Consider the following 56,276-nt stretch of genomic DNA (forward strand, 5'->3'; position numbering starts at 1 on the left):
AGTAGGATAGTCAACGTCCATCCGGACGTCAACAGAAACTATCTGCCTTTTTGCGAGTCGAGTCGAAGGCCGGGACCGTGTGGTCCCGGCCTTCGCATATCCGGACCGGTCTTCCCCTTTTGAAGGTCGACGACCCGGTGTCGAGTCGAAATGCGGTGCGAACTACTTGAGGACGACTGTGGCGCCAGCGGCCTCGAGCTTGGCCTTGGCCTCCTCGGCCTTGTCCTTTGCTGCGCCTTCAACGACGACCTTCGGCGCGGCCTCAACGGCGTCCTTGGCCTCTTTCAGACCCAGACCGGTGAGCTCACGAACAACCTTGATGACGGCGATCTTGTTGTCGCCGAAGCTCTCGAGGCTGACGTCGAAGCTGTCCTTCTCCTCGACGGGAGCGGCTTCCTCGCCACTGGCGGCGACCGCAACAGCGGCCGGAGCGGCGGCGGACACGCCGAAGATCTCCTCGAGCTCATGCACGAGCTCGGAGAGCTCAAGCGCGGGCATCGCCTTAATTGCCTCAATGATTTCGTCTTTGCTGACAGCCATTTCTGTCTTCTCCTTATTGGTCTCGATGACGAACCCTCGAAGGTTCGCCAGGTCATCTGCCGGCTGCTACCTAAGCAGCCTTTTTCTGCTCTGCGATCGCGTTCAGGACGCGAGCGAAAGCTGCGGCCGGGCCGTTGAGCACCCGGACGATCTTGACAAGCGGATTCTGCATGGTGCCGAGAAGGCTCGCAATGAGCTGCTCGCGCGACGGAAGTGCGGCAATCGCCTGAACGCCATCAGCGTCGACGATGCGGTTCTGAACCAAGCCACCCTTGACCACAAGAGTCTTGTGGGTCTTTGCGAACGTGTTGAGAACCTTGGCCGCAGCCACAGGATCATCACCGGCGAACACGATAGCCGTCGGTCCTGCGAGATACTCGTCCAAGCTCGGAAGAGCAAGCTCTCGCATCGCAATCTGGGTCAGCGAGTTCTTGTAGACCTTGAAGTCGCTTCCCGCCCCGCGCAGCAAGCCACGGAGTTCCTGCATCTCCTTGACGGTCAGACCGCGGTAGTCGGTCATGATGACCGATTCGCTTTCGGCAAACCGGCCCTTGATCTCGACTACTAGTTCTTCTTTCTGAACTGTGGGCATGTACTCCCCTCCTTCCCGTTTCGTGCACACGACCCGGGTTCGGCCTCTCACGAGAACCGATTGCGCGAGCCGCATTTCCGAATACCTTCGAAAGAAACAATACGGCCCCCACCGATGAAGCAGCGGGGGCCGCGAGCATTTGCTCATGATGCCGCTTCCGCGGCACCTTAACGACCACCTCGGCAGGCGGACACGCACTTAAGCGCTTCCATTACGCCCGATACTAGGGGCACCGGCTGTCTTCGGCAGTGAATCTATGTGCACTATTGATTTGTGAACGTAGGTCAAGGTACCGAGGTACCGGCGTTCCGTCAAGCGTGTGATCTGCCCAAGGGCACACCACGGTCAAACTGCGCTGCCTACTCGGCAGTTTCCTCGAGCAGGTTGCGGGTCTTGCTGGTATCGACTTTGATACCAGGGCCCATCGTCGTGGCCATGGTGATGGACTTCAGGTACTTGCCTTTTGAGCTCGAAGGCTTGGCGCGAATGATCTCGTCGAGAACGGCGCGGTAGTTCTCGATCAGGGCGACCGACTCGAAGGAAACCTTGCCGATCCCGACATGGGCGATACCGAACTTGTCGGCACGGTACTCGACACGACCGGCCTTGAGTTCCTTGATGACGCGGCCAACATCCTGCGTCACGGTACCGAGCTTCGGGTTGGGCATGAGGCCCCTGGTACCGAGGATGCGGCCGAGCTTTCCGACCTTGCTCATCTGATCGGGAGTCGCGACCGTAGCGTCGAAGTCCAAGAAGCCGCCCTGAATCCGCTCGACGAGATCATCGCTGCCGACGATGTCGGCACCAGCCGCCTCAGCCTCGCGGGCCTTCTCGCCCTCCGCGAAGACCGCGACACGAACCGTCTTGCCGGTTCCGTTGGGCAGCGACACCGAGCCGCGAACCTGCTGGTCTGCCTGGCGGGTGTCTACGCCGAGACGAAAGTGAACTTCGAGGGTCTCGTCGAAGCCCGCAGTCGAGATTTCCTGTGCAAGGCGTGCTGCCTCCAGAGGCGCGTAAACGCGCGACTTGTCGATCTTTGAGGCTGCCTCGCGAAACTTCTTTCCGTGCTTGGGCATAATATGCTTCCTCTCGTGGTCAACGGACCTGCCCGGCCCTCCCACTTACACGCGGCGCGTATCGCCGCGGCCAATCCGGTGCTGCTACTCGGTGATCTCGATACCCATCGAACGGGCGGTGCCGGCGATGATCTTCATGGCGGCATCGATGTCGTTGGCGTTGAGATCCGGCATCTTCGTCTCCGCAACCTCGCGAAGCTGTGCATTCGTGATCTTGGCGACCTTGGTGCGGTTCGGCGTGGCCGAGCCCGACGGAACGCCGGCGATCTGCTTCAGGAGGACGGACGCGGGTGAGGTCTTGAGTACGAAATCAAATGACCGATCGTCATAGACGGTGATTTCGACCGGGATGACCGTTCCGACCTTGTCGGCGGTGGCGGCGTTGTACGCCTGCACGAACTGCATGATGTTGACTTGGTGCTGACCCAGCGCCGGGCCCACAGGAGGGGCAGGCGTTGCCTGACCTGCATTGAGCTGCAGCTTGATGAAGCCGACTATCTTCTTCTTCTTGGCCATGGTGCTAACCATCTCTCTTGTCTACGGCCATGTCAGCCGTGTTAGTCTCGCATCTATATCCGCTCAGAGCGCTTCCGTGAGAAGCCCCCAGCGGCTCCACAACCGCGGGGCACGAGCCTGAGTGGGTTCCCTAGAGCTTAGCCACCTGATCGAACCCAAGTTCGACAGGCGTTTCGCGACCGAATATCGAAACCAGTACTTTCACTTTGCCAGCATCCGCATTGACCTCAGAGATTATACCGTCGAAGTCGGCAAGCGGACCGGAGGTCACCTTGACCCCCATACCTTCAACCAGATCGGTCGAGGTACGCTGCTTCACGCCGGATTCCGTGCGCTTCATGATCCGATGGAACTCGTCGCGCGAAAGAGGCACCGGCTTACCTTGTGAGCCGACGAAACCAGTGACTCCGGGAGTATTGCGCACGACGTACCAAGACTCGTCGTCAAGCTCCATCTGAACCAAGATGTACCCGGGAAAGACCTTCTTCTCAGAGGTGACCCGCTTGCCGCCCTCTTTGAGGTCGGTAACGGTCTCAGTCGGGATTTCGACCTTGAATATCTTCTCGTCCATTCCCATCGACTGAATGCGGTGGAGAAGGTTGGTCTTAACTTTGTTCTCGTAACCGGAGTATGTATGAATCACGTACCACTTCTTTGCCAATTAAGCTACCCGCCGATCTTGGACAATAGGCCGAGAGCCTTGACGACAACGAAGTCGGTTGCGGCTATGAACACAATGAAGAAAAGTAGCGTCGTAATGACAACGACACTCGAATTCAGCACTTCGGACCGAGAGGGCCACACGACGCGTTTCATCTCGGAACGCACGTCGCGGACGTAGCTGACCAGCCGGGCAAACACGTTCGGCTTGCCGGACTTGCCGAGCTTCGCCTGTTTGGCCGATTTCTCAGCGCTCTTCGGCTTGTCAGGTGTTGTTCCCTTGGCCATACGTTTTCCGTCCTTCACAGCGGTCCTGTTTGGCCGCTTTGTACACATCGCAGCAGGCGCGGCGACGAGAGTGAGCACTGGCAGGCCAGGAGGGGCTCGAACCCCCAACATCCGGTTTTGGAGACCGGCGCTCTACCAATTGGAGCTACTGGCCTGCATCTTAGCAAGCTCACATAGTAGAGACTATCGGGTCTCTTTGTGAACAGTGTGGGTCTTGCACCACTTGCAGTACTTCTTGTACTCGATGCGTTCCGGGTTGTTCTGCTTGCTCTTATTGGTGGTGTAGTTCCGGCGCTTGCACTCAGTGCATGCCAGCGTAACCAGCGTTCGCATGGGTCCTCCTGTGGGGCCGCCCCGAACCGGAAAGGTTCGAGCGCGGAAGGGTACTCTAGCACCCCTTTTTTGGCACTGTCAAACTCGGCACGCCCGGTTTCCGGGCGGTGAAACGGGGTCCGACACCGAACGCGCCGGACCCCGCTCTCATAGCGTGTGAGAATCTACTACTTCAGGATCTCGATAACTCGACCTGAGCCAACGGTGCGACCACCCTCGCGGATGGCGAAGCGCAGGCCTTCCTCCATGGCGATCGGGTTGATGAGCTCGCCGCGAACGACAACGTTGTCGCCCGGCATAACCATCTCGGTGCCCTCGGGGAGGTGCGCAACACCGGTAACATCGGTGGTACGGAAGTAGAACTGCGGGCGATAGCCATCGAAGAACGGGGTGTGACGGCCGCCTTCCTCCTTGGTCAGGATGTAGACCTGGCCCATGAAGTCGGAGTGCGGGGTGATCGAGCCCGGCTTGCACAGAACCTGGCCGCGCTCGATGTCCGTGCGCGCAACGCCGCGGAGCAGAACGCCGATGTTGTCGCCGGCCTGCGCCTCATCGAGGAGCTTGCGGAACATCTCAACGCCCGTGACTACTGTCTTGCGGGTGGTGTGAATGCCGACGATCTCAACATCGTCGCCGACATGAACCTTGCCACGCTCGACACGACCGGTAGCTACAGTACCGCGGCCGGTGATCGTGAAGACGTCCTCAACAGCCATGAGGAACGGCTTGTCGGTGTCGCGAATGGGATCGGGAATGAAAGTATCGATGGCATTCATAAGCTCATCGATGCCGGAGACCCATTCCTGATCGCCCTCGAGGGCCTTGAGCGCCGAACCACGGATGATCGGGGTGTCGTCGCCGGGGAACTCGTTGTCGGAGAGCAGCTCGCGAACTTCCATCTCGACAAGCTCGATGAGCTCTTCGTCGTCAACCATGTCGCACTTGTTGAGGAAGACAACGATGTAGGGAACGCCGACCTGACGGGCAAGCAGAATGTGCTCACGGGTCTGGGCCATCGGGCCATCGGTCGCAGCGATGACCAGGATTGCGCCGTCCATCTGTGCGGCACCGGTGATCATGTTCTTGACGTAGTCAGCGTGACCCGGGCAGTCAACATGCGCATAGTGGCGAGTTGCGGTCTGGTACTCGACGTGAGCGATAGCGATAGTGATACCGCGCTCGCGCTCTTCGGGAGCCTTGTCGATCTGGTCGAACGGGGTGAAGTCAGCGAAACCCTTCTCCGCCTGACGCTTGGTGATGGCTGCGGTAAGCGTAGTCTTACCGTGGTCGACGTGACCGATGGTACCCACGTTGACGTGCAGCTTGGTGCGCTCGAACTTCTTCTTCGCCATGAGTCTCCTCCTTAAAAGGGCCTCTGCGACGGAAACCGACAACTGTCCGTGCCGTCAGCCGCATCCGTCTACTAATTGTACTTTACGATACTGTCTACCTATAAACGCCGCCCCGCGGACGACGTGTGGTACCTGGTAGCGGTGACTGGATTTGAACCAGTGACTCCGCGGGTATGAACCGCGTGCTCTAGCCGCTGAGCTACACCGCCGGGGCCAATCGCGAGCCAAACCCGGCTGGAATCGGGCCGCACGATGGAGCCCACAACCGGACTTGAACCGGTGACCTCTTCCTTACCAAGGAAGTGCTCTGCCAACTGAGCTATGTGGGCGCTTTCATGCCGGACGAAACCCAATCGGAGCTCTCCTGGTGGGGGCGCCAGGATTCGAACCTGGGTAGGCGTAGCCAACGGGTTTACAGCCCGTCCCCTTTAGCCACTCGGGCACACCCCCGGGAGACAAAAAAATAGACCTTCTGTACGCTTTTCAAGTTGCAGCGCCCTAGAAAGGCAGTCGGCATAGTAAGCCATCGCCGCATAGAGTGTCAATGCCGACAACGGTGCCGGGTGTGGCTACTCCCCCCGCTACAAAAACCCGTTCGATACAGATCTCCGAAACAGGAATCATGAACGGAGTCCGCTCGCACAGTGTACTCCCTCACGATGATGAGCAGGAGATGGAGCTGGCGACAGGAGTTGAACCCGCAACCTACTGATTACAAATCAGTTGCTCTGCCATTGAGCTACGCCAGCAAGCAGGCATCAGTGTATCCGAGGAAAGGCCGCATGTCAGCGGCGCAGCGGGGTGTTTGTCGGATCGGCTAGCTCCGCGCCCATTTCGCAAGCCGACGGCGAGTCGCCTCATCGATGCGGTCCTCCAGCCTGCCACGAACGCTGCCGGCCGGCGAGTGCTCCCGCCACCATCCGCTGCTGTCCCTCAGGGAGTCCGCAAACTCCGCCGAAGACATCCTGCCAACCGAGCCTCCGAGCACCGTCCATTGCATCTGCGCGTCCGAAGTGACCACGACCGTCTCGTCGCCACGCTCCCTCGCCGCACGCGCAAGGGACTCTATCACCGAGTCAGCGTCGATTCCGTACCTAGAGAACGTGACTGTGAGCCCGGCCAGCCGATGAGATACGCCGTCGGATCGCGGGTTTGCGTGGGCGTCGAAAACGACCGTGGCACGCCATGCACCTTGAGCCGCATACGCCGACACATCCGAGACAAGTGCCGCTCGTGCCGTATCAAGGTCTTGCTCGGCAAGCACGGAATACGGCGGCGTCTGCCGGATGACGTTGTAACCGTCAACGATCAGCACCCGATGCTTGCTCACTTTTGCTGAGCCCCTCGGCGCAGCCATTCGTAGGCGATGGCGGTTGTCGCCTGCGCGACGTTGAGTGAACCGACCTTGCCGGCCTGCGGCAGGCGCACCAAGAAGTCACAGGCCTCCAGTGCCAGTCGAGACAACCCTGCACCTTCCGAGCCCATCACTAAGACGACGCGGCCGTCCAGAGGAGCCTCCCATACGTTCTGCTCGGCCCGTTCGGAGGCGCCGGCCACCCAGTAGCCCGCCTCCTTGCAGCGTTCTATCGAGCGCACGAGGTTTGGCTCCTGAGCGAGATGCACGTGCGCGAGTGCACCGGCCGAAGTCTTGTACGCCGCCGGCGTCACCGCGGCCGAGCGGCGCTTGGCGACAATCACCCCGTCAGCGCCGACGACTTCGGCGCTCCGACAGACGGCGCCGAGATTGCCGGGATCCGTCACGTGATCGAGCGCGATGATGAGTGAGCGGACCTTGCCCTCCGCCGCCGACAAGACGTCGTCGAGCGAAGCGAAGCGGTACGGATCCGCCTCAGCGAGCACGCCTTGGTGCGCTCCCCGCTCGCTGCGCGAATCGATGTCGCGGCGCGGTACGCGCTTGACCGGGACTCGGGCCACGCCCGCCTGGCGCACTATCTCGTCGATTCCGCGGTCGGGCTTGGTGCCCTCGGCGATGAATATGTTGCGCAATGGCACCCCGGCGCGCAGCGCCTCGATGACCGAATTGCGACCTTCAATGATGAGCATTGCCTAGCCTTCCGGCCGGAAGACGACGCGCGCGCCCTGTGCGGTATCTTCGATGAGGAGCCCGACCTTCGCGAGCCCGTCTCGCACCGCGTCGGCCAGCGCCCAGTTCTTGTCGGCTCTCGCGGACGCACGGGCCGCCAGAAGAGCTTCGACGCCCGCTTCCGCGTCCGTACCCTCGTAGCCAGCCACCTCGCGCGCCAGGCCGAGGACCTCGGGCGGGTACGCGGTGCGCTGCTCGCACGCCAGATCCACGCCCAGCACGCCGAGCAGCGACACGACGGCATCTTCGGCTTCGCACAGGACCTGCCGGTCTGTCTCGGCGATCGCGGACTGATGATCAGCGAGGAAGCCGTTGGCGATGCGGGCGATCTCGAAGATGGCGGCCAGCGCGCCGGCGGTGTTGAAGTCGTCGTCCATCTCGGCGTCGAACTTCTCGCGGGTCTCGTGGATCGCCGAGCGCAGATCCTCGACGGCCGCGCCGGCGACACCAGCGCCGGACGCCGGAGACTCGCGTGCCCAGCGCAGGTTGCGCACCAAGTTGTCGAGTCGCTCATAGGCGATAGCGGTCTCGTCGAGTCGCACGTCGGAGAAGTCGAGTGAACTGCGATAGTGGGTCTGGAGCATGAGCAGGCGGATCACCGGCACAGGATAGCGGGCCAGCACGTCGCGAGCGAGCGTGAAGTTGCCGAGAGACTTGCTCATCTTCTCGGCGTTGATCTGCAGCATGCCGCCGTGTAGCCAGTAGCGCACGAACGGGACGCCGAACGCCGCCTCGGACTGCGCGATCTCGTTCTCATGGTGCGGGAAGATGAGGTCGCTTCCGCCGCCGTGGATGTCGAACGGCAGGCCAAGTTCCATCTCCGACATGACCGAGCATTCGATGTGCCAACCGGGGCGCCCCTCCCCCCACGGGCTCGGCCAGTGCGGCTCGCCGGGCTTGGCGGCTTTCCAGAGAGCGAAATCGAGCGAGTCGCGCTTGCGATCGCCGGACTCGACGCGAGCCTGCGTTTCCATCGCATCGATATCGCGGCCGGAGAGCAGGCCGTATGCCGGGAAGCTGCGTACCGAGAAGTAGACGTCGCCGTCGGCCTCGTACGCGTGGCCACCCTCGATGAGCCGCGTGATGGTCGCAACCATCTGGGGGATGGTCTCCGTGGCCTTGGGGCGGACCGTCGGGTCCTTCACGCCGAGGGCGCGCATGTCCGCATAGAACGCCTCGGCGTACTGCTCGGCGATCTCGGCGGGAGCGCGGCCTTCCTCGGCGGCGCGGTTGATGATCTTGTCGTCGACGTCGGTGATGTTCTGGACGAAACGCACGTCGAACCCTTTGTGCTCCAGGTAGCGCCTGATGACATCGAATGAAAGGAACGTGCGCGCATTGCCGATATGGATGTAGTTGTAGACCGTCGGCCCGCACACGTAGACGGCGACCTTGCCGGCCTCGCGGGGCACGAACTCTTCCTTTGTGCGGGTGAGCGAGTTATAGACCTTCATTGATGTGACCTGTTTCGAGAAGTCGTCGCGTGTTGATTGCGTGCCCAGTATATCGCCCCCGGCTTGGCGGGTCGGCGTCGAGGCGCGGAATGGTGATATCGGCTATATCTCACAGATCCTGTCGGCGTCGTCGACGTCAACAGCGGCCTCTTCCGACTCCAGCTCGGCCGCGCCCAGGTGCAGAACCGCCTCCCGGTCTTCTGATGCGCGGCGCTCGAGCCGGTCCATGCGACGCTGAAGACAGCGGAACATCTCGACGACCGGGTCGGGAAGATCCTCGTGGTGCAGATCGATGGCATCGATCCGCGATCCGCTGCGCATGACCACGCGCCCCGGCACACCCACCACCGTGCAGTTCGGAGGGACGTCGTCAATCAGGACCGCGCCGCCACCGACCTTGCTGCCGTGCCCCACCGTGATGTCGCCCAGCACGGAAGCGCCGACGCCCACAACCACCCAGTCCTCAAGCGTCGGATGCCTCTTGCCGACCTCCTTGCCGGTACCGCCGAGCGTGACCCCTTGGTACAGCGTCACATCGTTGCCGATGATCGTCGTCTCGCCGATGACCACACCCATGCCGTGGTCAATGAAGAATCGTCGGCCGATCAGAGCACCGGGATGGATCTCGATTCCCGTGCAAAAGCGCACGGCTTGGGAGCACCAGCGGGCGAATCCGGGAGAGCCATGGGTCCAGAGCCAGTGGTTGATCCGGTACCCCCACAGTGCGTGCAAGCCAGGGTAGTTGAACAGCACGCTCGCCGACGATGTCGCTGCGGGGTCGCGCTCCTTCACACTCCGGATGTCTTCACGCATTCGCTCGAACATGGTCTTGGTCAAGGCTCCCTATCAGTCCTCGTGCCCGTGGCACCTTCCTGCCGCACAGTCTAGCAGCAGATTCCCACATGCACTTCTACGCTCGGTCCAACAGCACGACCGCCTGCGCTCCGACCCCCTCGGCCCGGCCCTCGAACCCGAGACCCTCGGTGGTGGTGGCCTTCAGGCCAACAGAGTCGAGCGGAACGCCGAGCGCACGCGCAAGGTTCGCGCGCATATGGTCTCGGAACGGCGATATCTTGGGCCGCTCAAGGATCAGCACGCAATCGGCGTCCACGACCACCCAGCCCATCTCACGCGCAAGATCGCCGACGCGGGAGAGCAGGACGATTGAGTCGGCACCGGAATAGGCGGGATCCGTGTCCGGAAACAGCGCTCCGATATCCCCCGCACGCAACGCGCCGAGCACTGCGTCAGCGAGTGCATGCGCAAGGACGTCGGCATCCGAATGGCCGAGAAGACCTCGATCGTGGTCGATCCGCACGCCACCGAGAATCAGCTGCCGACCTTCGGCGAATGCATGGGCGTCATACCCGATCCCTATCCGCATCTCTTGAACCTCCTCTCTCCAACCTGCGCGCCAAGATCGCTTCGACCAGCGCGAGATCCTCGGGGACGGTCACCTTGATGTTGTCTCTCGGCCCCTCGAAGAGGAGCACAAGCCCACCCAAACGCTCGACAAGCGAGGCGTCATCAGTTCCAAGGAAGCCATCGGCCGATGCCCGCGCAAACGCCACCTTCAGCGCCTCCAGCCGAAACACCTGCGGCGTCTGCACCGCCCAGAAACGCGCGCGGTCGGGAGTGGACAGCACGCGCTGCCCCTCGACAAGCTTGAGCGTGTCCACTGACGGGTAGCCGACGACGACGCCTGCCGCCTCCGGGGCGGTCTCGAGCGTCTCGAGAAGCCTCCCGATGAGGTCACTCGTCACGAGCGGTCTTGCGCCGTCGTGGACAAGGACTATCTCAGCGGTACCGGGAACTGCGGCAAGCCCGTTGGCGACGGACTCCTGACGGGTTTCGCCTCCGCCGGTCACCACGAGCGGAGTCTGGAGTCCGAGCGCGTCAAGAGCTGCCCGGTAGTCGGCCACGCGGCCTGGGTGCGCGACAAGTACGATCAGGTCGACACCCGGGGCAGCGTCGAACGCCTCGGCAGTCCAGCCGAGCATCGGTCGCCCGAGCAGGACGGCAAGCTGCTTGCCGCTCGCCGAACCGAAGCGCTCGCCATTCCCACCGGCCACGATCACTGCCGCGGTTCTCACATGACCCACGTCGGTGGCCTTTCTGCCGGCGGCGCTCATGAACATGGATACCTCTAGACCTCGGAGTGGGCCTTGAGCCGCATCAGGCCGCTCGCTATTGCTTTGGCCCTGCGGGTGCCGACGCCATCCACCTCGTCAAGCTGCTCAGAGGACGCCTTCATGATGCCCGGGAGCGAGTCGAAACGAGCCACCAGCCGGTTTGTGACGCCTGCCGGCAATGCCGGCAACTGCGCAAGCACTCGGTACCCCCGCGAGTAGACGTGCTGCTCCGCGCGGTCTATGGCATCCAACCCAAGCTCGTGCGCGACAGCATCCGACTCGAGCAGCCTCTCGAGCGGAAGCTCCGCAAAACGGCCGAGGAGCGAGGCCGCTTCACGCAGCGAAGGATCGGCGGCATAGTCCCGGGTGAGAAGCAGGTACTGGTCCTCCACGTTGGCGGTCAGCTCATCTGCCTGCATCCTGATGAGCCTTCCGTCGGTGCCAAGCTGCGCAATATACCGTGTGACTTCCTTGGAAACGCGCCGAACCATCTCGAATCGCCCGACGGCCTCTGCCACATTGCCTATGGTGACGAGATCGTAGAACTCTAGATGGGTAAGCCGGTCAAGAACCTCGTCGAGCCTCGTGCGGTAGTTCTGAAGCGTCTGCAACGCCTGATTGGCTTTCGCCAAGACGACCTCGATATCCTCGAGGGCGACTCGGCGGCCGCGCAAGTAGAGGCTAACGACTTCGCGACGCTGAGACACCGAAAGAACCAGCGCGTGTGTCTGACGACTCACCCGCTCGGCGGTCCGGTGGCGCATTCCCGTCTCGGTGGTCAGAAGCGATGAATCGGGCACGAGGTGCACGTTGGCTCGGATGATCCTCTCCCCACCCTCATCAAGAATGATGGCGCCGTCCATCTTGGCGAGTTCGAAGAGGCGCTGCGGAGAAAACGGCGTATCTATGACGAATCCGCCATCGCACAGCTCGTCGACCGCATCCGTGTCCCCCATTACGATCAGGGCTCCGGTGCGTGCCGACAGAATCATGTCGAGCCCCTCGCGTAGCCGCGTTCCCGGCGCGACCTTTTCGAGTTCCTGGTGCATCAGGTCCTTCCCTCGCTGCTCAGCCACCTGCGCCTCCGACTTCGGATTCGTGTAGGAACCACACACGCGCAATCAGCGCTGTTACAGCATACCAAGCGCGTCGTTCACCGTCGCCACATTCACGAGTCCTTGTACCGAGGTTTTTCCCGCCGACGCCGAAGCTGCGCCCAATACTCTGCTCATCCCCAGCCGAGAAGCCTCGCGCACCCGATCGGCGGCTCGCGAGACCGGCTTGACCTGTCCTGTGAGTCCAAGTTCGCCAAAGGCGCCGATATCTATCGGCACGGGAACGTCCTTTCGCGCCGAAGCGAGCGCGAGGGCGAGAGGCAGATCGACGGCAGGCTCGGTCACCCGAAGGCCACCGGCAACTGACACGTACACATCCTGTCCGGCGAAGGACAGCCCTGCCCGACGCTCAAGCACGGCGAGCACCTGCAGCAGGCGCGCAAGGTCGATACCGGTGGCAAGCCTTCTCGGCGCTGGCAGATAACTCGGCGTGACAAGCGCCTGTACCTCGACAAGCAGCGTCCTCGATCCTTCCACGGCCGCCATGACTGCCGATCCGGGAACGGCCTTGGTTCGCTCGGCCAAGAGCGTGGCCGACGGAGAGTCAACCCCCGCAAGCCCCGCCTCGCCCATCTCGAAGACGCCTATCTCACCTGAAGGACCGAACCGGTTCTTGACCGCACGAACGATCCGGAAGGAATGGTCCCGGTCACCCTCGAAGTAGAGCACGACGTCGACCATGTGCTCCAACATGCGAGGCCCCGCTATCGCGCCGTCCTTCGTCACGTGGCCGACAAGGAACGTAGTCACGCCGAGGTCCTTTGCGACTCGCATCAGCCGCGACGTGCACGCACGAATCTGCCCGACACTACCAGGCGCGCCACCGGCATCCGGGTCAAATGCGGTCTGAATGGAATCGATAACCAGCACACCGGGCTTGCGCTCCCGCACGACCTGCTCGACTACCGAGATATCAACCTCCGGCAGAAGCGCGATGCGACTCGAAACCGCCCCGAGCCGTTTGGCGCGAAGCCCGATCTGCTGAGGTGACTCCTCGCCACACACATAGAGGACGTCGGAGCCTCCCATGCCGAGAGCATCCGCGACCTGCAATAGAAGAGTTGACTTCCCTATTCCCGGTTCGCCACCGAGTAGCAGGAGCGAGCCCGCTACGAGCCCTCCGCCGAGCGCGCGGTCGAACTCGGGCACACCAGAGGAGGTGCGAACCGCTTGGGTATTCCCGACAGCGGAAAGCGACACCGGGGCCGCAGCGAGGACGCCCGACCGCTCGTTTCCGACCGGTCGGACGTCCTCCTCGGAAAACGTCCCGTACTCGCCACATTCAGGACAGCGGCCGATCCATCGCGACGCAGTGGTACCGCAGTTCCCGCAGCACCAGACGCTTCGCGATTTCGCCACCGTCTTGGCTACTCGCCCGACAAGCTGCCGAGAGTGTGGCTGCCGCCCGCCGCAGAGCCGCGATTCGGCGCAGTCACCCCCGGTCGCATGTCACTTTCCGCTTTGCGCTCTCGCGGAACCTTGACCGGTACCACGATGCGTCCTTCTCCACGGCGAAACGCAGGTCGGTCGTTCTCGACGAATACCTCGATCACGTCGCCAGTAGTCCAGTTGCCCGCGAGGATCTGCTCCGAGAGCGGGTCTTCGAGCAGGCGCTGGATCGCCCTGCGCAACGGCCGAGCTCCGAGTGTTGAATCGAAGCCTTCGGCGGCCAGCAGCTTGCGCGCCTCCGCGGTGAGCGTGATCCCGAAGCCCTGCAGAAGCAGCTGATCCCTCAGTCTGTCCACCATGAGATCGACAATCTGTTCGATCTGCTCGGGAGTCAGGTCATGGAAGACGATGACGTCGTCGACGCGGTTCAGGAACTCAGGTCTGAATGCCTTCTTCAGTTCGCCGGTTACTCGATCCTTGACGGTGTCGTACGAAAGGGCGCCGCCGGCACTGCTCGGAGCAAACCCCAGCGTCTTATTCTTTACGATGTCGCGCGCGCCGATGTTGCTTGTCATGATGACTATGGCGTTCTTGAAGTTCACGCGCCGTCCTTGAGCATCGGTAAGACGGCCCTCTTCGAGAATCTGAAGAAGGACATTGAACACATCCGGATGTGCTTTCTCGATCTCGTCGAACAGGATGACCGAGTATGGCTTGCGGCGGACCTGCTCGGTGAGCTGACCGCCCTCGTCGAACCCAACGTATCCCGGAGGCGAGCCTATCAGGCGCGAAACCGTGTGCTTCTCCATGTACTCCGACATGTCGAGCGAGATCATGGAGTCTTCGCTCCCGAACAGGAACTGCGCGAGCGCTTTCGAGAGCTCCGTCTTCCCTACGCCTGAAGGGCCCAAGAAGATGAACGACCCCGAAGGACGCTTCGGATCCTTCAGGCCCGCACGCGAGCGCCTGATGGCTTTGCTGACTGCCGTCACTGCTTCGTCTTGACCGACGATCCGCTCATGCAGCACGGTTTCCATGCGCAAGAGCTTTTCTGTCTCCTCTTCAGTGAGGGCAGTGACGGGAACGCCTGTCCACATCGAGACGACCTCGGCGATCTCCTTCTCGGTCACTTCGACGACCCTGTGGTTGTCGGGTTTGAGCCATTCCTCTTCCACAGCACGCTTCTCGCCGAGAACCTGCTTTTCGCTGTCGCGCAGCGAGGCGGCCTTCTCGAACTCCTGCGCTTCGATTGCGGCTTCCTTCTCGGCACGGACGCGGCGAAGCCGCTCTTCGACCTCTTTGACGCCGGGAGGAGCCGTCATCATCATGATGCGCATCTTCGCGCCGGCCTCGTCGACAAGGTCGATGGCTTTGTCCGGCAGGAACCGATCCGAGATGTAGCGATCTGAAAGGGTTACCGCGGCCTGAAGCGCTTCGTCGGTGATGCTGACGCGGTGGTGCGCCTCGTAGCGATCACGCAGGCCTTTGAGAATCTCGACCGTCTCCTCAGGCGAGGGTTCGCCGACGGTGATCGGCTGAAAACGGCGCTCAAGGGCCGGATCCTTCTCCACGTACTTGCGATACTCGTTGAGTGTGGTCGCCCCAATAGTCTGGAGCTCGCCGCGTGCCAATGCGGGCTTGATGATGCTGGCCGCATCGATGGCACCTTCAGCCGCGCCCGCACCTACGAGTGTGTGCATCTCGTCAACGAACAGAATGATATCGCCGCGCTCACGAATCTCCTTTATGACCTTCTTGAGCCTGTCCTCAAACTCGCCGCGGTACTTGCTGCCCGCGACAAGTGCCGCAAGGTCAAGTGTGTAGAGCTGCTTGTCCTTGATCGTCTCGGGAACCTCGTCGTTGGCAATCCGCTGGGCCAAACCCTCGGCGACAGCGGTCTTACCCACTCCGGGCTCTCCAATGAGGACGGGATTGTTCTTCGTACGCCGGGACAGGATCTGCATCACGCGCTCGATCTCGCGCTCTCGGCCGATGACGGGGTCGAGCTTGCCCTCACGAGCTTGACGGGTCAAGTTGCGCCCGAACTCATCGAGCATGCTGTTCCCGCTACCACTGCCTCCGCGTCTCTCCTCACCCGCCTCTGTAGGACGGCCGTAGTGACCGGAGAGAAGCTGGATCACTGCCGAGCGGACCTTGTCGAGGTCGGCACCGAGGTTGAGCAGCACCTGCGCGGCAACACCTTCGCCTTCGCGAATAAGGCCCAGCAGGATGTGTTCGGTTCCGATGTAGTTGTGCCCGAGCTGCAACGCTTCGCGCAATGAAAGCTCGAGAACTTTCTTGGCCCGCGGCGTGAACGGAATGTGTCCGGTCGGCACGAACGTCCCCCGGCCGATAAGGTCCTCAACTTGGGCATGCACGTCTTCCAGGGAGATACTGAGCGACTCGATGGCGCGTGCGGCGATACCATCCTGCTCGCGAATCAGCCCAAGAAGAAGATGCTCGGTACCGATGTAGTTCTGGTTGAGCAGACGCGCCTCTTCTTGCGCGTACACGATGACTTTCTTGGCTTTCTCAGTGAATCGCTCGAACATATGCCCGGGCCTCCTATCTGGAACGGCCGTAGGGACGACCGGTAGACTCCCATACTTGACTATATTGTGGAGTATACCCGTCCACACCGACACAGACTGCAGTTTCGCATGAAGAAGCAAGCCTAATGCCACAAATGTGAGTCTGCCACACTTAGATTTCTACGCGAATCTCGGAGCGGGGCCACTAAGCCAGCTATTTGCCGGAGCTTTCGACCGGGCGGCTTTGGGTTTCCGGACGCATATGCGGGAACAGCAATACGTCGCGGATCGAGGGCGAATCGGTCAGCAGCATGACCAGCCTATCGATGCCGATGCCCATGCCGCCCGCCGGGGGCATGCCATATTCCATCGCCCGGAGATAGTCTTCGTCATACCCCATCGCCTCGTCATCGCCGGCTGTCTTGGCCTCGATTTGCGCGGCGAATCTCTCTCGCTGATCCACGGGATCCACCAGTTCAGAGAAGGCGTTTGCGAACTCTCGGCCGGTGATAATCAACTCAAATCTCTCGGTGAGCTCAGGCTGACCGGGCTTCTTTCGGGCAAGAGGCGACGTTTCGAGCGGGTACTCCGTGACAAACGTCGGTTGTTCGAGATTACGCTCCACGAGCTTCTCGAAGAGTTCGGTGATGAGCTTGCCCTTGCCCCAAGATGGCTGCACCGGCACTTCGTGTTTGGCGCACAGTTCGCTGAGATCGCCAACAGAACGCCCGAAGGACACATCCTCGCCGGCTGCGTCGCTTGTCAGGTCAATCATGGTCGCCCGGCGCCAAGGCGCGCCCAAGTCCACATCGACGCCTTGATAGGTGATCACCGTCGTGCCTAGGACTTCGCTTGCTGCCGTGCGCACAAGTCCCTCGGTCAGATCCATCATGCCTTCGAGGTTCGTGAAGGCCTGATACGCCTCCATCATGGTGAACTCCGGGTTGTGGCGAACAGAAACGCCTTCGTTTCGAAACGAACGGTTGATCTCGTAGACACGCTCGAACCCGCCGACGAGCAGCCGCTTCAGGTAAAGCTCCGGAGCGATGCGCAGATAGAGAGGCATGTCCAATGCGTTGTGATGAGTGATGAATGGGCGAGCCGTCGCGCCGCCGGGGATCGGGTGCAGCATGGGCGTCTCGACCTCAAGATAGCCGAGCGACTCCATGTAGCGTCTGATCGCCGCAATCACGCGGAACCGCGTCTCGAAGACCGAGCGCACCTCAGGATTCGCGATCAAGTCCACATAGCGCTGACGATAGCGCGTCTCCGTGTCGGAGAGGCCGTGGTACTTCTCGGGAAGCGGCCTCAGGGCCTTCGAGAGGAGCGCGACCTGCGTCGGCGCCACCGAGAGCTCGCCTCGGCGAGTCCTCAGAACCACTCCGGTCGCGCCAACCCAGTCACCCAGATCGAGGTCTTTCACCACCTCGAAGCCCGACTCGCCCAACACATTGATTCTCGTGAAGAGTTGCAGGTCCCCCGTCGAATCGCGGATTACGAGGAACACGATCTTGCCCTGATCCCGCTTTGCCACTAGGCGACCAGCGACAGACACGATCTCCTCGGTATCCGCGCCGGGTTCAAGCGCCGAGTAGCGCTCCTCGAGTTCTGCTGAACGAGCCGACACGGGCCAGCTGTCCCGATACGGCTCCTCGCCCGCCGCCAACAGCGCATCGTACTTGGCGCGCCTGACGGCAAACGGATCGTCCACAACTGCAGCGGACGGATCGGGGTTGATGTGCTCGCTCTCGCTCATCGGACTATCGGGATATCGCGAGAACGCGATACTCGATGACCTTGCCCGAGGGTGTCGTGACGGCCACGCTGTCGCCCTTCTTGCGGCCGAGAATAGCCTGCCCAACGGGTGACTCGTTGCTGAGTTTGTTATTCGCCGGGTCGGCCTCTGCCGAGCCGACAAGCTGAAATGTGTTGACCGCGCCACCTGGCGACTCCAGCTCGATCTTGCTGCCAAGCGTCACGCGGTCAGGATTCTTTTTAGGCGCATCGATGATCGTGGCACGGGCAAGTATCTGCGTGACCTCGATAATGCGGCTTTCAACCCACGCTTGCTCGTTCTTGGCGTCGTCATACTCGGAGTTCTCGGATATGTCTCCGAACTCCTTTGCTTCCTTGATGCGCTCTCCGACTTCTCGCCGACGCACAGTCTCAAGGTGTCGAAGCTCTTCTTCAAGCTTCGCCTGACCTTCCGGCGTAAGAGCGATCTCTTTATTCATAAGGGCAACCCCCGTGTCAGACACTCGCGGTAAACAATGACTGCGACAACGCGAGAGCTGCCCCCCTATTCAAGGTGAGCAGCCCGCTAAATGTCCCCGAAAGTATATACGAACGATGGGCGTCTACAAGTACCCAGCCCAACTCGGAAAAACCCAATCGCTTGAACCGCTAAGAATGCTTGGCACCCGTCTCGGCTTTGACCGACTTCGAGGGCCCTTGGGCGTGCTCGGCCTCGACGATACTGTCGCTCTTGATGTTCTCGCGAAACGCTTTCATCGTCTTGCCAAACGACCGACCAAGATCGGGCAAACGCTTGGGCGCGAACAGGATCAGAAGAACAATCCCGATCAGAATCAAACCATAGGGCTCAAGGATCTTCACGGTTCTCGCTGTTCCTAGCTCTTGGAAGCGGTTTCCGACTTCTTCTCGGACTTGGCCTCGGCTTCATCGCCCGCTTCGGCATCCTCGTCTTTGCCCTCAACGCCATCGCGGATCGACTTCATCGTCTTGCCGAGAGACTTGCCCAGCTGCGGAAGCTGCTTGGGGCCAAAGATCAAAAGTACGATAACCAAGATGATAATAAGAACCTGTGGCTCGAAGAGCTTCATGAGTGCCTCCAACGTATCCTTGAATCAGCCGATATGCCCTCGGCCGGTTTACTCTGCAACTAGCTTACCATCAGTGCAGCGACCCTGCTATTCCTTCTGCTTCAGATAGATAGTAGAGGGTGTGTAGCAACTCCCGGACCGGATCCGTGTTGTGCAGCGTGACGGTCTCGGGCACGGTTACGAAAGCTGTCGAATAGTTCACTATCGCGCGGACACCAGCGGCGCAAAGACGATCGGCTGTGTTCTGCGCAAAATCGGCGGGAACGGCCAGAACGCCGAAACGAATGCCTTTCTCGGACACTACGCGCTCAAGCTCGGTGACGGGAATGACCGTAAGACCACCCACTCGGGTGCCGACCTTCTCGGGGTCGTTGTCAAACAAAGCGCCGACCACAAACCCGTGAGTGCGGAGTCCGTCGTACTGCACGATGGCCGAGCCGAGGTGTCCTGCCCCAACCACCGCCACCTGCTGCTCGTGATCAGAGCCCAGAATCCGCTGGATTCGATCGGTGAGCATGGTGATTTCGTAGCCCACCCCACGCTTCCCAAACTGCCCGAAATGCGCAAGATCCCTGCGTATTTGTGCGGCATTGACCTCAGTAAGGGTCGATAGCCGAGCCGATGAGACCGTCTGCGCCCCGCCATTTCTCAAGTGAAGCAGCACGTTGAGATACGAAGGCAGGCGTTCTATGACTCCGTGCGGTATGGGCTGATTCCGCGCAAGAATAGCCACGTAAGGACCCCGAATCGTTGCCGGACGATACCGTCATCGTAGCCACTGCAACAGGCGCCTGCAAGCGCCTGTATGTGCGCACCCGAGCGGATCCGCGCGCGCCGTGCAAGTGCAAGCTACCCCTACACATCGGTACTCTGGACGAGCCTGAGTACATCTGATCGAGTGACTATGCCGGCCAGGTGGCCGTCGCGCACCACAAGAAGCGCACCCGGGCTTTCGCCGGCAAGACGCCCAAGAACTGAGACGATCGGAGTGTTGACCGAGACACTAAGCTTCGCGAGGTTGCGGTTCGTAATGTCGATCACTGACACGCGAGGCCAGTCCACTCGAGCCACGGACTTCACATCCGCCAGCGACACAACGCCGACGATCTCCCCGCCGTGCATCACCGGATAGCGGCTGTGCCTTCTCCCAAGCAGGTGCTCCTGAACGAGCGCCTCTACACTGATCTCACCCAATACATAGTCGGGATTCGGGCTCATCACCTTGCCCACAACCGCATCGGCAATGCGAGTCTTCAGCTGCTGCTCACTGTAGGAAGCTCCGGCTAGCCACGCTATGAACCAACCGACTAACCCAAACCAGATGAAGTCTGTGCGACCGCCCAACACCATCAGTGCGGCGACCGTGGCCATTGCCCATCCGATAGCTTGTCCCGAACGCGCCGCCCACCGTGTCGCCTTGGACGAATCACCTGTAACCGCCCAGACGGCCGAGCGAAAGACCCGCCCACCGTCGAGGGGGAAGCCCGGGAGCAGATTGAAAGCACCCAGGAAGAGATTGATGGTCGCGAGATACTGCAAAGGCGCCCAAGCCCACCACGCAGCTCCACGCGCAATCGCGATCACGTAGCCTAGATAGCACAGCCCAGCAATGATCAGGCTGCTCAGAGGCCCGGCGGAGGCCATGAAGAACTCCTTGCCCGGAGTCGCGGGTTCCTCGGAGATCTGCGCTACCCCGCCGAATACGAACAGTGTGATCTTGTCCACGCTGCCGCCTTGGGCGCGCGTCACGAGCGAATGGCTCAGTTCATGCGCTAGGACGGACCCGAAGAAGAGAACCGTCGTCGTTACGCCCACCAAGGCGTATAGCCACGATGGGGCACCGTGGGCAGCCGGAATCGCGGGATAGTATCCGCTACTCAACGTGAACGCGACGAGAGTGAAGATGATCGTCCAGCTCAAGTTAATCTCGAATGGAATACCGAAGATCTTGCCAAGACGAATAGAGGGAACGTCGAACATTCGCGCCTCCTGAAGACCATCCGTTTCGTCCGCACATCCAGAATGCTCATACCCCGAAGGGCTACATTGCAGCCCCTTCGGCGGTTGTTCTCGGGATGGGCCGACCTATCCACTTCACGCCGTAAGCCGGGAGTACTGGGCGTCCTCGTCCACCGCGTGAGGCCTGTCGTCCTCGACAGCCTTGGGTGCATACAGCGGACGGCGGAACAGGTTCGCAGCGTCCGTCCAAACCTCATCTGCGCGCGCCGCACCGCGAAGCAGCGAGGAGAAGCCGGCGGCCTTGGCATCGAGGTTGTCTGCATGGTGAAGCAGCAGAGCCTCGAGAGTGGAAGGCTTCTTCGGCGAGCCCCACTCCAACTCCCCGTGATGGGAGAGAACCGCGTGTTCAAGCTGCATGGCACGTTCTGCGGGCAGCTGTCTTCCCACGCGTTCAACCGCCGAGTGCAAACGCCTCATGCCGAGCACGACGTGCCCGACTAGCCTGCCTTCGTCTGTGTACTCAATCGCAGTCTCGAACGACAGCTCGTCACACTTGCCGACATCGTGCAGCAAGGCTGCTGTGACAAGCAGGTCGCGGTCGACAGCGGGATACTGCTCCGAAAGGGAGACACAGAGCCTTGCGACTGCGACCGAATGCTCAAGCAATCCCCCGAGATACGCATGGTGATGCGACTGCGAACCGGGGCAACGGCAGAATAGCCCAAAGTATCGAGCCTCGCCGAACACCGCTCGCAACACGCGCGACATTCCTTGGTCCGAAACACTTCGAACCAATGCCCGAAACTGCGCCTGAAGTTCGGGGATCGATGAGACCCCAGCGGCGATCATATCTGCAGGATCGTGATTCTCGGCAGGAGTGAGCGCAACGACTGAGATGCGCTTCATTCCCCGATACACCGTGACCGTACCTTGGATATGTACCACGGACCCGACAGGAACCGCCAAGGCCCCTCCTGAGGGGCGAAACAGCACCGCCGGCAACTGGCCCGTACGATCGGCAAGCTCAAGGCTCAGGTACGGATCACCGGCTCGAGACGAGCGCACCTCCTTTGCGCGCAATGCAAAGGGGGCGTCGACTTTCATGCCCTCAGCCAGCTCGTTGACATAGTCCTTCTTCATGGTGCGCTGCCTCTCCGCAATCCGCGCATCACTGCGCCTCATGTCAGAAGGTAGCTTTGAGCTCTGACATTCTGAAGACGCCGAGAAGACTTGATCAGCCGGTCGCCTTCATCCTCACGCTTGTCCCCGTTTCCACCCCATAACGGTCGATTGCGCTTCCCCGGTTCACCGCAAGAGTCAGCCAGCCCGAAGCGTCACTCAGGAATACGGGGTCTCCGTCAGGAACGTCGGAGTATGTCTGACAGAACGGAACGACGAGATTGTTGTGACCAAGATCCACGCTAATCTTGGCGACACCCAAGCCCAATTCTGAAATGTCTTCAACCGGAATGTTGAAATGCAGCGAGCCAAATCGGTCCGACTCAAGAACTACGCATAGAACGTACCTGTCTTCCACGCGGTAGCTCCCAAACGGAGCCGGCACAAGGGAATCCTCGTCCACGGATTCACCTAATGACTCCGGTTTAACCCCGCAGGCAAGCGCAGCGGCAGCCGGTGCGAGCACATCATGTGCGCGGAACGTAGCATGCGGGCCACGACCGTTGATTTTGGCCGGGTCGAGGGCAAAGACGGCACGGATCCCGCCTGCCCTTAGTGCAGCAGGTAGCAGAACCCCATTGTCGGGGCCGACAATGCGCGCGCCTGTCTTCGTCAGTATGCATAGGTTTCGACCACCCGCTCCCCCGCCGGGATCTACCATTACGAGATGAATTGCGTCCGGAAGCTGATAGACGCCGGCTGCCGCCATCGCCGCACCAGCGCGAATATCGAAAGGCGACACGTGGTGACTGAGATCAACGATATGCGCCTGCGGACAAGCCCGCATGATCACCGCATGACACACGCCGACCGATGGATCCATCAGGCCAAAGTCAGAGACAAAGGAGATTATCTGCACGAGTCGCTACCTTCTTCCAGCGTTTTCTACGACCTGACGGACAAAGAGCGAACGCGCATTCTCCGTCTGATATGGTGTTACCCATCCACTAGGAGGTTTCCATGCCGATCACGATGAAGACTTGGCAACTAATCGCAGTATGCTTCCTCGCCGCCGCTGTTTTGCCGGGCTGCTCGGCGAAGGCTCCGACCTACTTGGACCGTGGTGCCTCCTACTCAGACGAGTCGGTGAAATCCTTGTATGCCCAGGTCGACATCACCGCAATCTCCAAACAGGTCGATCCGAACGTGGTGGAGATGCGACACAACGCTTTGACGGCGCTCCGCCGGCAGGGCGGGGAAGCCGCTGACGCTGCGAGCATCATCACGAATGCATTTCCTGCTGACATGCGCGGCATCCCAGTGTACGTTGAACGGGCTGCGGTAAATGGCACGAGAGCGTTGATCGTCGTCGAAGCCACTGGTCCTGTAGGTGCCCCGTTGACCTTGAAACGCCTCTGGGTGCTGGGGCTGGATGGCACTGTCATCTTCGCAGGCTCGCAGTAGCACCTGCCGTCGCTTCTAGCCGCAAAGCCTCATCCGAAAATGCTCCAGCACCTCTCCCGAGACACGGTCGCGCCAACCTCGCTCGATCTCCTGCCAGATGCCCTCGCCATCCCGACCCGAAGCCTGTAGGTCCGCGACTTCGGCCGCCACGATGTAGCAGGCCGATGCGCACCGCGCCGATGCGTCGCGCATCACCCGTCGTCTTACTACGGCGTCGAAGTAGGCACGCGCCCTACGTCGCGCAGATGGCGATGCCAGACCCGCACCTGAGCGGCGCAACATCATTACCGTTGCTCGGTTGGCTTCTTCTGCAATCGGCAAGGGAACCTCGCGTCTGCATGCAGCCTCCACCAGTGCGTCGAGGTACGCGCCATCCGCACACAGACTGCCTTGAATCGAAATCATCTGGCACCTCCATTCGAACTTATGTTCGTAATGAAGGTTACCTGCAGACTCTGACATCACCCTGACGGGTCGCCAAACCGCTCGGAACCTGGCTAGAAACGAGCGACGAGCGATTCAAGGAAGTGGCGCATCGCGCCTGCCGCCCATATTTCGGCGAAAGACAGCGCCAAGGCAACCACGAGCACAGGCCAAAGATCCCTCAGGCTGGTCGCCCTTCTCTCAAAGGGCGGTAGCACGCACAGGATCACGAGATTCACACAGCACAAAGCGCCGATGATCGCCACGGCAGTCAAAATGGGATAGACCTCGCCGAGAACGGGCGCGCCCCATCGGATGAGCGCAAAGCTCACGGGAACGGCACCCAGCCAGACCGCAAGTCGCCAACCGGGCGCGAGCACCCGCTCGGCAGAACTGCTGCACCATACCTCGTCGTTGAGGATGGGCGCCAGAATCGCCCCTAGGGCAAACCCGGCCGCAAGCCCGGTGATCAGACGCAAGTCGTTGGTCGTGGAACGCAGGCCAGAGTATTCCGTTACGCCGTCAACCGCCATGACACCAATCATGACCGCGACGGCGACCCACCCTGCGACGTTAGGGAACTCCCTCGGGTGACTCCCCCGGTGCAGGAGCGCGATCACGGCAAGCGAGACCACTATGCCGATGTAGATCCCGGTGTCGCGCGCACAGACAGGCAGCTGGATTCCGCCGCCAAGAAACGAACGCTCCGGCAGCTGATGGCATAGCCCATATCCGAGCCAGCAAAGAAATGACTGCAGCATACCTACCTACCCCGAAGAGCTGAAACGGCAGGCCGCGAAAGGCGACCTGCCGTCATGTCCGGATGGTCGGGATGGCGGGATTCGAACCCACGACCTCTCGGTCCCGAACCGAGCGCTCTACCAAGCTGAGCCACATCCCGGGCGGGCGCCATGCTAACATGCCACCGCCAGAATCGCAAAACGTCAGCTCGCCGAGCCGATTTCGAGCACGAGCGAGACCTCAACCGGAGCGCCCAGCGGCAGTTCTGCGACGCCCACCGCCTCCCTCGAATGTCGGCCCGCCTCGCCAAACGCGATGATCATTATCTCGCTCGCCCCATTGATCACTGCGGGCTGTCCACAGAATCCGGGAGCCGATACGACATAGCCCGTGACCTTCACCACGCGCGTCACTTCGTCGAGACTGCAGACAGTGGATGCAGCCGCAAGCGCATTGAGCGCGCACCGTCGAGCTGCTGCAGCAGCCACTTCGGCCGGAAGTTCCCCTCCGACAGCGCCCGCGACCTCTAGGACACCCTCGACCACGGGCAGTTGGCCGCTTGTGAACACCAACGATCCCGTCCGCACCGCTGGCAGATACGATCCCAGTGCCGGCGCCACCGCAGGCAGAACCAATCCTTCGCTCGCCAGACGATCGTCAACGACGCCCATAGACTCGCCTCTCTTTGGACCCGAAAGCACATTCAGCCTTTGTGCAGAAAGCAAACTGCTTCCCGATTGCGATTCATATACCCCTTGGGGTATTATGGTCACAAAGAATCTTACTCTGAAGACAGAGTAGCGGTAACGACACTACAAGAGAACATGGACGGTCCCAATGGCAGAAAGAGCGTTCATCGAACGGCCGAAATGCGATCAGAACCCGTCGTGCCCTGCTCGGCGGGTCTGCCCTCAGGGGGCGATCGTGCAGGAATCCGGAGCGTTCGTAGTCAGACAGGAGCGGTGCACCGGATGTGGCATTTGTATGAGAGTCTGTGCGCGAGGGGCCATCAATCTGGACCAATGATGGCAGAAAATGGGCATCACCGGGGCAGATAGCGATCCAGAAACAGCCCGAGGAGCCCCCGCTCCCAGAACCGGTCCCAAGCGTCTCCTGAAGCGTCAGTCGGAAGCGTTCTGTCGTAGCGCCGGCGCTTCTCGGCGTCACGCAGCGTCTGATACGCCTCGTTGATCTGTTGCATTCGGCGAGTGGCTCGCTCGCGCTCGGCCGATTCGACCTTGTCGGGGTGGTACTTCATCGACAATGCCTTGTATGCGCGCTCAACAACTTCAGGCTCGGCATGCCGAGCTATCTGAAGTGTCTTGTAGAAGTCAACGTTTCCCATCCTACCCACTTCCAAGAAGAGCGATCCGCAGCCCGCGGACAGCGCATATCATACCGCGGGAGGTTCCGCGGTCATGCGCGCGGCGATCTCGGCCGCAGCAACACCTGCCAAGACGAGCACCGCGCCCAAGACTTGCGGCGCCGTCAACCGTTCATGCAGCACGAACCACGCCAGCACCATGGTGAAGAGCGGCTCGAGTGTGGATACGACAGCTGCCTGTGACGGTCCCAAGCCCCGGATTCCTTCCAGGTAGAGGACTATCGCGACAAACGTCGGGACGAGCACTATGACACCCAGCAACCACCATACCGCTGGATGCCAACTGCCCGGCGAGAGCGACTGCCCGAGCACCAGCGCGAGAACCGCCGCCATCGCCCCGGCCGTGGCGAACGTGTACGTCATCATCACCATCTGCGATCGCCCGGGAAGCCACCGGTGCGACAACAGGTTGAACGAGGCATAGGTGACTGCTGCACCGAGGCCGAGCGCCACGCCCTGCCACGAGGCGTGCGCCGCGCCGCCGAACAGCCCCACGACCAGCGCGCACCCGACGAACGTCACCAACACCGCCGCACCGCGCTGCCACGTGGCCTTCTCGCCGAGGGCAAGCCAACTCACGACCGTGACAATCGCCGGATACGCGTAGAGCAATACGGCGACCACCGATGCGTCGGCGAACTTCAGTGCAAAGAAGAAGCAGATCGAGGCGGCTCCATATCCCGCAATCGCAAGGACGGCAAACCGCCCCAGATCGGAGCGCGGAACCAGCAGGGCCTTCTTGTTTCGCAGAGACGCAACCGTGCCGAGCAGAAGCGATGCGAACAGGAAACGCCAGGCCAACAGCGGAAGCGGAGTCGCGCCTTGCCCGTAGGCAAGCGGCGTCAGCACCGCGAGCGTGCCAAAGCACGCTGCTGAGACAATGACGATGATGAGGGATTGCCTGCGTGTCACGAGATGCCGCTTTCGGTCGATTGAATGGATCCACACTCCCAGACCTCTTGCCGCGAAGTCAAGCCGAATGCGTCTTTCGAACTCGTGATGATAGACTGCCACTGTCCAATCGAACGGAGTCGAGTCGATGAGCAAGCGTGTGAGCAGGCCAATTCTGTGGTTCTTCACGGTCGCATGGGCCGGCGGCATCTATGCCGCGTCCTCACTGCCTGGCTCCATCATTCCCGGTGGCTACTCCGAGGTCGGCCATCTCGGCGAGTATGCCGTGCTCGGCATATTGTTGTCCCTCGCACTGCGGGTTGATCGGCGAGTGGGCGTCGCCTTCGGGCTGGCCGTCCTGCTCGCGTCACTCTACGGCGCCGCCGACGAGTTCCACCAGCAGTTCGTCTTCATGCGGACTCCGGATATGAGCGACTGGGCGCTCGACACGGTCGGAGCATTTGGGGGCGCGACGCTGACCTGGCTCTTTGGCAGGGGCCGAGCCAAGAGGCGTGCTGCGGAGATCTCGGCCGAAATGCGCTAGGCGCTTGCGTGCCCAAGTCGACCGGGGTCAACTCCGAGTTGGCGAATCTTGATGCGGAAGTCATGCGCGTTGTGCGCCGTCGCAACAGCATCCTCAAGCGTGATCCGCCCTTCCCTGTACAAGGCCAGCAGGGACTGATCAAACGTCTGCATGCCATAGTAGCCGCCACCCGCTATTGCGTCGCGGATAAGCTGGGTCTTCTCGGGGTCCACGATGTATTCGCGGATCGTGCCGGTCATGACGAGCACCTCGACCGCCGGCACCAGTCCGCCTTGGGTGTCCGGGATGAGCCGAAGGGACACCACGCCCTTCAGGCTTGCCGCGAGAGAGAGTCGGACCTGCGTCTGCTGGTGGGTGGGAAAGAAATCGATGATGCGGCTTATCGTCTCCGTGGCGTCAACGGTATGCAGAGTCGAAAGCACGAACTTCCCGATCTCTGCCGCCGACATAGCAGCCGAGACGGTCTCGAGGTCGCGCATTTCGCCGATCAAGATCACGTCGGGATCCTGACGCACAACGTGACGAAGGGCTTCTTCGTAACTCGCGGTGTCAACGCCGATTTCGCGTTGATTGACGATGCACCGCTTGTCGGCGTGCAGTACTTCGATCGGATCTTCGATCGTGACGATATGTCCTTCTCGAGATTCGTTGATGTGATCGACGATGGATGCGAGAGTCGTTGTCTTGCCTGATCCTGCCGTCCCCGTGACGAGAACCAGGCCGCGTGGCTCGTTGGCGAGCTGGCGAAGAACGGGTGGCAGGCCGAGCTCTTCAAACGTCTCCCGTCGCGTGGCAACGCGGCGCAGCGTCATGCCGATAGTACCCCGCTGCTGAAACACGTTGACCCGGAAACGGGCGAGCCCTGCCAAGGAGTACGCGAAATCGATCTCATGCCGGGTCTCGAAGGCCGCGAACTGCTCTTCGGTCATGAAACCGACCGCAAGCTCGCGCACCCGCTCCGGAGTCATGACAGGCATGTCTTCAAGAACGGTAAGCTTCTTGTACAGGCGTACCGCGGGAGGGCTCCCCACCTTCAGATGCAGGTCGGAAGCACCCATGTCGCACACGGTCCTGAGCAGACTATCGATCTCCGGCACGAACGATCACGCCCCCATCCCGAAAAGACACACATGATGTCGAGCCGGACAGCCCACTACGGACGGCATGCCCCAACGTAGCCGCTTCGGTCAACAGGTTGGATCTTCACAACATCGCCGGTGTGAGGTGCGTCGATCATCATGCCCCCGCCGATGTAGATACCGACATGGCCGATCGGCGACCCGAAGAAGACGAGATCGCCCGGCTGTAGATCCGCCCGCGACACGCGCTCCCCATAACCGATCTGGGCTGCCGCACTATGCGGAAGATCAACACCGACCTGCGAGTACACGAACATCGTGAAGCCCGAGCAGTCAAAGGAGTTGGGCCCTGAACCACCCCAACGATAGGGCGCGCCAAGGTACTGTTTAGCGATGTTGACGACCTCGCTGCGCGCTGCGTGCGTCGGAGGCGGATAGTTGCCTCCACCTGAGCCGCTCTGCCATGACGAGGCCTGACGAGCCCTGTCAGCCGCTTCTTGCGCCTGAAGCTGCGCGACTTCCGCCTCGATGCCGGTGAGGAGCTTCTTGGCGTCGGCGAGATTCTGCGCGGCGCTCTTCTTCGCGCTGTCCATGATCGCAAGCTGCGCGGCCGAGTCCTTCTCCTTGGCCGCCAGATCCTCGTGGGCGGCCTGAGCCTCGATACGCGCCGCTTTGGTATCGGCGATGTACTTGGCGTCCGACTTGTTGAGCTCCTTGAGGACGTCCCAAGTGGAAGCGAACTGTTCGAAGGTTCGCGCGCCGAGAAGCACGTCGAGTACCCCAAGAACTCCTTGGCGATACATGGTGTTCACGCGAGTATACAGATGCGTCTGAAGTTGCTTGAGGCGCGCTTCAGCCGCATCGACGCGCGCCTGCGCGGTCTTTGTCTGTGCCAAGAGAGCTTCATGCTTGCTGTTCGCAACGTTGTAGTTGTCTTGAGCCACTTCATACTGGTTGTTGAGGTCATCGACCTTCGTCTTGGCGACCGCTGCTTGAGCCAGCTTCTCCGCAGACGTGACTGCGAAGGCCGGAGCGGCCGCCGCGAAGACGAGCGCGACGGCTAGCAAGAGGGCGGATAGCGTGCGAATAGGGCTCTTCAGTTCGTTTCCTCCTATACAGTCAGAGGAGAAGCCGGTGCGATTCTACCATCCGGACGGATCCCGGTCGAACGCCAGACATATGGCATCGAGGAGGAGAACGGCTGCTCTCTGGTCTTTTCTCTCTTCATCTTCGCCTGTGTCGCCAAGTTCGACAACAAGATCCGGACATCCGGACCTGACCGACGACAACGCAGTGAACAAACGGGAGGAAAGCGCCACGGCGCCATCCATACGAACCACTGGCTTCCCACAAGCAGGTGTCGTGCCACATCCCAACAGGTGGAACACAACCGTCTTTGCCGGCGGCTGTTCACCCTCAATGCCGAACCGTATCAAGGCTTCTGGCTCACTAGCCTGCGCAAGGTTGACCAGGCGCCGAGCAACGCGCGCGCCTGAGGCGTCATCTCCTAAGACGATCAAGTGAACCCGCTTCAGTACATCTGCTATTCGCGCCGGCTTCGTGCGTGCCGCGGAATGTGCGCCAGAGTCCTTGCCTTCCCACACATGCCGCAGGTTCAGCAGGGTGTTTGATGTCTCGGGCCCGACGATGCCGTCGGCCGGCAAGCCGACGTTGCGTTGGTACTCGCGCACAGCCCGCTCGCAGAACGTGCCAAAGATACCGTCGGCCTGGCCGCAGGCAAAACCAAGGACGTTTAATGCACACTGCAACGTGAGCACGTCGTTTCCGTGGAAATGGGGCAACCGTAGATACAGCATCCGGTCGCCAAGCGTGAATCCTGCATCGACTAGAGCAGCCCACGTGCTTTCGCCCACAACGCTATCCTCGGCGAGATGCCTTTCCTGCTGGAATACGCGCACGGCATCCGCGGTCTTGCCGAGGAACACGCCATCGACACCCGTCGGGCCAAGGTCGTAACCAAGGGCCAGCAGGCGGCGCTGAATATCTTCTACGGCGGGACCGCGGTCACTGGGTCGCACTGCTCTCATTGCAGGCGCAACTCCTCGAATCGGCAAGAAAGTCGCTGTCGAAGTCTAACACGAAGAATCGCTCGGCCATGGCGCGGGGAACAACCTACAACGTGACACCACAATAAATCCGCATCACGTCCTTGCGCGCCTCGACAGAAGCGTAAGCCTGTATAGTGTGCCCAACGATATGTCTGCGTCCTACGGGAGAACTCTAAGAATGAAGGCACTTCACGTTCTGGTACGAATACTCGGGGTGTTCATGGCCATGGCATTGCTTGCTGCGGCCGGAGCCATGACCTGGGCGGCAATCAACGACTTCCAAAGCCGGGAGACCGTGCCGAACGGAGTCGTTGTCGCGGAGCGCTCTCTGGCAGGCATGAACGCGGCTCAGGCCCGCAGCACCATCGCGACTGCGGTTTCCACCCCGCTGTTGGCGGAGGTGTCCGTGGACGCAAGCGGACAGGCCCTGACCTTTGACCCCGAACCCGCGGTATCGATTGACGTCGACAAGATGCTCGCGCAGGCGTATTCGTCGCGCAGCAGCGCACCGTTTCTCGGCCGCCTTCAGCATGATCTCCTCGGCAGCTCGCTGTCGGTGAACGTAACGACCGAGTTCTCGATCGATGAAAGCGCGGTGAAGTCGTGGGTTGCCGACGTGGCGTCGAAAGTCGATACGCAACCGGTAGATGCCACGCGTGAGATTGTTGGTTACGAACTTGTCGCCCAGCCATCGTCACCTGGAGTGACGGTCGATCAGACTGCGACGACTGCCGCGATTGTCAAGGCACTTACGAGCGAGACAAAGAAGGTCCCGCTGAGCGTCAAGCTCACCCCTGCGGCGGTGACTGAGCTGAGCTTCGGGAAGACCATCGTCGTATCGCTTTCAGAGCGCCGCGTTCGGCTCTACGACGGCGCCACGCTCATAAGGACGTACCCGTGTGCGGTCGGAATGTCTGGATACTCCACGCCTGTCGGCGACTGGAAGGTCGTCGACAGGCAGTACATGCCAACGTGGGGAAACCCCGGCAGTGACTGGGCAAAGGACATGCCTGCAACGATTCCCCCGGGACCCGGCAACCCGCTGGGCACCAGAGCGTTAGCCCTGAGCGCCCCCTACATTCTGTTCCACGGAACCAGCGACACCGGCTCGATCGGCACAGCCGCCAGCCATGGGTGCATGAGGATGTATCAGCAAGACATCGAGGAGATGTACGAGCTGGTGCCCGTCGGAACGCCCGTGTACATCCGCAAGTAGGCGCGCCCCGCTTAGTCGAGGTAGGTCACTGAGGTTGTGATCCCGGCCGCCTCAAGATAGCCGCGAGCACGCCGTGCTTCTGCCGCGTCGAGTTGCAGGGCTATGCCGCACGGGGCTCCAGTCGCTACCGGGGGCGCAATGGGCACCGCGTCGACTCCCATGTCCGCAAGAATCGCCTCGGCGGACAGTGCGTCATGCGTCGAAGCGAATCCGAAGACAGCGAATGTGCAGGACTCATCGGCATCGCCAGGTACCATCGCGCGATCCTCCCCTTGGGCAAGAGATGCAGACGTTGCCGCACAATCATACGCTCGCAAGCGGACAGCCCGCGGTATACTGCAGGTTATTGAGAATCATTCTCAATAAGACTGCTGCAGCGCGGCCGAATCGAAGGGAGCCTCGTGAGCCATGTGAAGTGTCGTGACACGGCGTTCTCCGGGGGGCGCGCCACCTCGCAACGACGCGCGATCGTCGAAGTAGCCGAGTCGCTCAAGGGCGCCTTCACGGTATCAGAACTCGCTGAGGCCGTGCGCCGGCATGATTGCGCAATGGGCACTGCAACCGTTTACCGTGCGGTGACAGCACTGGAGGCAAGCGGCTGGCTGGAGCGAGTGGGCCAGCGCGGCGAGAGTGCACTCTTCGCGCGATGCCTTGCCGAGGACGACCATCACCACCACCTGGTCTGCGACGGCTGTGGGCGTGTCTCGGCGACCCAATGCCCCCTGCCGGGCGGTTCGACAGCGGCCTCGACACAGGACGGTTTCGTCATCACCCGGCACGAGGTCACGCTCTACGGCCTGTGCGCCGACTGTCGCCGGACGGACGGCTAGGCTCCCATGTCGCACATCCACATACCTGACGGCGTACTCCCGGTGTGGCTGTGGCTGCCGGGATGGCTGCTCGCGCTGGCGCTTGTCATCGCGGCCGGACGCTACTCTGAGCGCGCGGATGTGCGGCGCAAGGTGCCTCTGCTCGCGGTACTCTCGGCGCTGATGCTGGTGGCGATGTCGAGTGAGATCGTGCCCATCGCCTACCACATCAACCTGACTGTCGTTGCTGGTGTGCTCCTCGGCCCGGTGCTTTCGGTGATCGCCGCCTTCATCGTACAGATCGTGCTCGCCATGCTGGGGCATGGCGGGGTAACCGTACTCGGGCTCAATATGCTGATGACCTCCGCCGAGATGATCCTAGGCTGGGCGCTGTTCCGGGCGGGGGTTCGCCTGCTGTCACGCACGCGGGTGCGTCCTGCCGCCGCTGCGGCGACAGTCGTCACGCTGGCGATCACGACCACGCTGCTTGTCGGGTTGGTCGCGCTTTCGGGAGGCGGGGCCGCAACCGCGCGCGAGACCGGCGCCCTGAACCCCACGACGCTTTCGTTTGCGAACCCGTTCACGGGTGGAATCGTGAGCGTGGAGCTCTTTTCGGGAGGCGAGCATCCGGCTGCCGAGGAGACGGCGCTCTCTGTGAAGCGGTTCGCGGCCATCGTCTACACACTGGGCTCGATAGGCTGGATGATCGAAGCGCTCATCACCGCCTGGATTCTGGGCTACATTGCACGAATGCGGCCCGGGCTGCTTTGGGGCAGAGCGCCCGGCGAGGCTGCGCTCGAGCATCGGACCATCGGCCATGAGAGCGGGGGGCGTTAGATGGACATCGGAGCCATCGACCGCTCGGCCACCACAGGAGCTGGCTGGCTGCACGGCGTCTCGCCGATCTCGAAGCTGGTGGCGTTTGCGCTCGTGCTGGCCGCCATCATTGTGAGCTGGAACGTGTTCGCCCTCTGTGCGCTGCTGCTGGCGCTCGTTGCTTGCGTCGTCTCGGCGGGCGTGCGGCTCCGTGTGGCGTTCACACTCGCCGCCTACCCAGGGCTGTTCGCCGTCATCTTCGCGCTCGCCTCGGCCCCCGACTTCCTCACCGGAGTCGTCATCGTCATGAAAGCACTCTCGGCAGGGCTGGCCGCCGTGACCGTCGTCATGACCACGCCATACCCGCAGATCTTCGCTCCCGTGCAGCGCGTGGTGCCCGGAATCGTGGGAGACGCGCTGCTCATGACGTACCGCGCGATGTTCCTGCTGCTGGGCAAGTTCGACAGCTTACTGCGTGCCGTGCGCCTGCGCTCCGGTGTGCGTGGCACGCATCCCGTGCAGGCCGCGCGCTCCAGCGTCCGAGCGCTTGGCGGGTTGATGCTCTACTCGTTCGACCTCGCCCAACGCGACTACGACATCATGCGGCTGCGCGGCTACTCCGGTCGCCTGCGCGCGACCCTGCCGAGAAGCCGCAACCGTCGCCGGGATGCAGCGCTACTCGCAGCCGCGCTGCTCATGCTTGCGACCGCCATCGCTTGGCGCTTCGGGACGCCCACGCTGAGCGCGTACAGCTGGCTCTTGCCGATTCCCGCGCTGGCACTTCTTGCCGCCGCCCCCCTCGCCCGACGGAGGATCTAGATGACGCCCATGTCGCCCGCCTCAGCCACCGAAATCGCGCGAGTTTCCTGCGTGCGGCATTCCTACGAGGACGGTACCAGCGTCCACCTGTGCGGCATCGACTTTGTCGCGCTCCGGGGCACGCGCACAGCCCTTCTCGGCGCAAACGGTTCCGGCAAGACGACGCTGCTCTACCACATACTCGGACTCTTCAAGGCGCAGGAGGGCGAAGTGCGTGTCTTCGATGTCGACCCCGCTGACGAGTGGCCCGCGATCCGCCGCAGGATCGGTGTCGTGCTGCAGAACGTCGACGAGCAGCTCCTCATGCCCACCGTCTTCGACGACGTCGCATTCTCGCCCCGCCAGTACGGCCTCGCCGAGAAGGACGTGCTTGAGCGGGTCTCGGCTACGCTCGAACTGCTCGGCATCAGCGAGCTTGCCGAGCGCACGCCGCACGATCTCTCAGGCGGAGAGAAACGCAAGGTCGCACTCGCGGGAGCGCTCGTGATGGAACCGGAGCTGCTGGTGCTCGACGAGCCTTTCGAGGGGCTGGACCCGGCAGCTCGCGAGGCGCTGGTCACTCTCATCGAACGGCTCGCCAAGGATCGCGGTGTCACCGTCATCATGTCGACGCACGATATCGACTCAGTCGCCGAGCTCGCCGACTTCGCCTACATCCTGGCGCCGGGCGGCGAGATCGTGTTGCGCGGCACGCCCGAGCAGGTCTTCGCGCAGGCCGAGTTGATGGCGCGCAGCAACATCAGGCCGCCGGTGCTCGCCGAGCTGTTCGCGCAGATGCGAGCCGCGGCTCCTGACACGCCGGACGCTCGGCTCACTGTCGCCGAAGCGGCAGAGGCGCTGTTGGAGTGGCGCGAAGGCGCTTAGAAGGGAATCGCGCCATCAATGGCAGACGCTTGAAGTCGAAGAGATACAGCGCGAACCAACCCTCCACGATTCGACTTCAAGCAAATCGCCGGCTCAGGGGCTCCAAGTTGCGGAGCCCCGGGCCGGTGATTTGCTGTCACCCAAACTGCAGAGGCCTTTGATTATGTTGCACTCGGCGGCCTTGTTGGTGCACTGGGAGCCTTTGGGGCACCAGAAACCGGCGGCGCGCCCTTGGGGGGCACTGCGGCGGCAACGACCATTGTTGAGACGATTGCAGCACCACACTCAGCGCAGACGGTGACACCAATCATATTCTCGGCGCCGCATTCATGACACTTGTTCTTCTCGACTTTGGCGGTCGGCGGTCTGAAACACATCTTGTTTTTCCTTTCATATAGTGTATGGATCGAATGCTGACTCCTTGAGTGGCACCTGCCCATGACATTGGGCAGGTGCCACTGCCCGGCGACGCAAGCCTCGGTCTACGCCTCAGGCGCCATGGCGGGAGCAGGACCAGGGGCACCAACCAGCTTGATCGCGAGCCAGACGCAGATCGGATCGAGCAGGACGCTCATGACGTAGGCGATCGGCCACAGCGCGGGAATCGGGCGCAGCCAGCGATCGACGAACGCCATCCCCATAGCATCCCCAAAGCCGGTCATGATTCCCCAGATGAAGAACGACATGACGACGAGCATGATCGTGATGATCGGCATGTTCCTCGTGAGAAGCCAGTCAGCCGTGCCCCTCTTGGCGCCGATCGATGCCGAGAACTTCTCGCTGATCGGACCAATGGCAAAGATCGTGGCGAACGCAGTGCCTATCAGGGTCCCCCAAGGCACGGCGGTTTGGAGAATCGCCATGCTGATCGGCGAGGCCATGACGATTGGTATAGCGATACTCACGACGATCGAGATGAAGAACGAAACGAAGATGTTGATAGTGAGCCCGAACATAAATTTGCGCATCTCACTTCCCCTTCCGAGCATCCGATTCTATGAGTTAGATGTGCTCTCCCCTACTCCGTCAGGACGGAGTAGGGGACGTGAATGACTACTTGCTAGTGACGTAGACTCTGACCTCGCCGACATTCAGCGCTTCCCGCAGGTCGAGATTCTTGATGACTTTGAGAATGAAGCCGTCCTTCTCGAAAGACAGGGTGTAGAACCCGGGATTCAGCCCGGTGACGTCGAAGTCGCCGTAGTTGTCTGTGACATCCGAGAACGTTGCGCCTGTGACCTGGTGAGTGGCTGTGACCTTCACGCCATCGATGCTGGCATCCCCTGCTGGCGAACAGACCTCCCCGCCCACAAACGGTTTGGGCAGGTTCACGTAGACGACCTGCGGGTCGTTCCCGGTCTCTGCCTTGAGCTGCTCTAGGGGCGCGTAAAGGTTCTCCTCGGTAAGGTCATCAGTGTCTACCCACGACAGAGCGTCGCTGGGGCAGGAGGTGACGCAGCGGGGCTGTTTCCAGCCGTCGTCCAAAAGGTGCGCGCACATGGTGCATTTCTGCGAGATACCGAGCTTGTCGTTTGCATAGATGGCGCCGTACGGGCAGGCGTCATTGCATGCGCCACAACCGGTGCACTTCGTCGGATCGATGATCACGATTCCGTCGTCTCGGCGGTAGATCGCACCCACGGGGCAGACCGTCATGCAGGACGCATTCGCGCACTGCTGACACATGACCGGCGTGCGCTCCATCTTCACGCGTGCGCCGGTGGCGGACTCGTGCTCGCGAATCTGGATCCAGAACTGACTCGGACCTTGGGGTGCTGCGATCGGAGACCAGTCGTTGTCGCAGTGCTCATCCTTGCAGGAGATCTGGCAGTTGCAGCACTGCACGCAGCGCGCCGGATCGACCAAGAGTGTTTTCATGGTTAACCCTTCCTGTTCCACGTGCTGTACTTGCCGGCCCAGCCCTCTGGATACTTCGCCGCAAGGGCGGCGAGATCAGCCTTCTCGACTTCAAAGAGCGTCGAGTTGTAGGCACCGCCGACATGATGGATCGACATCGGACCAGCGTTGGAGAGGCAGTTGCCGTCGCCTCCGCGATCCAGCGAACCGATGGCCGAATCGAGCGGATCGTTCCATGAGCCGTACGTGAGCCAGGAAACGCCAGGAATCAGACGCTCAGTGACCCGCACGCCGGCGAGTACTTCGCCGCGATCGTTGAAGCACCGAACGATGTCACCCTCGACAAGTCCACGTGCGCCAGCGTCGGCCGGAGTCATCCACACTGGCTCGTAGCCGTAGCCGTCTGGTCCGTACACCTTGTAGTTCTCAGTCAGCCACGAGCAGTCGTTGTACTTGCCGTGGAATCTGAATTTCGGATGGGCCATAAGCATCTGCAGTGGGTACTTCGCCTTGAGATCCGTGGAACCGTAGCCCTCTATCTCAGGGATATAGTGCGGCACCGGAGGGATCTGGGCATTGTAGCCATACTTCTCCCAGAGCAGCGTTGAGAAGATCTCGATCTTGCCCGTGGGCGTCTCGCATGGATGCGCCACAGGGTCGGCGTAGAAGCCGGAGAACTGCTTATTTCGCACATAGTTGGGCGGGGCCGGCCATACGTAGTAACCCTTTTCCTTGAAGTCCTCGTACTCCATCGGGATGTTGGTCTTGGCGTACATCTTCTCGAGCAGCGTGTCCTCCGTGTTACCTTCCATGAACTGCTCACCGTAGCCAAGGCGCTGCGCGAGTTCCTCAAAGATCGCCAGGTCCGTCTTGCTCTCGCCACTCGGATCCAAAGAGCGCTGGTGGAAGACAGCTGAGCGCAGGCCGATGTAGGCCGGTGGCACGTACTGACCAACAGATCCAGGCTCAGTAAGATCCTGGCGCTCAAAGATCGTAGTGATCGGAAGAACGAGGTCCGCGTAACGGCAATCGCGATCGAACCACGGAGCCGCGACTACAAACGTCTCGATCTTCTCATTGAGGTAGGCGCGGATGTCGCGTTTGTGATCGGGCGGGTTCGTGAGAGTCGAACCGCGTTGCCACAGGAAGTGAATCTCCGAGCAGCCCGGCGCGGGATAGTCCATCTCCTCGAAGAACATCTCGGGATTGAAGTTGTCGATGTGGCCACCTTGCCAATGCTGGGGCGGATTTTCGACGCAATCGAGGAGTTTCTGGAAAGTGATCTTCTGGGGAACCTGGTTTGGATAGTAGTTCTCGAGGACCACGTTCATGCCGCCGTCGGCGTAACCGGTGGGACCAAGTTGTGTGTGGCCGTCATAGGGACCGCCCAGAGAGAGACCCGTTCCGATGATGTTGACGCCCGGCTTGCCGAGGCCTTGCATGACCTGCAACGTGCCCATCATCCGTGCGAACTCGTGTGCGAACTCGCGGCGGCAGGCGCCACCTTCCATCGCCCACAGAGACGTAGGCTTGGATGCCCACTCTCGGGCGAGTGTGACTATGACGCGTTCTGGAACTCCGCAGATCTTTGATGCCCATTCGGGGGTCTTCGGAGTCGCGTCGTCACTCTCGCCGAGAATGTAGCTCTTGAAGGAGAGGCCCGCAGGAGCTCCGAGGGGCAGGTGCGCCTCGTCGAAGCCCACGGCATGCGTATCGAGATATGCCTTGTCGTATGTTCCCTCGCTGATCCACACATAGGCGATCGCCGCAGCCATTGCGACGTCGGTGCCAGGCCTGATCTGAATCCACTTGTCAGCGGCAAACATGCCCGTCTCATTAAGAAGTGGCTCTATCATGACAACCTTCTTGCCCAGTTCTTTCCAATAGCGCCACGCGCGCGCTGAGTCAACGCCGTTGTAGACGTTGTGGAACATGGGATCGTTGCCCCAGATGACGATGAGTTCGCTTTCCTCAGAGATGTCCTGAAGCGTGTCCTCGGCGGGGGGAAGCCCGTGTCCCATCCAGATCCCCCAAAGGAACGTCGCTCCGCACGCCCAGCCTTCCCATGAGTTCGGGGTGAACTCGCGAAGAGTCGAACCGATCATGTGCCAGAAACGGAAGCTATCGCTGAAGAGATAGTGGAGTGACCCCCACTCAGGATGGGCCGAGAAGCCCTGGCAAAACGCGGAGGGACCATACGTAGCAATGGTTCGCCGCATTTCCTTTTCCATGATGTCATACGCTTCGTCCCACGAGATGCGCTCGTAGCCGCTGGTTCCGCGATTGTGCGCGTTTCGCTCGCCTTCCGGGTTCCAGTCGACGCGCTTCAGCGGGTAGTTCACTCGGTTCTCTGAGTAGTTCATCTGCTTTGCGACCATGCCCCACGGAAGCAGCGGGTGCGTCAGAGGCGGCTTGTAGGTCTTACCGTTCACGTCGATTTGCCAGGAGTCCACCTCCTCCGGCTCGAACTGCATTGGCTCTACACGGATGATTCTGCCATCCGCCACACTGACGAACATTGGGCCGGCGGTAGAACAGGTCGTGTAGCGCTTCACGCCGCCTGCGCCCATGTTCTCGGATGCATTCATACCAATCTCCCTTCGGTGATTCGTACCGTCGCGATCGAGGCTCGAATCCCGTCGGATTCGTCGGAGCGCGCCCAGGCGGCCGTTCCCGGTTCGTACCGCGCTTTGCCTGCCGAGGAAATCATGTAGAATCGGCGACGCGAACGCAGTCCGCTGTGAGTGTGATTTGTATTCGAGGAGACCACGTATGGTCGAGAGCATTACGCCACCGAAACAGCTGAGAGATAGCCATGAGTTTGCCTCGCTGCTTGCCGTCGTCGGATTCGCCTGCTTCTGGGCCTGGATTGCGGTAATCATCCTCGGCGGGCCATTCGGCTCAATGGGCGGGCTCGATTCGTTCGACAAGCTGCTCGTGAGATTTGTGGCCCTCGCAGCGTTTGCGGCGGTCCAGTATGTGACCTACAAATGGATGGTAGGGCGGCTTACATCCGCTACCTCATCGAGGCTGCTGCCCCTCTTCGTCCTTGCCCTTGCGATTCCCGTCCCCGCGATTTCGTCCGGGGGCAGCATTCCGTCATCCATAGCGCTAGCTGTCGGTATTCTCGCTTGGCTCTGCGCGGGAGTGTCTGCTGGAATCCTTATGCTCTTGTGGGGCAATATCTGGAGCACGCTCGACGGTGATCAGGCCGATAATCGGACGTCCGCGATCATCTTGGCCGTCTCAGCTCTGTTCGTTCCGGTGCTGTGCCTCTTCCTGGTCTTCGCGCCCAAGGGCATCGCCTTGGTTGCAGGCTATGCTCTCTACGTCGCTTCTACCGTCCTCTTCGTGATCTGTTCTTCTCGGCTTCCAACCCCAACGCAGATTGACGCCGAGACCTCGCTTCGGCGCCTGAAGCTCTACTCGCGCAGCCGTTTCACGCCCATCACAGCGGGTGTCGCGCTCGGGATCGTCCTCGGCATCTCGGTCGGAACGTTTGGGTCCGAGGATTCATTCGTTCTCTTGCTCGTCGCGATCGCGTTCGGGAGTATCGCGGCGGGAGCCGTTCTTGTGATGCACAAGCAGGTCCCGAAAATCTCGAGTGTGGAACGCATCACATTCCCTGTTCTCGGGGCGGGGCTCCTCCTTCTGCCCTTTGTCAGTGGCGGAGGGCGATGGCTTGTCGTCCTCGTGATACTCGCAGATCTGATCGCGTATCTCATCTTCCACTGGAACGTACTCGTCGCACTCTCCTACCGCTACCATGTGCTGCCGATTTACCATTTCGCGCAGGGAGAAGTGTCGCCTCTTGGCGGACTTGCCGCTGGTTGGGGCGTCGAGACGATTCTCGCGGGACTCGGCATCCCCTCCTCTGGATCCATTCTCGCTACGAGTCTGATTCTCGTATTCGTCCTCATCGTAGAGCCTGCGTTTGTCCCGTATACCTCGGACAAGACCGTCGAACTCACCGACAGAAGCGATCGGCCCAAGAAGACGCTGACTGACGAATCGGGCGGCTACTGGCGCAAGCGTTGCGCAAGAGTTTCGGAGGACCACGGTCTGACCCCGCGCGAAAACGAGGTTTTCGTGCTGCTGGCACGGGGCCGCAATACCGAGGTCATCAGCCGGGAGCTGTTCATCTCGACCCACACCGTAAAGACGCACGTCTATCGCATCTACCGAAAGCTCAATGTGGGGACACAGCAAGAACTCATCAACACGGTGGAACACACCCGACTCGACGAGTAGCGTTTCAGTGAGATCGCATTTCCCCGCCGCGACTTCATTCGGGCGGCCCCGCCAGCCCTACATCGCCGCGCCTTCGAGCGCGTGAGCACACACGCAGTCGCGCAGACTCGGCAGCTCGGGGACTATCGCGAAGATGATCTCTTTCAGGCGCGCGTTGTTCTCGACAAAGACGCGCACGATCTCGTCGTTGGTGACCGGGTGGGCGCCAACGGTGCCGCAGTCGTAGTCGGTGACGATCGAAATGTTGACGTAGCACATCGCGAGTTCACGCGCGAGGTAGACCTCCGGGTACTGTGTCATGTTAATAACCTCCCACCCTGCCGAGGAAAACCACCTCGACTCGGCTTTGGTGGAGAAACGCGGCCCTTGGATCACGACGACAGTGCCGCGCGGATGCACGGTGATGCCGGCCGCTGTGGCCTTTTCGATGGCGATGGCGCGCATCGTTGGGCAATACGGATCTGCCGCGGAGACGTGCATGACTCTCGGCCCATCATAGAAAGTGTCCTTGCGCGCCGAGGTGCGGTCTACGAACTGATCGCACACCACAAAGTGGCCGGGCTCGATTTCGGGCCTGAGCGACCCCGATGCCGTGGGCCCAATGATCTGCGTGACGCCGAGCTCCTTCATCGCCGCGATGTTCGCCCGGTAGTTGATCATGTGCGGCGGGATCGAGTGATCCCTGCCGTGGCGAGCAAGAAACGCTACGCGCCTGCCGGCGACGTCGCCGATTGTGATAGGCGACGAAGGGGCACCGTAGACGGTCTCAACAACGAGTTCGTGGGCATTATCGAGCAGCTCGTAGAAGCCGCTGCCGCCGAAAACGCCGATCTCGGCTTGGGGATACTCAGACACTCTGCTGCTCCTCGCATTCGGTGGGCTGAAGTCCACGATGACACATCGGAACTGGCCGGCACTCGGCCGCATCGGTACAACCGTCGCATTCGGCCTTGAGGCTTGAGGCTACCTCGTCCCATTCAGTCGGGAAGAACCCGAGGTGCGCATAGAATGGCACCGAAGCGCCCCGAGCAACAACTCGGATGCTCCCATGCTGCCTGAGCAGGCCCTCGAGTAGAGCGCTTCCTACTCCCTGCCGCTGGTATCCTGCAGCGACCGCGATGGGGTGCAGCCATACATAACCATCCATCCGGTCAACCCTCGCCACGCCAGCGATCCGGCCTTCGGATTCAGCGACAAGAAACTCAGTTGGCTCGAAGTCGCCACCCATCTCCCACGCATCGAGCAGGCTGTTGATGTCGTCAGCATCTGAAGGCCGACCGGTCCTGATAGCGCATGCCGGTTGTATGCTGGGGTGGCTCATTGTGCGAGCGCTCCCCCGCAGGAGCTGCCTGTACCCGCGGTGCACGCCCAGCAGTGCTCGGCTGTCGAGATCCTCGCGCCGATGAGACGGCGCGCAACCTCGTGCACCGATACGTCTCCCAGCCGCAACGCAGGGTCATCGCAACAGGGCATTTCGAGCACTTGGTTGAAGTCACAGTCGTAGAGGCACCCGTCCCAAGCGACACTCACTTGGTTAAGGCACATGAGGCTTGAGAGCGTATCGGGGTTGAAGGTCGACGCGAGCAGTTGCCGGTAGTCATCCGCTTTGCCATTCTCGTCAAGAAGGTCTGCATAGCGCCCGATCTGCATGTTGGTGATCGTGAACAGGTGATTGAAGACCACCCCTGCCCGATCCCAGAGTTCACGATGGTAATCGGCCTCAAGAGCCGCCTGCGATCCGGGAAGGCTGGCGCCGAGCGGGTTGTAGACCAAGTTCAGGACAAGTCCCGAGCCGTCTACCCCGTAGCCAAGTGCATTCAGACGCCTCAGGGCCTCCATGGACTTCTCGTAGACACCGGGTCCCCTCTGCGCATCGACGTTCTCGGCGGTGTAGCAGGGAAGGCTCGCTACGATCTCGACCTTGTTCTCGGCGAGGAAAGCGGGCAGATCCTCCATGCCGTCCACCAGCATGACCGTGAGGTTGGAACGATCGATGACATGTACTCCGCGCCTCGTCAGCTCCTCGACGAGGAAGCGAAACGAGGGGCACAACTCGGGTGCTCCACCGGTGATGTCCACGGTCTTCGGCACAACCTCGTCAACCAAGTCGAGCACGAGACGGGCAGTCTCCTCGCTCATGGTCTCGGTGCGTGCCGGGCCGGCCTCGACATGGCAGTGGATGCAGGACTGGTTGCACAGGTGCCCCACGTTGACCTGAACCGTGTCCAGCGAGGTGCGCGAAAGTGAGACATCGAGATCCGCGACTATCTCATCGAACGTGGTCGTCTTGTTCTGCCCTTTGTCAGCTGATATGCACATGGCGCTATGAAACCTTCCTGTCAATGTAGTGTCCAAAACGGTCATGTGCGGAGCACAGCAGGATGCTGGCCCGGTCCGGATCCCATCCGTTTTCGAAGCCTTCCTTCGCGCGAGCAACAAGTATGCGTGCCATAAAGAGGACGTGATCTCCGGCATCGATCCGCTGCTCGACCGCGCACTCGATCCACGCGCGGGCCCCTGACAGCCGTGGAGGGGACACGCAGCTCGCTTCCTCGGTGACAAGACCGGCGAGTTCGATCTTGTCGGCACCATGACCGGAGACGTTTCCGCAGACCTCGACGGCCTTCTGCATGGATGTGTCCGCGACGTTGATGACGAATTGGCCGCTCTCCTCGATAAGAGTATGCGTGCGGCTCTTCGGACGAACGCTGATACCCACGAGAGGTGGCGTGTGCGACAGCGGCGTCACCCACGCCACAGCACTCACATCGGGCCGGCCGAGCGCATCGCATGTGGTGATGAGATATACCGGACGCGGATGCAGCAGCGCTGCGATGTCTCGTCCGCCTATGAGTTTCGAAGACTGCAAGCCGGCGGTTCCTTTCCTTACGTGAGAGGAGACAGGTAGATCTTGTTGCGAGAATCCGATATCGCCTTTTTGCCGAGTTCCTCGAGTCCGCGGATGAGTTCGGGCATCCGGGCAACCGGGATACCCATGAACATGAGATCGTCGGAGACATCAGAACTTGCACGGCACCCGTAGCAGCCAAGCGAAATGTTGAGTTCACCGGTCGTGTACGGATATAGCGTCGTCTCGACGCACTGGGCGTTGTAGCCGCTGACATGGAAGTCGAATCTCTTGCCCGTGAAGAAGGATGCAGACATGGCGAGCCACATCATCTGCTCGGGCTGGGCGATAACAGCAATGACATCGGCGGGGTACACAGCATTCGTCAGCGGCGAGACCAAGGTGGCCGCAATCGAACGCGGCTCCAAGTGCGGGCGCTCGGCGCACATCTGCTTCGCAGCCTCGATCGAGGCGAGTTTCTTGAACAGGATGTAGAGCTCCCCGCTCGCGAGTTTGGGCGGTATCTCGGTAAGTCCCAGAATTGCGGTGCCGTCGGGACATGCGTGGCACTTCGCAGACATGAGGAAGGATGCTCCCCGCCTGGCGGCCATGAGCGACTGGCAGTAGCGCAGGCGCTCCTTGGGAGCGGGCACATCCGGCATCGGCGAGCCTTCGGGAATCAGGCTGATCGCCACAGGACTCCAACGCAGTCTCAGCACGCGGGAAAGCGTTTCGGCCCAGGAACGGTAGGTGGCTGCGGTCTCCTCGGCAAGCGGAGGGGCGAACGTGCGAGCCTGCTCGGCGGAGCCACCGGCATCGGAGGTCTCAGTGACGTGGAGCGCTCCGACCGGGCACTGACCCACGCACGTGTCGCACGCCCAACACTCCTCGGGCCGCGCAGCCACAGGCAGGGTGCGCCCGTCGATCTCCTCCATGTCGAAGACGCTTACCGGACAGAACGCCTCACACAACCCACACCCTGTGCAGCGTGCGATATCGAGTTCAATTGCGGGCATCAGATGCACTCCTGCCTTTCGCAGCAAGAAACGGTGGTCATCGAAGCGTTGGTCTCGGCGACAGCCCTACCCCAGGTGGGGTGAAGGCGCGTGCCGCACGTGTTGGTGAGCTGGTAGGAGCAAAACGGAATAAGCCTGCCGTCCTCCATAGCCACAGACATGGAACACTCCCTGATGCGGGCGAGGTCGAAGTTCATGACATCCATGTAGTTCATCACGACGACGGAGAGTCCGCCCTGCGAGGAAAGACCCTTCTTGGCGAGCAGATCGTAGAAGACAGACCCTTGCGGACTCGCGGGGTCATAGTCTTCGACGTACTCGTCCACCGACAACATGCGCGTCACGGGGAGGAATGTCCCGTCCTCCGGAACCAGAAGTGTACCCGTCGTGCATAGAGGATGCGAGGTGCTCAAGGGCCACAGGTCGTAGGGCTCGAGCAGCCCATGGCTTTGCTCGGCGAGCATGAAGACGACATCACCCATGTTGATGGGGACGACCTCTTCGGGCTCAAACCTGCCCGACGTGAATGCGGGCTGGAAAGCAACTCCGACGACCACGTCCGCATTCGCGAGGGCGAAGTCGAGCACGGCCCCCACCTGGTCATGGTTGACGCCGAAGACGACGGCCATAGCCAGCACGACCTGCACACCAGCCTCGCGGCATCGCTCGATTGCTGCGAGCTTGGTGGAGAGGAGCGCACGTCCGCGAATCGTCTCGTAGACGTCGTCGGTGAGTCCGTCGAACTGCAGGTAGACGCCGCTAATACCGGAGTCCCTCAGACTCTCGATGTAGCCCGGCTCGGCGGCGATCCTGACGCCGTTGCTGTTCACCTCAATGGCCTCAAAACCAATGTGCCGACCCATCCTCACAATCTCGGCGAGTTCGTCGCGGACCGTGGGCTCGCCGCCTGTGAGCTGGATGCTCGTCTCCGGTCCGGTTCGGGCCATAGCACCCGCGAACATCGAGCGAAGCGTCTCCATACTGGGGTCGGCAGGGGCTACCCCGGCCGAGACGAAACAGACAGGGCATCTCAGGTTGCACCGCTGCGTGACCTCGATCTCCACCAAAGTGGAGTGGCGCGCATGCGAGGTGCACAGCCCGCAACCGGTTGGACACGGCCGGGTCTGTGGTTGCACAACCCTCGGTGCGACGCCGGGCAACGCAAACCCTTCCACCCAGCGATAGTGCTTCACATCCGGCCATAGGTAGACATCGAAAGACCCGTGCTCGGGACACGATTTCTTCAGATACACGCGGCCATCGCGCTCGACCACGCTTGCTTGGACAACGGTGAGACACACCGGGCACAGGCTCTTGGTGACAGAGATGGTCGTCTCGCCTTGAATGTCTCGCACAGCAGCCGTCTCCATGTCCTATCCCACCTGATCGCACAAAGGACTCGAATCGGCCACGAGGGCGAGATCCTTTGAGAAGAGGTACATCATCTCATCGTCGGTCAGCACGGCGGAACAACTCGCAAGGAGTTCGGCTGCCTTGAGTTCTTCGGGCGTGTTCGCGTTCACGAAAACTGAAAGATCCATGCCAAGTCCGTCGAGCAGATCGGCGCCGTACGTCACCATGTTCACGTTCGGGTACCAGGAGTCCGCTCGCTTCCTGCCTTCGCCAAGTGCGTCTCGCACGGCATCCCGGCAGACGTCCTTTCGGTACACCGCGTGGAACGGCTCATGCCCGGATGCCGTGAGGGGAACAACGGCATCCGCACCCGTCCGGCACATCAGCTGCAACTCAGCTATGAGCAGCGACGAACTCACAAAGGCCATGTCACACGCAAGCACACAGACCAACTCGTGATGAGCGACGGAAAACGCCGTGAAAAGACCACCCAAGGCTCCGCGCCCGGGGAGGAGATCGGGGAACACCTTTAGCCCCAGGTAGGCGAAGCTCTCGGGTGAGTTGCTGGTGATGAGGATCTCGTCGGCAACCGGCGATACCCGCTCGATCACCCGCTCGATCATCGGGCGCCCGAGGAACGGCACCAAGGCCTTGTCCGTGCCCATGCGACGCGACTCGCCCCCGGCCTGAATCACCACGCTCACGCGTGAGCAGTCTCTCCCGCAGCCCGGACCACAGTTGCGTGCTTTGCGCGCGCTCACCGGTCCTGCATCTCCCTCGGGTCGTGCTCCGAGTTAGGAGGCGTCGAGATCACGACACCGTGGACATCGAGCCACCAAAGCGTATGCCTAGGAACGTGCAACGCGGGCTGGTGCGCTCCCGCGTAGCCCAGCGCACGGATGAGTGACGCCGCATGCGCGAGATCGGTCGTGTCGTCGATGTCGGCTACCGGCCCGAGACATGCCACAGGTATATTCTTCTCGGCGGCCTTGGCGATGTAGCCGTCCAGCGCTGCTCTGCCCATCAGGTTGTAGTAGACGCCTGTGGAATCCATAGGAGTCGTGTCGGTATAGCCGATGAGGGAAACGCCGCATTCCTGGCAGGGTGCCTGGACGAATCCCCCCACTTCCGAGTAGGACGAGAAGTAGTCGAGCCACTGGAATGCCGAGACGATATGGCTCGGGGGCATCTGCGGCAAGTCCCCGCCCACCGCCACGACCGAGGAATAGCCGGCGGCGAACAGCTGGGCGAATGCATCGTCGAAATGCTCGTCGAATGTCTTGCCCGAATCGATCATGTAGTTGATTGGCGCGGGCCACGGGCCGCCCTCATCGAAGACCTTCTCAAGGTGCGGCTGGTGTTCTGCGGGGCTGGTGCTCACGAAGAGGTCGTAACGGCGTTGTGCGCCGTCCGTCTCGGCGGCTGCGGCCGCGGAGAGATCGGCAAGTGCCGCGAAAGAGATCTCGGCCATGTCCAGCAGGCAGTGCTTGAAGAAGTCTGCAGCCTCTTCGGGCGTGAAGATCCCGCCCCGCGCCTCGGTGAGCCTGGTCTTCACGACCCCGGGCAGCGGGGCCTTGGCGAAGAGCAGCAGGGCGTGTTTCTTGTCAGGCATAGTGATATTCGCATCCTTCGCTTCTGGTGGCCGTCTTCTTGTCATGTGTAACGGGAAAGATTCTGCAAGGGATCCCATTGTAAGTCCATGTGCCGATGAGAGGATCGGAGCCGTCGAGGTCGGAGTTGGTGAGCACGTTGGCGTTTGAGATCCACGCTCCCCCGAGGTCTGGTTCCACCGGTGGAGCGTCGGGGTACCACCATCCGTACTCCGTGCTGACGACATCCGATGTCATCTCGGTGATCTTCGCCAGGAAGCGTGCCTTGCCGCGCCCGGTTTCCACCTCGATCGCATCACCGTCGGAGATCTCGTAGCGCTTCGCAGTCGTTGCGTTCATCTCGGCGAGAGGGTTGGTATGGAGTTTCGAAAGCGAGGCGATCTGATGATATGAAGAAGCATAGAAAGGCTGCTTGCGCGCTCCAGTGATCAGGGTGAGCGGGAAGCTCTGGTTCACGTCGAGCGTGGGCTTCGGGGTGGGCAGCGGTTCATAGCCGAGCGCCTCGAGAGTGTCGGAATACAGCTCGACCTTGCCGCTCGCTGTTGCGAATCCGCACCTGTCTCCCGTAGCGGGATCGACGTCGTCGTGCTTGAAGTATCCCGGCGCGACGTGATAGAGGCCCGTTCGACAGAACTCCGCGAAGGTTGTGCCTGCCGAGACAAGCGTGGCCGAGATGCTGTCGGCTTGCGTCTCCCAAGGCCAGAACTCGTCTTGGCCGAGGCGAAGGCCCAGCTCTCTCCAGAAGAAGTAGTCGGCCTTTCGCTCGTAGTAGGGCGCGACCGCCGCGTCACCCCCATACGCGATGTTGGACGTACCGGCGTGAGTCTGGAAGAGCGGGCGCTCGAGACCACCGGCCGCCGGAAGAATGTAGTCAGCAAGCATCGCAGTCGAGGTCTTGTAGTACTCAAGCGCCACCAGGAGATCCAGACCCGAAAGTGCGGCGTGAATCTTATCCGTATCGGCCTGCGTCAGCAAAGGATTCGACCCCATGACGATCATCGCCCGCACGGGATACGGGTCGCCCTCGAGCATCGCCCGCCATACGAGATCGGGATGAGCGGAGGTGAGGTAGCGCATCGGAAGACGCTTTCCCGCACGCATCGTGAGTTCGTTCACGCGGTCGTAGCCTTCCGGCGTCTGCAGAATTAGCTGCCCGCTGTTCAGATGGGCATCTCGGCAGGACTGCGACATGAGGTCGGAAAGCTCCAGATCGACCTCGGGCGTAAAGTCGGGCATCTCGGCCACGACCGAGGACCCGGGGCGGTCGACATTCCCGGTGATCGCGCGCAGGATCGCAAGCGCGCGATGGGTGGGCGGCGTGTTCGGGCCGAGCTGGTCGATACCCCGGCCGGAGACCAGCGCCGACGCGGGGCTTTCTGCGAAGATGCGGGCCGCACGCTCGATGTCGGAAGCGGCAACACCGGTGACGTACGAGACAGCGGCGGGAGTGAAGGGCGCCACATGGGCGCGCAGCTCTTCAAAGCCGTGGCACCACTCCTCCACAAACGGGCGGTCGAAGAGGTTCTCGGCGATGATGACATGGATGAGCCCGAGCGCGAGCGTGCAATCGGTGCCCGGCCAGGGGGCCAGCCACAGATCCGCGCGCATGGCCGTGCGAGTCTTCCTGGGATCGACCACGATCAGCGGCTTCTCCCCCGCCGAGAACTCGCGGATCGCCCGCCAGAACGCCGAGTTGTCGGACTCGGCAGGGTTGGTGCCCCAGAGCACGAGAGCGCCGGTGACCTCCGGGTTGAAGTCGGCCTCGATCGGCCAGCCGAACGTGAGCGTATTCATCCAGATGCCGGGGTTCCAGCAGATCTGGCCGATGCCGACGTTGTTGGGGCTGCCGAACAGGTTCATGAAGCGATGCAGCGGCCAGTAGGTCGCATGCGGCCCCCCGATGGAGGTCGCAAGCGTCTCAGGACCGAACCTCTTGGCAAGGCCGGCGAGTCTGGCCGCGATGTCGTCTAATGCAGCTTCCCACGTGACGCGCTCCCACTCTCCGCTTCCGCGCGCACCTACACGCCTCAAGGGATAGTTGACGCGGTCGGGATGATCGAGAATCTCGACGGTCGCGCGCCAGCGCGCACAGCCCTTCTGAATGCGCGGGTCGTAGGGAAAGCGGGACGGGTCCGGCTCAACCGATACCACCCGCCCGTCCTCAACGGTCGCCGTCAATGCGCAGAGATAGCCGCAGAACCGGCAGTTCGTGGGAGCGGTCGTCACGGCCATCTAGGCCACGCTCCCTTCACACAGCTGGTCCGCCGTTGAACAGCCGGAAGCCGCCCATCCCGTGAAACACTGCGCCTGCGACAGGCGCTCGAATACGGATTCGCCCTGTTCACCCGCGAAGAGCGCCTCAAGGCTGGCCCGAACACCCGCCCATTCGATTCTGGTCCCGAAGAAGGCCTCCAGATAATGGAGAACCTCTCCCGGCTCGGAGTGCTTGGACAGCAGATACCCGCATGTCACACATGGAATCACGAGGTGATCGGCGCCGGTGGATCGGAATTCGTCGATTCGGGTGCGCCCGCGGGCCTCGTAGAGATCCGGGTCGACCGCCGAGACCATACCGCCGGAACCGCAGCACATCGTGTTCGCGTGGTGATGCTCCATCTCGACGAGTTCGCAGTCCGAAAGAATCGCCCTGACGTCGTCACCAAAGAGCCCGCATCTGTCGCGGCACGAATCGTGAACCGTCACGCGCCCGAAGTCTGCGATCCGTGCGCCCAACTGCCTCATGACCGCAGATAGGGGGACGACTTCGATGCCGCCCAATCGGCCATCGAGCTCAGCTTGGCAACCGGGGCAGGCCGTGATGACCTTCGTCGCCCCGGTCGCCGAGAAGAGCTCGGCCATGTGCTCGCGGAGCTTCTCGGCGCGGTCGGCGAGGCCGAGGCTGATGAGCGGGCTTCCGCAGCACAGGTCGGAGATCGAGACGCGCACGCCCTGCTCGGCAAGCCATTCGCACGTGCGGCGGGTGAGTTCGGGCGCATAGGTTGCCATAATGCAGCCGGGGAAGAAGACGGCCTCGCAGGACTCTCGGGTCAGATCGTGAAACGAGATCCCGTAGTCGTCGCGGTAGACGCTGAAGAGGTTAAAGTCGTGGTCGACGGCCACCGTCTCGAAGCCTTCCGTGGATAGCACGCTGTCGAGCGCCAGACTTTCCCTAGCCGCCGTCATGACCTGGTGCGCGTCAACATCGACGGGACAGTCAACGCAGCACAACCCGCACAGAGCGCACCGCAGCACGGTGTCGACGACGGTCTGATCGGCATCCGGAGACAGAATGCCACCGGCGACCGCGCTCATGCTCAGACCCGCATCGCCGAGGATGTCGCATGTTCTGGTGCAGGTGCCACACCGCAAGCAGTTTGCAGCCGCGTCGCTCAGACGAGCGACGGCGTTTTCGCGGCTCATCAGGAGTTCACTTCGCGAGCAGGTGCGCCGAGCGGCTGATCTTCCGCGGAGTCGTCCTCGTAGAGCGCGCGAAGGTTCTCGTTGACTTGGACCCAGTCGATCCACACATCGAACACCATCTCCAGGTAATGCAGCACCTCACCGGCGCGCGCTGCGTCATTGAGACGGTGGGCGCAGTTCACGCATGCGGTCACGAGGTGCTCGGCTCCGACGGCCTCGAATTCGGCCATGCGGACACGCGCGAGATCGGCGCAGCGCTGCGGATCAGCCGAGGAGACCAGTCCTCCCGATCCGCAGCAAAGGGTACAAGCCCCCGAATGCTCCATTTCGACAAGTTCGTAGCCGGAGAGAATGTCGCGTACGTCATTGCCGATCGTGAGATCGAACCTGTCCGGGCAGGAATCGTGCACGGTGAGGCGCTCGGATCCCGAGACCCGCATGCGAGCATCCTTGAGAAGCGACGAAAGCGACACGACCTCCACGTCGCCAAGCCGCCCCTTGAGCTGGTAGAAGCAGTTGGGGCATGAGGTGACGACCCGCGAGGCGCCCGTCGTCGCAAGTTCTTCCATCAGATTCGCAAGGCACTCCACTGAGCGCGCAGGAAGTCCGGCAAACGTGAGCGCAGCGCCACAGCACGAATCGATGACGCCCACTGTCGTATCCCGCCGCTCAAGCCACCCGTGTACACGGCGCACAAGCTCGGGAGAGTACGCAGACAACGCGCAGCCCGGGAAGAAGACGGTGTCGCATCGCTCGCGCGCGAGATCCTCAAACGAGATCGAGAAGCGTCGCTTGTAGTCGATGAATGCGTTGAAATCGCAGCCGGTGAAGAGGCCCTCATACCCGAGCGACGATACGACGCCGGCTTGCACAAGCACCTCTCGCGCTGCGAGCATGATCTGTTTCGAGTTCACACCCGAGGGGCACTCCACACAGCATCGGCCGCACAGATTGCAGCGTGAAACCACGTCCACGAGACCGCCGAAGTCTTCGGCAAGAACACGGCCGGCCACCTCCCCGATGGCCAGCCGCTCCTTACCAAGAAGGGCACAGGTATCCGTGCATATTCCGCATGAAGCACACTCATCGTGGGCGGCACTCAGGCTTTTGCGGGCACTTTCAATACTCATTGCGGACTTCCTTGCGTGCCGGACATAAACTTACTCCCACGCCTCCATGAACGCCTCGTCACCCTTGGGCAACCGCTCCCAGTAGCACTCCTCACCTGTGAAAAGGCGCCGGTCATCAGAATAGACAACCAAGAAGCGCAAGAAGATTCCGCCGATGATGGCGAGAACCGGAGCGAGCAGGCCAGCTGCAGCGCCGCCGAGAGCGTAGAGCCCGAGCGGCAGCACAAGCCCGACAAACACGAGCCCGCCCCAGAACGATGCCGAAAAAGAACCCGAGAGCCACCGTGAAGCGGCCCGCTTTGCGGTGGGGTTCGAGGACGTGTACATCATGATGACATAGAGCAGGATCACGATCAGTTCGAAGACGACGAGAACGATATCGAGCGTGTGCAGGGCCTCATGCACTGAGGCAACCTCCTCGGCAGTTCCGGCAAACGGCCAGATACCTGCCAGAAGTGAGTCCGCAGCCGCACCCGTGGACAACCCTGAGACCGTGAAGAGCACGGGCAGCGCGGGAGTGTTCCAGAACGGGCGGGCCTTGAGGCTCGAGAGCATGATGCCCGTGTAGAGCACGACACCCGTGGCAAGCACTAGGTCGATCCCGGCCACTACCTGCTGGAGTCCCGCCATGCCACTCCACGGGAACCATCCCGTGAAGAAGCTGAAGTTGACAGCATTGACGCCGATCAGTATCAGGAGCATCCACGCACCGAAAGTAAGAATCGCTTTCTGCGCCGAGAACACCCTCCAGAACTGCAGCGGGCGACCCAGCTCGAAGATCAGGAAGAAGCAGCCCAGCCCGACGCATGCGGCCGCCACCAGCAGTGCGAGTGCGAATACGTCACCTTTGTTGAAGAAGAGGTCGAACACGGTGGCAAGGATGGTCATGCCGCCGCCCAAGCCCCCCAGAAACAGGTAGCTCGCGATCGGCCACGCCCAGAAGTGTTTCTCTCTCATCCCTGTCCTCCTAACCCAATGATGTAGTAGACCTGCGGATCGGTGTCGAGCTCCTCCAGGAGCCTGACCGTGGCAAGCGAGTTGACCAAACGCGAGACATCGCTATTCGGATCGTCGAGATCTCCAAAGATGCGCGCACGCTGATGGCACGTCTTCACGCAGTGGGGCTCCTTGCCTTCCCTCACGCGGTCCTTGCAGAAGTTACACTTTGCGGCCACACCAAGTTCGTGGTTCATATGACGCGCGTTGTACGGACACGACTGGATGCAAGCCTTGCATCCGATGCACTTGGCGTCTTCGACCCACACGATGCCGTCGGCATCCTGCTGAGACGCGCCGGTCGGACACGCACCGACGCATGCCGGGTTGTCGCAGTGCATGCAGATGAGCGGCATGTGGTTCATGTGCACGTTGGGGTAGACCCCGACGGGCCCGTCTGTGAGAACCGGGTTGTAGATCATGTCGGTCGGCAGTTCGTTCCACGTCCTGCAGGCAACCGTGCACGAGTGGCACCCGATGCAGCGCCTGGTATCCATCACCATCGCGTATCTGGTCATTTGCGGCCCCCTTCCGTGTCCTTGTACACGCGGCACAGAAGCCCTCTGTTCGCCCAGCTGCCGCCCATCGCGTCGCAGTGCGCGTCATCGGTTGCAGTGAGCACGTTGGTGTTGGACTCCAGCGAGCCGAATGGGTCCGCACTGTCGTGCGTGCGCTCGGGGAACCACCAGCCTCTCGGCGTGAAGACGACGCGCTCGTGAATACCGTTTGTAAGGCTTGCTTTCATGCGGATACGACCGCGTAGTGTCTCGATCCAGGTCCAGTCGCCCTCGACGATACCCAGAGAAGCCGCCATCTTGGGGTTGATCTCCATGTACGGCTCGGCCTTCAGGAAGCGAAGCTGCTTGATCTGGAAGTGCTCCGAGTGGTGGTAGGGCATGAATCCGCCGCCGGTAGTGAGGACAAGCGGGTACTTCTCGGCCAGTTCCGGATCGTCGATCTCGTTTTCCGGAGGGCCTACATACGTCGGAAGTGGCGGAAGACCCAGCTCCTCGAACACCGATGAGTACAGCTCCACGCGCCGGGATGCAGTCGCAAACCCGTTCTCGCCGTACTTGTAGTACTCCATCTCCGGGAAGTGGAAGCGATATCTCTCGACGAAGTCATCGTAGCTTGTGATGTCATAGCCGAGCGGGTAGATCATGTAGTAATAGGCCTCTTCCTCGTTGTCCCAAGGCCACATATCGACCTGACCAAGGCGATGTCCCAGGTCGTGCCAGAAGGTGTAGTCGGTCCTACGCTCGAACTTGGGTTGAATCGCTCGTTGGGAAGCGATGAGGTAATCGGCACACCCGTAGTTGTTGTGGATGATCGGACGCTCGAGTGCGCCGGCGATCGGAAGCACGTAGTCGGACAGAAGGGCCGACGACGTCATCCAGTACTCGCATGTGACCAGGAAGTCGACAGCCTTGAGGGCCTTGAGGACCTCCTTGCTGTCACCGTAGGAGTTCACCGGGTTGGTCGCCGAGACGATGAGAGCCTTGACCGGATATGGATCCTCAGTGAGGATCGCGCGGAAGACCGACGGTGCGTGGGCCTCACACATCCACTCGGCCGTAGGCGCCTTGCCCCACGTCGCCTTCGAGATTTCCGCGATACGCGCATAACCGGGCCATGTGGTGAGCTTGTACTTGTCGGCACCGATCTGCTTGGCCTTCTGCTCCTCAGGTAGCCAATCGTTGGCTTCCATCTCCTCGTCGGTCACGTACTCGAGGCTCGGGCCGGTCATGACGTCGCCGCCTGGGCAGTCCAGGTTGCCGGTGATCGCACGAAGCAGGGCACGAGCGTGCATAGCCGCTCCCGCAGCCTGGCCGATCTGGTCGACCGAGTTGCCCCACTGGATGTTGCCGGGCTTGGTCGTTGCATACATCCTGGCGCTCTCGCGAATGAGCTCAGGGTCAAGCCATGTCAGGGGCGCTGCCCACTCCGGCGTGTACTGCGCGACGTGAGCTGCAAGCTCCTCGAAGCCCACGCACCAGTTGTTGACGAACTCGGCGTCGTAGAGACCCTCGTAGATGATGACGTTGAGCCATGCCAGCGCAAGTGCGCCGTCTGAACCCGGACGAAGCGGAAGCCACATGTCGGCATGCGCCGCTGTCTCGGTATACCTCGGGTCGATACAGATGATCTTCAGGCCGCGCTTCTGCAGATCGGTGAGGCCGCGCATTCCAGGCATGCCTGAGGCACCGGGGTTCTGCCCCCACAGCACGATCACGCGGCTGTTCATCAGGTCGGTCTCGAAAGGGCTCCATCCCGAGATCGCGGTTTCGACCATGAACGTCGGGATCCAGCACAAAAGGGCATTGTGAAAACCGTTGGGGCTGCCGAAGAGGTTCATGAACCTGCGGCGCGCCCAGTCGTCAGTGCGCAGCGTTCCGCCGGCAGTGGCAACCGCTTCTGCTCCGAACTCATCTTTGATCGCAGCAAGCCTCTCCGCGATCTCGTCCAGCGCGGTCTCCCAAGGGATCTCCTCCCACTGGTTGGCGCCGCGTTCGCCCACTCGCTTGAGGGGCTTGTTGATTCGAGCGGGGTGGTTCAGATGCTTCAGCGCTATGTTGCCCCTGCAACACAGAGCGCCTTGGTTCGTGGGATGGTTCGGGTCGCCCTCGATCGCAAGTACGTCGCCATCTTTGACGTACGCGAGAACGCCACAGT

Annotated in this window: 60 protein-coding genes and 6 tRNA genes (1 of these 66 running past the window's edge); 9 read left to right on the forward strand and 57 right to left on the reverse strand. The window is 61.4% G+C overall.

Annotation, left to right across the window (positions count from 1 at the left end; genetic code table 11):
- Positions 1-162 precede the first annotated feature (162 nt).
- From rplL to HGA39_03570, 30 genes are all read right to left on the reverse strand, one after another.
- Positions 163-540 (reverse strand): 50S ribosomal protein L7/L12, encoded by a 378-nt coding sequence (gene rplL / locus HGA39_03425; protein NTW28402.1) that lies wholly within the window; start codon positions 538-540, stop codon positions 163-165.
- Between the two features lie 70 nt (positions 541-610).
- Positions 611-1,132, reverse strand: a complete 522-nt coding sequence (rplJ, locus tag HGA39_03430) for a 50S ribosomal protein L10 (protein ID NTW28403.1) — start codon at positions 1,130-1,132, stop codon at positions 611-613.
- 359 nt (positions 1,133-1,491) lie between these two features.
- Complete coding sequence (rplA, locus tag HGA39_03435) at positions 1,492-2,208, reverse strand: 50S ribosomal protein L1 (GenBank protein ID NTW28404.1); 717 nt, start codon at positions 2,206-2,208, stop codon at positions 1,492-1,494.
- 84 nt (positions 2,209-2,292) lie between these two features.
- Positions 2,293-2,724, reverse strand: a complete 432-nt coding sequence (gene rplK, locus HGA39_03440; GenBank protein NTW28405.1) for a 50S ribosomal protein L11 — start codon at positions 2,722-2,724, stop codon at positions 2,293-2,295.
- A gap of 130 nt (positions 2,725-2,854) precedes the next feature.
- A complete protein-coding gene (gene nusG / locus HGA39_03445) occupies positions 2,855-3,385 on the reverse strand; it encodes a transcription termination/antitermination protein NusG (protein NTW28406.1) in 531 nt (176 codons plus the stop codon).
- A gap of 5 nt (positions 3,386-3,390) precedes the next feature.
- A complete protein-coding gene (secE, locus tag HGA39_03450; GenBank protein ID NTW28407.1) occupies positions 3,391-3,672 on the reverse strand; it encodes a preprotein translocase subunit SecE in 282 nt (93 codons plus the stop codon).
- Between the two features lie 78 nt (positions 3,673-3,750).
- A tRNA-Trp gene (locus tag HGA39_03455) sits at positions 3,751-3,827 on the reverse strand.
- 28 nt (positions 3,828-3,855) lie between these two features.
- Positions 3,856-4,005, reverse strand: coding sequence for a 50S ribosomal protein L33 (gene rpmG / locus HGA39_03460; GenBank protein ID NTW28408.1), 150 nt, complete (start codon positions 4,003-4,005; stop codon positions 3,856-3,858).
- Positions 4,006-4,172: 167 nt separating this feature from the next.
- Positions 4,173-5,357: an elongation factor Tu gene (gene tuf / locus HGA39_03465; protein ID NTW28409.1), complete on the reverse strand. Its 1,185-nt coding sequence runs from the start codon at positions 5,355-5,357 to the stop codon at positions 4,173-4,175.
- Positions 5,358-5,490: 133 nt separating this feature from the next.
- A tRNA-Met gene (locus HGA39_03470) sits at positions 5,491-5,566 on the reverse strand.
- A gap of 44 nt (positions 5,567-5,610) precedes the next feature.
- Positions 5,611-5,686: transfer RNA gene (locus HGA39_03475), tRNA-Thr, on the reverse strand.
- Between the two features lie 36 nt (positions 5,687-5,722).
- A tRNA-Tyr gene (locus HGA39_03480) sits at positions 5,723-5,807 on the reverse strand.
- 224 nt (positions 5,808-6,031) lie between these two features.
- Positions 6,032-6,106: transfer RNA gene (locus HGA39_03485), tRNA-Thr, on the reverse strand.
- A gap of 68 nt (positions 6,107-6,174) precedes the next feature.
- Complete coding sequence (locus tag HGA39_03490; protein ID NTW28410.1) at positions 6,175-6,687, reverse strand: RNA-binding protein; 513 nt, start codon at positions 6,685-6,687, stop codon at positions 6,175-6,177.
- Positions 6,684-7,421, reverse strand: a complete 738-nt coding sequence (rlmB, locus tag HGA39_03495) for a 23S rRNA (guanosine(2251)-2'-O)-methyltransferase RlmB (protein NTW28411.1) — start codon at positions 7,419-7,421, stop codon at positions 6,684-6,686. The genes HGA39_03490 and rlmB overlap by 4 nt, the downstream gene beginning before the upstream one ends.
- A 3-nt stretch (positions 7,422-7,424) precedes the next feature.
- Complete coding sequence (locus tag HGA39_03500; protein NTW28412.1) at positions 7,425-8,915, reverse strand: cysteine--tRNA ligase; 1,491 nt, start codon at positions 8,913-8,915, stop codon at positions 7,425-7,427.
- A 102-nt stretch (positions 8,916-9,017) separates the two neighbouring features.
- Entirely contained in the window at positions 9,018-9,740 is a 723-nt protein-coding gene (gene cysE / locus HGA39_03505; protein NTW28413.1) for a serine O-acetyltransferase, read from the reverse strand.
- An 85-nt stretch (positions 9,741-9,825) separates the two neighbouring features.
- Positions 9,826-10,299: a 2-C-methyl-D-erythritol 2,4-cyclodiphosphate synthase gene (locus tag HGA39_03510; protein NTW28414.1), complete on the reverse strand. Its 474-nt coding sequence runs from the start codon at positions 10,297-10,299 to the stop codon at positions 9,826-9,828.
- The gene (gene ispD / locus HGA39_03515) at positions 10,277-11,047 is read right to left on the reverse strand and encodes a 2-C-methyl-D-erythritol 4-phosphate cytidylyltransferase (GenBank protein ID NTW28415.1); all 771 of its coding nucleotides are present in this window, start codon (positions 11,045-11,047) and stop codon (positions 10,277-10,279) included. The genes HGA39_03510 and ispD overlap by 23 nt, the downstream gene beginning before the upstream one ends.
- A gap of 14 nt (positions 11,048-11,061) precedes the next feature.
- On the reverse strand, positions 11,062-12,096 hold the full coding sequence (gene disA / locus HGA39_03520) for a DNA integrity scanning protein DisA (protein ID NTW28416.1): 1,035 nt from the start codon (positions 12,094-12,096) through the stop codon (positions 11,062-11,064).
- Between the two features lie 81 nt (positions 12,097-12,177).
- Positions 12,178-13,521: a DNA repair protein RadA gene (gene radA, locus HGA39_03525; protein ID NTW28417.1), complete on the reverse strand. Its 1,344-nt coding sequence runs from the start codon at positions 13,519-13,521 to the stop codon at positions 12,178-12,180.
- An 8-nt stretch (positions 13,522-13,529) separates the two neighbouring features.
- Entirely contained in the window at positions 13,530-16,103 is a 2,574-nt protein-coding gene (locus tag HGA39_03530; protein ID NTW28418.1) for an ATP-dependent Clp protease ATP-binding subunit, read from the reverse strand.
- 193 nt (positions 16,104-16,296) lie between these two features.
- The gene (gene lysS, locus HGA39_03535; GenBank protein ID NTW28419.1) at positions 16,297-17,838 is read right to left on the reverse strand and encodes a lysine--tRNA ligase; all 1,542 of its coding nucleotides are present in this window, start codon (positions 17,836-17,838) and stop codon (positions 16,297-16,299) included.
- A gap of 4 nt (positions 17,839-17,842) precedes the next feature.
- A complete protein-coding gene (gene greA, locus HGA39_03540; protein ID NTW28420.1) occupies positions 17,843-18,316 on the reverse strand; it encodes a transcription elongation factor GreA in 474 nt (157 codons plus the stop codon).
- Positions 18,317-18,485: 169 nt separating this feature from the next.
- Positions 18,486-18,692, reverse strand: coding sequence for a twin-arginine translocase TatA/TatE family subunit (locus tag HGA39_03545; protein NTW28421.1), 207 nt, complete (start codon positions 18,690-18,692; stop codon positions 18,486-18,488).
- A gap of 20 nt (positions 18,693-18,712) precedes the next feature.
- Complete coding sequence (tatA, locus tag HGA39_03550; GenBank protein NTW28422.1) at positions 18,713-18,925, reverse strand: twin-arginine translocase TatA/TatE family subunit; 213 nt, start codon at positions 18,923-18,925, stop codon at positions 18,713-18,715.
- A gap of 70 nt (positions 18,926-18,995) precedes the next feature.
- Entirely contained in the window at positions 18,996-19,658 is a 663-nt protein-coding gene (locus HGA39_03555; GenBank protein NTW28423.1) for a redox-sensing transcriptional repressor Rex, read from the reverse strand.
- Between the two features lie 122 nt (positions 19,659-19,780).
- A complete protein-coding gene (locus HGA39_03560; protein ID NTW28424.1) occupies positions 19,781-20,905 on the reverse strand; it encodes a CBS domain-containing protein in 1,125 nt (374 codons plus the stop codon).
- Between the two features lie 114 nt (positions 20,906-21,019).
- Positions 21,020-22,024: an HD domain-containing protein gene (locus tag HGA39_03565; protein NTW28425.1), complete on the reverse strand. Its 1,005-nt coding sequence runs from the start codon at positions 22,022-22,024 to the stop codon at positions 21,020-21,022.
- A 94-nt stretch (positions 22,025-22,118) separates the two neighbouring features.
- Positions 22,119-22,922, reverse strand: a complete 804-nt coding sequence (locus tag HGA39_03570) for an SAM-dependent chlorinase/fluorinase (GenBank protein NTW28426.1) — start codon at positions 22,920-22,922, stop codon at positions 22,119-22,121.
- A gap of 101 nt (positions 22,923-23,023) precedes the next feature.
- Between HGA39_03570 and HGA39_03575 the strand changes: the two genes are divergently transcribed.
- Positions 23,024-23,467, forward strand: coding sequence for a hypothetical protein (locus tag HGA39_03575; GenBank protein NTW28427.1), 444 nt, complete (start codon positions 23,024-23,026; stop codon positions 23,465-23,467).
- 15 nt (positions 23,468-23,482) lie between these two features.
- On the opposite strand, the gene HGA39_03580 is transcribed toward HGA39_03575, so the two are convergent.
- From HGA39_03580 to HGA39_03595, 4 genes are all read right to left on the reverse strand, one after another.
- Positions 23,483-23,872, reverse strand: coding sequence for a hypothetical protein (locus HGA39_03580; protein ID NTW28428.1), 390 nt, complete (start codon positions 23,870-23,872; stop codon positions 23,483-23,485).
- A gap of 92 nt (positions 23,873-23,964) precedes the next feature.
- The gene (locus tag HGA39_03585; protein ID NTW28429.1) at positions 23,965-24,651 is read right to left on the reverse strand and encodes a DUF2085 domain-containing protein; all 687 of its coding nucleotides are present in this window, start codon (positions 24,649-24,651) and stop codon (positions 23,965-23,967) included.
- Positions 24,652-24,714: 63 nt separating this feature from the next.
- Positions 24,715-24,791: transfer RNA gene (locus tag HGA39_03590), tRNA-Pro, on the reverse strand.
- A 43-nt stretch (positions 24,792-24,834) separates the two neighbouring features.
- Positions 24,835-25,302, reverse strand: coding sequence for a RidA family protein (locus HGA39_03595; protein ID NTW28430.1), 468 nt, complete (start codon positions 25,300-25,302; stop codon positions 24,835-24,837).
- A gap of 166 nt (positions 25,303-25,468) precedes the next feature.
- Here HGA39_03595 and HGA39_03600 point away from each other — a divergent pair, with 166 nt between their 5' ends.
- Complete coding sequence (locus HGA39_03600) at positions 25,469-25,657, forward strand: 4Fe-4S binding protein (GenBank protein NTW28431.1); 189 nt, start codon at positions 25,469-25,471, stop codon at positions 25,655-25,657.
- A 16-nt stretch (positions 25,658-25,673) separates the two neighbouring features.
- Here HGA39_03600 and HGA39_03605 read toward each other — a convergent pair whose 3' ends face one another.
- Positions 25,674-25,976, reverse strand: coding sequence for a DnaJ domain-containing protein (locus tag HGA39_03605; GenBank protein NTW28432.1), 303 nt, complete (start codon positions 25,974-25,976; stop codon positions 25,674-25,676).
- Between the two features lie 48 nt (positions 25,977-26,024).
- The gene (locus HGA39_03610; protein NTW28433.1) at positions 26,025-26,963 is read right to left on the reverse strand and encodes an EamA family transporter; all 939 of its coding nucleotides are present in this window, start codon (positions 26,961-26,963) and stop codon (positions 26,025-26,027) included.
- Between the two features lie 91 nt (positions 26,964-27,054).
- Between HGA39_03610 and vanZ the strand changes: the two genes are divergently transcribed.
- On the forward strand, positions 27,055-27,450 hold the full coding sequence (gene vanZ / locus HGA39_03615; protein NTW28434.1) for a VanZ family protein: 396 nt from the start codon (positions 27,055-27,057) through the stop codon (positions 27,448-27,450).
- Here vanZ and HGA39_03620 read toward each other — a convergent pair.
- The 3 genes from HGA39_03620 to HGA39_03630 form a co-directional block, all read right to left on the reverse strand.
- Positions 27,447-28,508 carry a PilT/PilU family type 4a pilus ATPase gene (locus tag HGA39_03620; protein NTW28435.1) on the reverse strand — a complete coding sequence of 354 codons (1,062 nt, stop codon included), beginning with the start codon at positions 28,506-28,508 and terminating at the stop codon, positions 27,447-27,449. The two genes, vanZ and HGA39_03620, sit on opposite strands and share 4 nt — an antisense overlap.
- 95 nt (positions 28,509-28,603) lie before the next feature.
- On the reverse strand, positions 28,604-29,332 hold the full coding sequence (locus HGA39_03625; protein NTW28436.1) for a hypothetical protein: 729 nt from the start codon (positions 29,330-29,332) through the stop codon (positions 28,604-28,606).
- Between the two features lie 339 nt (positions 29,333-29,671).
- Positions 29,672-30,577 (reverse strand): peptidoglycan-binding protein, encoded by a 906-nt coding sequence (locus HGA39_03630; protein ID NTW28437.1) that lies wholly within the window; start codon positions 30,575-30,577, stop codon positions 29,672-29,674.
- 199 nt (positions 30,578-30,776) lie between these two features.
- Here HGA39_03630 and HGA39_03635 point away from each other — a divergent pair, with 199 nt between their 5' ends.
- A complete protein-coding gene (locus HGA39_03635) occupies positions 30,777-31,814 on the forward strand; it encodes a L,D-transpeptidase family protein (GenBank protein NTW28438.1) in 1,038 nt (345 codons plus the stop codon).
- Positions 31,815-31,825: 11 nt separating this feature from the next.
- Here the strand turns inward: HGA39_03635 and HGA39_03640 are convergent, their stop codons facing one another.
- Positions 31,826-32,071, reverse strand: coding sequence for a DUF3343 domain-containing protein (locus HGA39_03640; GenBank protein ID NTW28439.1), 246 nt, complete (start codon positions 32,069-32,071; stop codon positions 31,826-31,828).
- A 144-nt stretch (positions 32,072-32,215) separates the two neighbouring features.
- Between HGA39_03640 and HGA39_03645 the strand changes: the two genes are divergently transcribed.
- From HGA39_03645 to HGA39_03660, 4 genes are read left to right on the forward strand one after another with little or no spacing between them, the layout of a single operon-like run.
- Positions 32,216-32,644 (forward strand): transcriptional repressor, encoded by a 429-nt coding sequence (locus HGA39_03645; protein NTW28440.1) that lies wholly within the window; start codon positions 32,216-32,218, stop codon positions 32,642-32,644.
- A gap of 6 nt (positions 32,645-32,650) precedes the next feature.
- Complete coding sequence (locus tag HGA39_03650) at positions 32,651-33,460, forward strand: hypothetical protein (GenBank protein ID NTW28441.1); 810 nt, start codon at positions 32,651-32,653, stop codon at positions 33,458-33,460.
- Entirely contained in the window at positions 33,461-34,258 is a 798-nt protein-coding gene (locus tag HGA39_03655) for an energy-coupling factor transporter transmembrane protein EcfT (GenBank protein NTW28442.1), read from the forward strand.
- Positions 34,259-35,122, forward strand: coding sequence for an ATP-binding cassette domain-containing protein (locus HGA39_03660; protein ID NTW28443.1), 864 nt, complete (start codon positions 34,259-34,261; stop codon positions 35,120-35,122).
- 482 nt (positions 35,123-35,604) lie between these two features.
- Here the strand turns inward: HGA39_03660 and HGA39_03665 are convergent, their stop codons facing one another.
- The 3 genes from HGA39_03665 to HGA39_03675 all read right to left on the reverse strand — a co-directional run bounded on the left by HGA39_03665 (position 35,605) and on the right by HGA39_03675 (position 39,567).
- Positions 35,605-36,090: a hypothetical protein gene (locus HGA39_03665; protein NTW28444.1), complete on the reverse strand. Its 486-nt coding sequence runs from the start codon at positions 36,088-36,090 to the stop codon at positions 35,605-35,607.
- An 85-nt stretch (positions 36,091-36,175) separates the two neighbouring features.
- Positions 36,176-37,000 (reverse strand): 4Fe-4S dicluster domain-containing protein, encoded by an 825-nt coding sequence (locus tag HGA39_03670; protein ID NTW28445.1) that lies wholly within the window; start codon positions 36,998-37,000, stop codon positions 36,176-36,178.
- A 2-nt stretch (positions 37,001-37,002) separates the two neighbouring features.
- Positions 37,003-39,567 (reverse strand): molybdopterin-dependent oxidoreductase, encoded by a 2,565-nt coding sequence (locus tag HGA39_03675; GenBank protein NTW28446.1) that lies wholly within the window; start codon positions 39,565-39,567, stop codon positions 37,003-37,005.
- Positions 39,568-39,751: 184 nt separating this feature from the next.
- Here HGA39_03675 and HGA39_03680 point away from each other — a divergent pair, with 184 nt between their 5' ends.
- Positions 39,752-41,230 (forward strand): helix-turn-helix transcriptional regulator, encoded by a 1,479-nt coding sequence (locus tag HGA39_03680; protein NTW28447.1) that lies wholly within the window; start codon positions 39,752-39,754, stop codon positions 41,228-41,230.
- Between the two features lie 57 nt (positions 41,231-41,287).
- Here HGA39_03680 and HGA39_03685 read toward each other — a convergent pair whose 3' ends face one another.
- The 14 genes in view from HGA39_03685 to HGA39_03750 are tightly spaced (at most 30 nt apart) and all read right to left on the reverse strand, a layout consistent with a single transcriptional unit that may run on beyond the window.
- Positions 41,288-42,157, reverse strand: coding sequence for an S-methyl-5'-thioadenosine phosphorylase (locus tag HGA39_03685; GenBank protein NTW28448.1), 870 nt, complete (start codon positions 42,155-42,157; stop codon positions 41,288-41,290).
- The gene (locus HGA39_03690; protein NTW28449.1) at positions 42,078-42,551 is read right to left on the reverse strand and encodes a GNAT family N-acetyltransferase; all 474 of its coding nucleotides are present in this window, start codon (positions 42,549-42,551) and stop codon (positions 42,078-42,080) included. Before HGA39_03690 ends, HGA39_03685 begins: the two co-directional genes overlap by 80 nt.
- A complete protein-coding gene (locus HGA39_03695) occupies positions 42,548-43,549 on the reverse strand; it encodes a radical SAM/Cys-rich domain protein (GenBank protein NTW28450.1) in 1,002 nt (333 codons plus the stop codon). Before HGA39_03695 ends, HGA39_03690 begins: the two co-directional genes overlap by 4 nt.
- Before the next feature lie 4 nt (positions 43,550-43,553).
- Positions 43,554-44,099, reverse strand: coding sequence for a flavin reductase family protein (locus tag HGA39_03700; protein ID NTW28451.1), 546 nt, complete (start codon positions 44,097-44,099; stop codon positions 43,554-43,556).
- Positions 44,100-44,116: 17 nt separating this feature from the next.
- On the reverse strand, positions 44,117-45,094 hold the full coding sequence (locus HGA39_03705) for a 4Fe-4S dicluster domain-containing protein (protein ID NTW28452.1): 978 nt from the start codon (positions 45,092-45,094) through the stop codon (positions 44,117-44,119).
- Positions 45,094-46,464, reverse strand: a complete 1,371-nt coding sequence (locus HGA39_03710; protein ID NTW28453.1) for a radical SAM protein — start codon at positions 46,462-46,464, stop codon at positions 45,094-45,096. Before HGA39_03710 ends, HGA39_03705 begins: the two co-directional genes overlap by 1 nt.
- 3 nt (positions 46,465-46,467) lie before the next feature.
- Positions 46,468-47,208 carry a molybdenum cofactor guanylyltransferase gene (locus tag HGA39_03715; protein ID NTW28454.1) on the reverse strand — a complete coding sequence of 247 codons (741 nt, stop codon included), beginning with the start codon at positions 47,206-47,208 and terminating at the stop codon, positions 46,468-46,470.
- Complete coding sequence (locus tag HGA39_03720) at positions 47,205-48,059, reverse strand: DUF2064 domain-containing protein (protein NTW28455.1); 855 nt, start codon at positions 48,057-48,059, stop codon at positions 47,205-47,207. Before HGA39_03720 ends, HGA39_03715 begins: the two co-directional genes overlap by 4 nt.
- Complete coding sequence (locus tag HGA39_03725; protein ID NTW28456.1) at positions 48,052-50,289, reverse strand: molybdopterin-dependent oxidoreductase; 2,238 nt, start codon at positions 50,287-50,289, stop codon at positions 48,052-48,054. Before HGA39_03725 ends, HGA39_03720 begins: the two co-directional genes overlap by 8 nt.
- Entirely contained in the window at positions 50,290-51,477 is a 1,188-nt protein-coding gene (locus HGA39_03730; GenBank protein NTW28457.1) for a (Fe-S)-binding protein, read from the reverse strand. It lies immediately after the preceding gene.
- Complete coding sequence (locus HGA39_03735; protein NTW28458.1) at positions 51,477-52,607, reverse strand: (Fe-S)-binding protein; 1,131 nt, start codon at positions 52,605-52,607, stop codon at positions 51,477-51,479. Before HGA39_03735 ends, HGA39_03730 begins: the two co-directional genes overlap by 1 nt.
- 30 nt (positions 52,608-52,637) lie before the next feature.
- On the reverse strand, positions 52,638-53,564 hold the full coding sequence (gene nrfD, locus HGA39_03740) for a polysulfide reductase NrfD (protein ID NTW28459.1): 927 nt from the start codon (positions 53,562-53,564) through the stop codon (positions 52,638-52,640).
- Positions 53,561-54,121, reverse strand: coding sequence for a 4Fe-4S dicluster domain-containing protein (locus tag HGA39_03745; protein ID NTW28460.1), 561 nt, complete (start codon positions 54,119-54,121; stop codon positions 53,561-53,563). The genes nrfD and HGA39_03745 overlap by 4 nt, the downstream gene beginning before the upstream one ends.
- Positions 54,118-56,276, reverse strand: partial view of a molybdopterin-dependent oxidoreductase gene (locus HGA39_03750; protein NTW28461.1) — the 3' portion only. 121 nt of this gene lie beyond the right edge of the window; the window shows 2,159 of its 2,280 coding nt (coding positions 122-2,280); its start codon lies beyond the right edge, outside the window; it ends in the stop codon at positions 54,118-54,120. The genes HGA39_03745 and HGA39_03750 overlap by 4 nt, the downstream gene beginning before the upstream one ends.

This window comes from Coriobacteriia bacterium (assembly GCA_013336165.1).
Taxonomy (GTDB): Bacteria; Actinomycetota; Coriobacteriia; order Anaerosomatales; family JAAXUF01; genus JAAXUF01.

Bases quoted from the DNA above. Each gene is read 5' to 3' on its own strand.
- rplL (NTW28402.1), bottom strand. From the start codon at position 540: ATGGCTGTCAGCAAAGACGAAATCATTGAGGCAATTAAGGCGATGCCC.
- rplJ (NTW28403.1), bottom strand. From the start codon at position 1,132: ATGCCCACAGTTCAGAAAGAAGAACTAGTAGTCGAGATCAAGGGCCGG.
- rplA (NTW28404.1), bottom strand. From the start codon at position 2,208: ATGCCCAAGCACGGAAAGAAGTTTCGCGAGGCAGCCTCAAAGATCGAC.
- rplK (NTW28405.1), bottom strand. From the start codon at position 2,724: ATGGCCAAGAAGAAGAAGATAGTCGGCTTCATCAAGCTGCAGCTCAAT.
- secE (NTW28407.1), bottom strand. From the start codon at position 3,672: ATGGCCAAGGGAACAACACCTGACAAGCCGAAGAGCGCTGAGAAATCG.
- rpmG (NTW28408.1), bottom strand. From the start codon at position 4,005: ATGCGAACGCTGGTTACGCTGGCATGCACTGAGTGCAAGCGCCGGAAC.
- tuf (NTW28409.1), bottom strand. From the start codon at position 5,357: ATGGCGAAGAAGAAGTTCGAGCGCACCAAGCTGCACGTCAACGTGGGT.
- rlmB (NTW28411.1), bottom strand. From the start codon at position 7,421: ATGCTCATCATTGAAGGTCGCAATTCGGTCATCGAGGCGCTGCGCGCC.
- HGA39_03500 (NTW28412.1), bottom strand. From the start codon at position 8,915: ATGAAGGTCTATAACTCGCTCACCCGCACAAAGGAAGAGTTCGTGCCC.
- cysE (NTW28413.1), bottom strand. From the start codon at position 9,740: ATGTTCGAGCGAATGCGTGAAGACATCCGGAGTGTGAAGGAGCGCGAC.
- HGA39_03510 (NTW28414.1), bottom strand. From the start codon at position 10,299: ATGCGGATAGGGATCGGGTATGACGCCCATGCATTCGCCGAAGGTCGG.
- ispD (NTW28415.1), bottom strand. From the start codon at position 11,047: ATGAGCGCCGCCGGCAGAAAGGCCACCGACGTGGGTCATGTGAGAACC.
- disA (NTW28416.1), bottom strand. From the start codon at position 12,096: ATGCACCAGGAACTCGAAAAGGTCGCGCCGGGAACGCGGCTACGCGAG.
- HGA39_03530 (NTW28418.1), bottom strand. From the start codon at position 16,103: ATGTTCGAGCGATTCACTGAGAAAGCCAAGAAAGTCATCGTGTACGCG.
- lysS (NTW28419.1), bottom strand. From the start codon at position 17,838: ATGAGCGAGAGCGAGCACATCAACCCCGATCCGTCCGCTGCAGTTGTG.
- greA (NTW28420.1), bottom strand. From the start codon at position 18,316: ATGAATAAAGAGATCGCTCTTACGCCGGAAGGTCAGGCGAAGCTTGAA.
- tatA (NTW28422.1), bottom strand. From the start codon at position 18,925: ATGAAGCTCTTCGAGCCACAGGTTCTTATTATCATCTTGGTTATCGTA.
- HGA39_03560 (NTW28424.1), bottom strand. From the start codon at position 20,905: ATGTTCGACGTTCCCTCTATTCGTCTTGGCAAGATCTTCGGTATTCCA.
- HGA39_03565 (NTW28425.1), bottom strand. From the start codon at position 22,024: ATGAAGAAGGACTATGTCAACGAGCTGGCTGAGGGCATGAAAGTCGAC.
- HGA39_03575 (NTW28427.1), top strand. From the start codon at position 23,024: ATGCCGATCACGATGAAGACTTGGCAACTAATCGCAGTATGCTTCCTC.
- HGA39_03580 (NTW28428.1), bottom strand. From the start codon at position 23,872: ATGATTTCGATTCAAGGCAGTCTGTGTGCGGATGGCGCGTACCTCGAC.
- HGA39_03585 (NTW28429.1), bottom strand. From the start codon at position 24,651: ATGCTGCAGTCATTTCTTTGCTGGCTCGGATATGGGCTATGCCATCAG.
- HGA39_03595 (NTW28430.1), bottom strand. From the start codon at position 25,302: ATGGGCGTCGTTGACGATCGTCTGGCGAGCGAAGGATTGGTTCTGCCT.
- HGA39_03600 (NTW28431.1), top strand. From the start codon at position 25,469: ATGGCAGAAAGAGCGTTCATCGAACGGCCGAAATGCGATCAGAACCCG.
- HGA39_03605 (NTW28432.1), bottom strand. From the start codon at position 25,976: ATGGGAAACGTTGACTTCTACAAGACACTTCAGATAGCTCGGCATGCC.
- vanZ (NTW28434.1), top strand. From the start codon at position 27,055: ATGAGCAAGCGTGTGAGCAGGCCAATTCTGTGGTTCTTCACGGTCGCA.
- HGA39_03620 (NTW28435.1), bottom strand. From the start codon at position 28,508: ATGGGTGCTTCCGACCTGCATCTGAAGGTGGGGAGCCCTCCCGCGGTA.
- HGA39_03625 (NTW28436.1), bottom strand. From the start codon at position 29,332: ATGTATCGCCAAGGAGTTCTTGGGGTACTCGACGTGCTTCTCGGCGCG.
- HGA39_03630 (NTW28437.1), bottom strand. From the start codon at position 30,577: ATGAGAGCAGTGCGACCCAGTGACCGCGGTCCCGCCGTAGAAGATATT.
- HGA39_03635 (NTW28438.1), top strand. From the start codon at position 30,777: ATGAAGGCACTTCACGTTCTGGTACGAATACTCGGGGTGTTCATGGCC.
- HGA39_03640 (NTW28439.1), bottom strand. From the start codon at position 32,071: ATGGTACCTGGCGATGCCGATGAGTCCTGCACATTCGCTGTCTTCGGA.
- HGA39_03650 (NTW28441.1), top strand. From the start codon at position 32,651: ATGTCGCACATCCACATACCTGACGGCGTACTCCCGGTGTGGCTGTGG.
- HGA39_03655 (NTW28442.1), top strand. From the start codon at position 33,461: ATGGACATCGGAGCCATCGACCGCTCGGCCACCACAGGAGCTGGCTGG.
- HGA39_03660 (NTW28443.1), top strand. From the start codon at position 34,259: ATGACGCCCATGTCGCCCGCCTCAGCCACCGAAATCGCGCGAGTTTCC.
- HGA39_03665 (NTW28444.1), bottom strand. From the start codon at position 36,090: ATGCGCAAATTTATGTTCGGGCTCACTATCAACATCTTCGTTTCGTTC.
- HGA39_03670 (NTW28445.1), bottom strand. From the start codon at position 37,000: ATGAAAACACTCTTGGTCGATCCGGCGCGCTGCGTGCAGTGCTGCAAC.
- HGA39_03675 (NTW28446.1), bottom strand. From the start codon at position 39,567: ATGAATGCATCCGAGAACATGGGCGCAGGCGGCGTGAAGCGCTACACG.
- HGA39_03680 (NTW28447.1), top strand. From the start codon at position 39,752: ATGGTCGAGAGCATTACGCCACCGAAACAGCTGAGAGATAGCCATGAG.
- HGA39_03685 (NTW28448.1), bottom strand. From the start codon at position 42,157: ATGCGGCCGAGTGCCGGCCAGTTCCGATGTGTCATCGTGGACTTCAGC.
- HGA39_03690 (NTW28449.1), bottom strand. From the start codon at position 42,551: ATGAGCCACCCCAGCATACAACCGGCATGCGCTATCAGGACCGGTCGG.
- HGA39_03695 (NTW28450.1), bottom strand. From the start codon at position 43,549: ATGTGCATATCAGCTGACAAAGGGCAGAACAAGACGACCACGTTCGAT.
- HGA39_03705 (NTW28452.1), bottom strand. From the start codon at position 45,094: ATGCCCGCAATTGAACTCGATATCGCACGCTGCACAGGGTGTGGGTTG.
- HGA39_03710 (NTW28453.1), bottom strand. From the start codon at position 46,464: ATGGAGACGGCTGCTGTGCGAGACATTCAAGGCGAGACGACCATCTCT.
- HGA39_03720 (NTW28455.1), bottom strand. From the start codon at position 48,059: ATGCCTGACAAGAAACACGCCCTGCTGCTCTTCGCCAAGGCCCCGCTG.
- HGA39_03725 (NTW28456.1), bottom strand. From the start codon at position 50,289: ATGGCCGTGACGACCGCTCCCACGAACTGCCGGTTCTGCGGCTATCTC.
- HGA39_03730 (NTW28457.1), bottom strand. From the start codon at position 51,477: ATGAGCCGCGAAAACGCCGTCGCTCGTCTGAGCGACGCGGCTGCAAAC.
- HGA39_03735 (NTW28458.1), bottom strand. From the start codon at position 52,607: ATGAGTATTGAAAGTGCCCGCAAAAGCCTGAGTGCCGCCCACGATGAG.
- nrfD (NTW28459.1), bottom strand. From the start codon at position 53,564: ATGAGAGAGAAACACTTCTGGGCGTGGCCGATCGCGAGCTACCTGTTT.
- HGA39_03745 (NTW28460.1), bottom strand. From the start codon at position 54,121: ATGACCAGATACGCGATGGTGATGGATACCAGGCGCTGCATCGGGTGC.